Source organism: Paenibacillus qinlingensis (assembly GCF_031455095.1).
GTDB lineage: Bacteria > Bacillota > Bacilli > Paenibacillales > NBRC-103111 > Paenibacillus_E > Paenibacillus_E qinlingensis_A.
Genome location: NZ_JAVDSB010000002.1, coordinates 403,701 through 461,371, shown reverse-complemented (window position 1 = coordinate 461,371; position 57,671 = coordinate 403,701). Strand labels below are relative to the sequence as shown.

The 57,671-nt window shown below is 44.3% G+C and carries 45 protein-coding genes and 1 riboswitch (2 of these 46 cut by a window edge); of the genes, 38 read left to right on the top strand and 7 right to left on the bottom strand.

The window, feature by feature from the left end; genetic code table 11:
* From J2736_RS09890 to J2736_RS09805, 18 genes are all read left to right on the top strand, one after another.
* A protein-coding gene (locus tag J2736_RS09890; RefSeq protein ID WP_310225960.1) for a hypothetical protein crosses the window boundary here: on the top strand, window positions 1–117 show its 3' portion. Its footprint begins 69 nt before the window's first position; only the last 117 of its 186 coding nucleotides appear in the window; its start codon lies beyond the left edge, outside the window; its stop codon occupies window positions 115–117.
* A gap of 242 nt (window positions 118–359) precedes the next feature.
* Window positions 360–1,367, top strand: a complete 1,008-nt coding sequence (locus J2736_RS09885; protein WP_310225958.1) for an aminoglycoside phosphotransferase family protein — start codon at window positions 360–362, stop codon at window positions 1,365–1,367.
* A 245-nt stretch (window positions 1,368–1,612) separates the two neighbouring features.
* Window positions 1,613–2,539: a nucleoside hydrolase gene (locus tag J2736_RS09880; protein ID WP_310225956.1), complete on the top strand. Its 927-nt coding sequence runs from the start codon at window positions 1,613–1,615 to the stop codon at window positions 2,537–2,539.
* An 87-nt stretch (window positions 2,540–2,626) separates the two neighbouring features.
* The gene (locus tag J2736_RS09875) at window positions 2,627–3,916 is read left to right on the top strand and encodes a glycoside hydrolase family 28 protein (RefSeq protein WP_310225954.1); all 1,290 of its coding nucleotides are present in this window, start codon (window positions 2,627–2,629) and stop codon (window positions 3,914–3,916) included.
* Window positions 3,904–5,091, top strand: a complete 1,188-nt coding sequence (locus J2736_RS09870) for a TolB-like translocation protein (protein ID WP_310225953.1) — start codon at window positions 3,904–3,906, stop codon at window positions 5,089–5,091. The genes J2736_RS09875 and J2736_RS09870 overlap by 13 nt, the downstream gene beginning before the upstream one ends.
* Window positions 5,092–5,238: 147 nt before the next feature.
* The gene (locus J2736_RS09865) at window positions 5,239–6,135 is read left to right on the top strand and encodes an ABC transporter permease (RefSeq protein ID WP_310225950.1); all 897 of its coding nucleotides are present in this window, start codon (window positions 5,239–5,241) and stop codon (window positions 6,133–6,135) included.
* Window positions 6,135–7,052: a carbohydrate ABC transporter permease gene (locus tag J2736_RS09860; protein WP_310225948.1), complete on the top strand. Its 918-nt coding sequence runs from the start codon at window positions 6,135–6,137 to the stop codon at window positions 7,050–7,052. Before J2736_RS09865 ends, J2736_RS09860 begins: the two co-directional genes overlap by 1 nt.
* 75 nt (window positions 7,053–7,127) lie before the next feature.
* On the top strand, window positions 7,128–8,675 hold the full coding sequence (locus tag J2736_RS09855) for an extracellular solute-binding protein (protein WP_310225946.1): 1,548 nt from the start codon (window positions 7,128–7,130) through the stop codon (window positions 8,673–8,675).
* Window positions 8,676–8,762: 87 nt separating this feature from the next.
* A complete protein-coding gene (locus J2736_RS09850; RefSeq protein ID WP_310225944.1) occupies window positions 8,763–11,012 on the top strand; it encodes a helix-turn-helix domain-containing protein in 2,250 nt (749 codons plus the stop codon).
* A 59-nt stretch (window positions 11,013–11,071) separates the two neighbouring features.
* Window positions 11,072–11,707 carry an SGNH/GDSL hydrolase family protein gene (locus J2736_RS09845; protein ID WP_310225942.1) on the top strand — a complete coding sequence of 212 codons (636 nt, stop codon included), beginning with the start codon at window positions 11,072–11,074 and terminating at the stop codon, window positions 11,705–11,707.
* A 64-nt stretch (window positions 11,708–11,771) separates the two neighbouring features.
* Entirely contained in the window at window positions 11,772–15,803 is a 4,032-nt protein-coding gene (locus J2736_RS09840) for a LamG-like jellyroll fold domain-containing protein (RefSeq protein WP_310225940.1), read from the top strand.
* Between the two features lie 87 nt (window positions 15,804–15,890).
* Window positions 15,891–17,063 (top strand): oligogalacturonate lyase family protein, encoded by a 1,173-nt coding sequence (locus J2736_RS09835; RefSeq protein WP_310225938.1) that lies wholly within the window; start codon window positions 15,891–15,893, stop codon window positions 17,061–17,063.
* Between the two features lie 239 nt (window positions 17,064–17,302).
* Window positions 17,303–18,031 carry an amino acid ABC transporter ATP-binding protein gene (locus J2736_RS09830; protein WP_310225936.1) on the top strand — a complete coding sequence of 243 codons (729 nt, stop codon included), beginning with the start codon at window positions 17,303–17,305 and terminating at the stop codon, window positions 18,029–18,031.
* A gap of 21 nt (window positions 18,032–18,052) precedes the next feature.
* A complete protein-coding gene (locus tag J2736_RS09825) occupies window positions 18,053–18,916 on the top strand; it encodes a glutamate ABC transporter substrate-binding protein (RefSeq protein ID WP_310225933.1) in 864 nt (287 codons plus the stop codon).
* 63 nt (window positions 18,917–18,979) lie between these two features.
* The gene (locus tag J2736_RS09820; protein WP_310225932.1) at window positions 18,980–19,633 is read left to right on the top strand and encodes an amino acid ABC transporter permease; all 654 of its coding nucleotides are present in this window, start codon (window positions 18,980–18,982) and stop codon (window positions 19,631–19,633) included.
* Window positions 19,634–19,653: 20 nt separating this feature from the next.
* Window positions 19,654–20,304 (top strand): amino acid ABC transporter permease, encoded by a 651-nt coding sequence (locus J2736_RS09815; protein ID WP_310225930.1) that lies wholly within the window; start codon window positions 19,654–19,656, stop codon window positions 20,302–20,304.
* A 4-nt stretch (window positions 20,305–20,308) separates the two neighbouring features.
* A complete protein-coding gene (locus J2736_RS09810; protein WP_310225927.1) occupies window positions 20,309–21,616 on the top strand; it encodes a sensor histidine kinase in 1,308 nt (435 codons plus the stop codon).
* 2 nt (window positions 21,617–21,618) lie between these two features.
* The gene (locus tag J2736_RS09805) at window positions 21,619–22,524 is read left to right on the top strand and encodes a response regulator (RefSeq protein WP_310225925.1); all 906 of its coding nucleotides are present in this window, start codon (window positions 21,619–21,621) and stop codon (window positions 22,522–22,524) included.
* Between the two features lie 76 nt (window positions 22,525–22,600).
* Here the strand turns inward: J2736_RS09805 and J2736_RS09800 are convergent, their stop codons facing one another.
* Window positions 22,601–24,814, bottom strand: a complete 2,214-nt coding sequence (locus J2736_RS09800) for a galactose-binding domain-containing protein (protein ID WP_310225923.1) — start codon at window positions 24,812–24,814, stop codon at window positions 22,601–22,603.
* Between the two features lie 553 nt (window positions 24,815–25,367).
* Between J2736_RS09800 and J2736_RS09795 the strand changes: the two genes are divergently transcribed.
* From J2736_RS09795 to J2736_RS09780, 4 genes are all read left to right on the top strand, one after another.
* Window positions 25,368–26,318, top strand: coding sequence for an ABC transporter permease (locus tag J2736_RS09795; RefSeq protein WP_310225921.1), 951 nt, complete (start codon window positions 25,368–25,370; stop codon window positions 26,316–26,318).
* 10 nt (window positions 26,319–26,328) lie between these two features.
* Window positions 26,329–27,198, top strand: coding sequence for a carbohydrate ABC transporter permease (locus J2736_RS09790; RefSeq protein WP_310225919.1), 870 nt, complete (start codon window positions 26,329–26,331; stop codon window positions 27,196–27,198).
* 66 nt (window positions 27,199–27,264) lie between these two features.
* Entirely contained in the window at window positions 27,265–28,824 is a 1,560-nt protein-coding gene (locus J2736_RS09785) for an extracellular solute-binding protein (protein ID WP_310225917.1), read from the top strand.
* Between the two features lie 58 nt (window positions 28,825–28,882).
* On the top strand, window positions 28,883–29,296 hold the full coding sequence (locus J2736_RS09780; protein WP_397340448.1) for a GNAT family N-acetyltransferase: 414 nt from the start codon (window positions 28,883–28,885) through the stop codon (window positions 29,294–29,296).
* Window positions 29,297–29,368: 72 nt separating this feature from the next.
* Here J2736_RS09780 and J2736_RS09775 read toward each other — a convergent pair whose 3' ends face one another.
* Complete coding sequence (locus J2736_RS09775; RefSeq protein WP_310225913.1) at window positions 29,369–31,012, bottom strand: histidine kinase N-terminal 7TM domain-containing diguanylate cyclase; 1,644 nt, start codon at window positions 31,010–31,012, stop codon at window positions 29,369–29,371.
* Window positions 31,013–31,236: 224 nt separating this feature from the next.
* Between J2736_RS09775 and J2736_RS09770 the strand changes: the two genes are divergently transcribed.
* Entirely contained in the window at window positions 31,237–32,778 is a 1,542-nt protein-coding gene (locus tag J2736_RS09770; RefSeq protein WP_310225911.1) for a tannase/feruloyl esterase family alpha/beta hydrolase, read from the top strand.
* Window positions 32,779–32,830: 52 nt separating this feature from the next.
* Here J2736_RS09770 and J2736_RS09765 read toward each other — a convergent pair whose 3' ends face one another.
* On the bottom strand, window positions 32,831–33,310 hold the full coding sequence (locus tag J2736_RS09765) for a hypothetical protein (RefSeq protein WP_310225909.1): 480 nt from the start codon (window positions 33,308–33,310) through the stop codon (window positions 32,831–32,833).
* A 389-nt stretch (window positions 33,311–33,699) separates the two neighbouring features.
* Window positions 33,700–33,868, top strand: a riboswitch (cyclic di-AMP (ydaO/yuaA leader).
* Between the two features lie 117 nt (window positions 33,869–33,985).
* Between J2736_RS09765 and J2736_RS09760 the strand changes: the two genes are divergently transcribed.
* Window positions 33,986–34,450 (top strand): hypothetical protein, encoded by a 465-nt coding sequence (locus tag J2736_RS09760; protein WP_310225907.1) that lies wholly within the window; start codon window positions 33,986–33,988, stop codon window positions 34,448–34,450.
* Between the two features lie 32 nt (window positions 34,451–34,482).
* Here J2736_RS09760 and J2736_RS09755 read toward each other — a convergent pair whose 3' ends face one another.
* The gene (locus J2736_RS09755) at window positions 34,483–35,499 is read right to left on the bottom strand and encodes a Gfo/Idh/MocA family protein (RefSeq protein ID WP_310225905.1); all 1,017 of its coding nucleotides are present in this window, start codon (window positions 35,497–35,499) and stop codon (window positions 34,483–34,485) included.
* A 118-nt stretch (window positions 35,500–35,617) separates the two neighbouring features.
* Here J2736_RS09755 and J2736_RS09750 point away from each other — a divergent pair, with 118 nt between their 5' ends.
* From J2736_RS09750 to J2736_RS09695, 12 genes are all read left to right on the top strand, one after another.
* The gene (locus tag J2736_RS09750; protein WP_310225903.1) at window positions 35,618–36,499 is read left to right on the top strand and encodes a helix-turn-helix transcriptional regulator; all 882 of its coding nucleotides are present in this window, start codon (window positions 35,618–35,620) and stop codon (window positions 36,497–36,499) included.
* Between the two features lie 192 nt (window positions 36,500–36,691).
* Entirely contained in the window at window positions 36,692–38,488 is a 1,797-nt protein-coding gene (locus J2736_RS09745; RefSeq protein WP_310225901.1) for a cache domain-containing sensor histidine kinase, read from the top strand.
* Window positions 38,485–39,738, top strand: a complete 1,254-nt coding sequence (locus tag J2736_RS09740) for a response regulator transcription factor (protein ID WP_310225899.1) — start codon at window positions 38,485–38,487, stop codon at window positions 39,736–39,738. Before J2736_RS09745 ends, J2736_RS09740 begins: the two co-directional genes overlap by 4 nt.
* A 110-nt stretch (window positions 39,739–39,848) precedes the next feature.
* Entirely contained in the window at window positions 39,849–41,219 is a 1,371-nt protein-coding gene (locus tag J2736_RS09735) for an ABC transporter substrate-binding protein (protein WP_310225898.1), read from the top strand.
* A gap of 268 nt (window positions 41,220–41,487) precedes the next feature.
* Window positions 41,488–42,381: a carbohydrate ABC transporter permease gene (locus tag J2736_RS09730; RefSeq protein WP_310225896.1), complete on the top strand. Its 894-nt coding sequence runs from the start codon at window positions 41,488–41,490 to the stop codon at window positions 42,379–42,381.
* A 13-nt stretch (window positions 42,382–42,394) separates the two neighbouring features.
* A complete protein-coding gene (locus J2736_RS09725; protein WP_310225894.1) occupies window positions 42,395–43,237 on the top strand; it encodes a carbohydrate ABC transporter permease in 843 nt (280 codons plus the stop codon).
* Between the two features lie 28 nt (window positions 43,238–43,265).
* Window positions 43,266–44,708 carry a hypothetical protein gene (locus J2736_RS09720; protein WP_310225891.1) on the top strand — a complete coding sequence of 481 codons (1,443 nt, stop codon included), beginning with the start codon at window positions 43,266–43,268 and terminating at the stop codon, window positions 44,706–44,708.
* Window positions 44,709–44,743: 35 nt separating this feature from the next.
* The gene (locus J2736_RS09715) at window positions 44,744–46,573 is read left to right on the top strand and encodes an FAD-dependent oxidoreductase (RefSeq protein ID WP_310225890.1); all 1,830 of its coding nucleotides are present in this window, start codon (window positions 44,744–44,746) and stop codon (window positions 46,571–46,573) included.
* A gap of 166 nt (window positions 46,574–46,739) precedes the next feature.
* Window positions 46,740–50,009, top strand: a complete 3,270-nt coding sequence (locus tag J2736_RS09710; RefSeq protein ID WP_310225887.1) for a polysaccharide lyase family 8 super-sandwich domain-containing protein — start codon at window positions 46,740–46,742, stop codon at window positions 50,007–50,009.
* 253 nt (window positions 50,010–50,262) lie between these two features.
* Complete coding sequence (locus tag J2736_RS09705) at window positions 50,263–52,575, top strand: FAD-dependent oxidoreductase (protein WP_310225885.1); 2,313 nt, start codon at window positions 50,263–50,265, stop codon at window positions 52,573–52,575.
* 72 nt (window positions 52,576–52,647) lie between these two features.
* Window positions 52,648–53,643, top strand: coding sequence for a LacI family DNA-binding transcriptional regulator (locus J2736_RS09700; RefSeq protein ID WP_310225883.1), 996 nt, complete (start codon window positions 52,648–52,650; stop codon window positions 53,641–53,643).
* A gap of 41 nt (window positions 53,644–53,684) precedes the next feature.
* Window positions 53,685–54,677 carry an alpha/beta hydrolase gene (locus J2736_RS09695; protein ID WP_310225882.1) on the top strand — a complete coding sequence of 331 codons (993 nt, stop codon included), beginning with the start codon at window positions 53,685–53,687 and terminating at the stop codon, window positions 54,675–54,677.
* 73 nt (window positions 54,678–54,750) lie between these two features.
* On the opposite strand, the gene J2736_RS09690 is transcribed toward J2736_RS09695, so the two are convergent.
* The 3 genes from J2736_RS09690 to J2736_RS09680 form a co-directional block, all read right to left on the bottom strand.
* A complete protein-coding gene (locus J2736_RS09690; RefSeq protein ID WP_310226369.1) occupies window positions 54,751–55,611 on the bottom strand; it encodes an IS3 family transposase in 861 nt (286 codons plus the stop codon).
* An 11-nt stretch (window positions 55,612–55,622) separates the two neighbouring features.
* Window positions 55,623–55,919: a transposase gene (locus J2736_RS09685; protein WP_310225880.1), complete on the bottom strand. Its 297-nt coding sequence runs from the start codon at window positions 55,917–55,919 to the stop codon at window positions 55,623–55,625.
* Window positions 55,920–56,180: 261 nt separating this feature from the next.
* A complete protein-coding gene (locus tag J2736_RS09680) occupies window positions 56,181–56,591 on the bottom strand; it encodes a DUF6843 domain-containing protein (RefSeq protein WP_310225878.1) in 411 nt (136 codons plus the stop codon).
* A gap of 170 nt (window positions 56,592–56,761) precedes the next feature.
* Between J2736_RS09680 and J2736_RS09675 the strand changes: the two genes are divergently transcribed.
* Both J2736_RS09675 and J2736_RS09670 read left to right on the top strand, forming a co-directional pair.
* Complete coding sequence (locus J2736_RS09675) at window positions 56,762–57,310, top strand: hypothetical protein (RefSeq protein WP_310225876.1); 549 nt, start codon at window positions 56,762–56,764, stop codon at window positions 57,308–57,310.
* A 120-nt stretch (window positions 57,311–57,430) separates the two neighbouring features.
* Window positions 57,431–57,671, top strand: partial view of a hypothetical protein gene (locus J2736_RS09670; RefSeq protein WP_310225875.1) — the 5' portion only. Its footprint extends 17 nt past the window's final position; only the first 241 of its 258 coding nucleotides appear in the window; its start codon is at window positions 57,431–57,433; its stop codon lies beyond the right edge, outside the window.

Below are 57,671 nucleotides of genomic sequence, written 5' to 3'. Positions count from 1 at the left end.
ACCAATCTTTGCATGCTGCTGGGAATGGAAGCCGAGTCAGCCAAATCTGTAGGTTTTGGTGCGATGGTAATCGCAGCGCTCGTGGTTTTTTCCAGAAATCGCAGAAGTCCGAAATAGGATATGCCCCCGCTCTGCCAAGGGGGTTCGTTATATCGTTTTGAGGGACGAGGATCGTTAGTTCAGAATAATACGACAGCAGCCGGTAGCGATAATCGGCTGCTGTTTTTATTAGGGAGAGAACAGTTATAACGAAAGTCTTCCCATAATAAGGAATTACATTTGATATAATTATCTAAACAGCTGATAAATGGCTGTCGTTTTCTCAATAGCATCGATAAAGAAGAAAATGGAGGAAATAAATGAATTTTGAGCTTAAAAAGCTGATTTACGTATTAGAACAACGGTTCAAGACGAATATCATCACTACCGATTGGCAAACTATGCCGTTACAGGGCGGAACTGTGGGAAATGTTTATCTGGTAACAGGGATCGCCGAAACCGAAGATGGTGACAAATTGCCTTACCGTTTAGTGCTGAAAATCCAGAAAAAATGGGATCGTTATGGTGATCCGGGTTCATGGCGTCGGGAATATGATCTCTATTCGTCTGACTTGGGGGAGACTTTCTCGCAAGCCCTCCGTTGGCCAACATGTTATCACGCCGAGTTTAATACCGAAGGGAATGAATACCAGCTGTGGCTGGAATATATCGATGGTGTAACTGGTTTAGACTTGACCAGTGACATGTATGAAAATGCCGCGCTGGCGTTAGGGCGCTTTCAAGGTAAACTATATGCAGAGCAACCCGCAGTGCTGCAGAAACTAACTAACCTGAGCCATGCGGATCTCATGAAGAATAGATATATGCGTTACCGTTCATGGCCGGTCGTCTACGATTATATACGAACGAAGGACTGCGAATTGCCTGGACACTTGCGGCAGATGCTCATCGACATTGATGAGCAATCAGATGAGATTTTTTCCCGTATTGAACAATTACCCCTCGTGCTATGTCACCGAGACTTCTGGATAACCAATCTTATCTATGCAGACGGGAGTTTTGCACTTATCGATTGGGACTCTGCCGGATGGGGCTACCTGGGCGAGGATCTCGCAAGCCTGATTGCAGATGAAGCGGATATTGATCGCATGGTCGAACACTACCAACGATGTATCCCTGCGTATTACAAAGGTTTTTCGGAGTATGCGGATGTATCCCAGATCGCTGATCATTGTGTTTACGAGTTCATCCTTCTTATATTCGGGTACCGGTTTGTGGAGGGGTATCTTCGCACAGAGGCTGGTGACGGGAAGACGAAGCATGTTCATACTCTCCAAAAAATCTATGAAATGAAGTACGACAGATAACGATAGGTAAATCATTAAGGGAGCAGCTTGCTATGTGGCAGGCTACTCCTTTTTTAATGATGTCCAACAAAATAGTTAGGAAATGAATATATACGGATCATTCGCAATTACGTTACGATATTTCCGTGCTCAAGATCCTTGTTAGGAACTCCTGACCAAGGTTCTTCTTTATATCACGGAATAAGGCTAGGATCGTAGTCGAACGTGTTGGATGTGAAAGCTTATGGAAAGTGAGGGAGATTAGCATGGGAATATCACGTAGGTGTAGATCGGTCATCGTCGGTACCGATTGGTGGACAGACAGTGATGATGTAGTCGCGATGCGCGTGCTCGTTTGGGCGGAGCAACAAGGCATGGTGAAGATTGCTGCGGTCGGGATGAGCGCATGCATGCCGTATTCGGCGGCATCGCTGGATGCTTTTTTGACGGCGGAGGGCAGGCCGGGGGTGCGGATCGGCATTGATATAGAGGCTACAGATTTCGGCAAAGTGCCGAAGTACCAGAAAAATATGGCGGAACGCTTAAACGGAGCCAAGCGGAACGAGGACTGTGAAGATGCGGTAAGGATGTACCGTCGTACGCTCGCTGAGATGCCGAACAAGCTTGACCTCATCGAGATTGGCTACCAGCAAGTGCTGGCCGCTCTACTGCAGAGCCCCGGGGACGACTTGTCACCGCTGACGGGCTTGGAGTTGGTGACACTGAAGGTGAACAAGCTGTGGGTGATGGCTGGGCACTGGGAGAATGACGGGAGCGGTGTGGAAAATAATTTCGCCCGTAACCGACGCTCCATTGTCGCCGGGCATCATGTCTGTGCACACTGGCCGACTCCGATCACGTTCCTAGGCTGGGAGGTGTCGAACAAGATTTTGACGGGCGGTACGCTGCCGGAGGACGACAACGTTGCACTGGCGCTGCGCGACCACGGCTTTCCGAACGGCCGCAGCTCGTGGGACCCGATGCTCGTGCTGCTCGCCTGCCTCGGAGACGAGGAAGAGGCTGGCTATCGGACCGTCGTGGGCACTGCCCACGTGGATGTGGATTCCGGCAGGAACTCGTTCGACGTGCATGCAGATGGGAAGCATGCTTACGTAGTGAAGGTGCATCCGGACGAGGTGTATCGAGAGGCAATCGACCGGATATTGGAGAGTTGCGTGCGATCGGATTTGTAAATGGTTAGGTAATGAATATATACGGATAATTCTCAAACACGTTACGATACTTTCGTGTTCAAGAAAAAGAAAGGATCGTGGTCGAACATGTTGGATGTGAAGGCTTATGGAGCTGTGGGGGATCGATCTAAACTGGATAGCGCAGCATTTCAGGCAGCCATAGATGAATGTCACTGGAATGGCGGAGGGACGGTGAACGTTCCGGTTGGCGACTATACGATTGGAAGTATAGAGATGAAGAGCGGGGTACTGCTTCATTTGGATATAGGGGCTACGCTTTGGGCTTCAACGCATCGTGCCGATTACCGAGAAGATTGGTCAGGCGTGGACAAGAGCAAGGTTTTAATTAAAGCGACGAATGCAGAGTCGTTCGGTATTACGGGCAAAGGCACGATTCGAGGGTTCGGCACAGAGAAGTTCGGTTCCTGGTGGGGGGTACCACAGCATCCTGAATTACGGGTATGCACCATGCTCTTAGATGATTGCCGCTCTGTGACGTTGGAAGATATCTGTATTCGGGACAGCGCGTTTTGGACTGTTCATTTGAAGCATTGCGATACCGTTCATATTAACCGAATTTCCATTCACAATTATCGTTATCACTTGAATACAGATGGCATCGTACCAGATGGCTGTCGAAATGTATTTATTAAGGATTGTCACCTATCGACTGGGGATGATTGCATTCCGATTAAGAGCACGGAAAATCGAGCTTGCGGGCCCATTTTCGTGATGAATTGCATCTTGGAGTCCCCGAATACAGCCATTAAGTTTGGAACGGAGATTTATGGGACGATTAGTGATGTCTATATTAGTCACTGCACCATTCAATCAGCGATTGGGATCGGTATCTTCGTTAAAGACGGAGGAACTGTGGAGAGAGTGCAAATGAGTGGGATCACAATTGAATCGGCAGATCTGTACGATATCAAGCCAGTGGTTCCCGTGTTCATGGATATTGAGAAACGGCATGCCGATTCCAAGTTGGGGAGTGTGCGAGATATTGCTTTCCGCGATCTCTTTATAAGCACGCGAAGCTCCATTGTTGTGCAAGGAGCACCGGATAGTCGAATTGACAACCTATCGTTTCAACAAATCACGATGCGCATTACAGGTTATACGCCTTTCGGCAATCGCTACAAACCTGTCACGGGTAGGCGGACGCTTAAAGAGCAACGAGATACGGAATTCATGATTAAGCCTGCTTATATGACGATTGCGTATGGAACGAATTTACGACTTGATCATATTCAAGTTTTCGATTGCGCAGAGGCGGCTGAACACAAGCGTCATGACATATGCCTCGCGTATTCGACGAGTGTTAGCTATAACTACACATCAGTGGAAGCTGGAGGTCACGAGCAATGGATCGGATAAAGGACGAGGTGTTACAAGCAGAACGAATAACAAAACAAGATGGTCATTATTTTTTCGGTTATTATGACACACCGGCTTGGAGCGGGAATGATCGGTATCATCTCTGCCATAGAGTCGCGTTTTGCAATCGTCTCCCGCATGCGAAAGACCAAGCCGAGCTTGGATATATCGATTTAAGCAACAACAGCTTTACCGTCATCGCAGAGACAACAGCATGGAACTTCCAGCAGGGGAGCATGCTGCAATGGCATCCCGTCTACCCGCAGGATACGGTTATTTATAATGCGAGGAACGGTAGCAATTATGAAGGTGTTGTGCTGAATCTGACAACAGGCAAGTCATACTCCTTGGAGAGGCCAGTTGCCAATGTGGACCCGACTGGACGCTATGCGGTTAGCATCAATTTTCCCCGCATGTACGATTTTCGTCCGGGATATGGCTATGCTGGTGAAGCCGATCCCTATGCGAACGTCCTTCATCCGCACGATGATGGTATCTATCTAATCGACTTGCAGTCAGGAAAGAGTCAGCTGACGATTTCATTACAGGAGATATGGAAATTTACGAAATCATATTTTCAAGGTGAGGATAGAAAAATATTGATTAACCATATCACCTTTAACACGGATGGCTCGCGCCTGATCGCGCTAGTACGCTGTTTTCCAGATACAGATAAGATATGGAAAACGGCTATCGTGACGATGAATAGGGACGGTTCCGATGTATTCCTGCTTGCCGACTATGGGTATGCATCGCATTATCATTGGCGGGATCGCGAGCATTTGGTGATTCACGCTGGTGAAGTGCAGACCCATCCTGAGGGCGAGCAGCTCTATGTGTGGAAAGACAAGAAGCATGAGATACAGACGATTGATACGTCTTTTTTTCTAAAAGATGGACATTGCAGCTACTCTCCAGATCGGCGTTTCATGCTTTATGACAGTTACCCAGATAGCGATTCTTATCGGCATTTGTATATCAACAACCTACAAACCCAAAAGGGAATCAAGCTCGGCTCGTATTACTCCATGCCTGAACTAGACGGTGATATTCGCTGCGATCTACATCCACGCTGGAATCGAGAGGGCACATGGATTTCCTTTGATTCAACGCATGAAGGACAACGGCACGTGTATCGGATGAATTTGTCTTCTATCCTAACGAATGATAACTAGGCTAACTAATGATAATCGAAGGATAAACAGTGCAGAAACAGTGTTGTCCGGCATGTGGTTCAGCAAAGAGGATATACCGATAATCGCTAAGCCGATTATAGTAAGGTTGCAAGCGCTTAATCATAAGACAAGGTGGTGCTATAGGCAGTGCAATTAGAGCTAGGTAAATATCGATGGCTATATCTCATGATGATTCCTGGTATTTTATATTTTATCATTTTTCGATACTTGCCAATGTTCGGTAACATGATCGCTTTTCAAGATTATCAACCGTTTCTCGGATTTTCGGGCAGTCCTTGGGTTGGATTCAAGCATTTCCACAGGTTGTTTACGGAAGATACATTTCTTATATTGCTCCGAAACACATTGATGTTGTTCGTGTATGGATTTGTATTTGCTTTTCCAATTCCTATCCTTCTCGCACTTATGTTAAATGAAGTCCGCAAGCAGTTGTTCAAGCGATTTATTCAGACGGTTATTTATATACCACATTTTCTTTCCTGGGTCGTTGTGGTCTCACTGTCTTACCTCATGCTGACGACCGAAGGCGGAATCGTTAACAATGTATTGGTATCGCTTGGCGGCAATAAAGTTAACTTTATGCTCGACGCTGGATGGTTCCGCCCGTTATATACAATTCAGTCTATCTGGCATGATGCGGGGTGGGGGACGATTATTTATCTAGCTGCCATAGCTGGTGTGGACACGAGTCTTTATGAGGCGGCAGAGATCGACGGAGCAAGCAGACTACGCCAAATTTGGCATATTACATTGCCAGGCATACGCAATGTCGTTGTCATTCTGCTCATCCTTAAAGTAGGGGATATCATGGATCTTAGCTTCGATCATGTGTTTCTGATGTCGAACGCGATGAATCGAGGTGTGGCGGATGTGTTCGATACTTACGTCTATAATGTCGGAATTCTAGGCGGTCAATTTAGTTACAGCACAGCAGTCGGTCTATTTAAATCGGTAGCGGGCTTGATTATGGTGTTTTTCGCAAACCGCTTAGCCAAACAGTTCGGAGAAGAGGGTATATGGTAATGGAACAAACGAAACCGACAACGGCAGGAAGCGTATCTGTGTCACTCATCCCATCCCATAAGCGATCGAGAAACACGCTATTCGATGGGATCAACTATGTGCTGTTACTTCTTTATGCACTGGTTTGTTTTATTCCGATTTTGCATGTCTTCGCGACTTCCATAGCTGCTTCTTCTCAGCTGGCAGCACATCCGTTTCTTCTTATCCCGACACAATTTAGCTTAGATGGATTCCGGTTTATTTTCTCCTCCAATACGTTACCGCGAAGTCTCCTGAACACAATTTTCATTACCGTGATAGGGACCGCACTTAATGTCATTGTGACATCGCTAATCGCTTATCCGCTATCGAGAAAATATTTAAAAGTCCGAAATCCGATTATGCTGATGATCTTGTTTACCATGCTGTTCAGTGGCGGACTGATACCTAATTTCTTGCTGGTGAAATCGATGGGGCTGCTGAATTCCTACTGGTCGTTATGGCTTACTGGTTTAGTAAGTCCGTTCATTTTAATCATCCTAAAAAGTTTCTTTCAGGCACTCCCAGATGAACTGGAGGAATCAGCGAAGATCGATGGCGCGAGTGACCCCATAATCCTGTTTCGCATCATTCTGCCCTTGTCGCTGCCGGCGATTGCCACGATTTCTCTTTTCTATGCGGTGGGTCATTGGAATACTTTCCTATCTGCGATTCTGTATATGAATGATCAGTCCAAGTGGCCGATTCAGGTTCTGCTCCGGCAGATCGTAACGGTTAGTACCGCCGGGGTCGGAGATGATGAGTTTGGGTACATTCCGCCTTCAAACATCGTTCGTGCGGCTGTCATCGTAGTGGCGACTCTTCCAATCTTACTCTTGTATCCGTTTCTGCAGAAATATTTTACCAAGGGCGTTTTACTCGGTTCGGTTAAAGGATGATGCAGCTACTACCTTCGGGATGCAGTTCGTCATTATTTAATATATAATTTTAATAGAAAGAGGGTATTGGTATAAATGAAAACGGTTACTAATCAAAAGAAGAGAGCTATGCTAGTTCTAGTACTAAGCACTGCGTTATTAGCGGCATGCAGCGATGGAACTAAAAGTGGGGATACGTCAAAAGCAACCCCATCATCATCCGCGACTGCGGCAACGGGAACGTCCAGCGCCAAACCAGCTGTTGCGGTGGATATCTCGATGATGGCCATGTACACCTCGCCTAATGCACCAGCAGCCGACAGTGATGTCATGAAGAAACTGATGGAGGTTACCAACTCGAAGTTAAACATCAACTGGGTGCCGAACGCGGCATACAATGACAAGCTGACCGCCTCCCTCGCAGCAGCAGATTTGCCTATGATCGTAGTTGCTGATCTCAATCTACCGGCAGTTACTAGTGCCGTCGATGCGGGTGTGTTCTGGGATTTATCGCCATATCTAAAAGATTACCCTAATTTAAAGCGACTTGACGCTGGTGTCCTGAATAATGCTTCCTACAAAGGAAAAAATTACGGGATCTACCGTGCACGAGATAAAGCGAGAAGTACAATATTTATTCGTAAAGACTGGTTGGACAATATGGGGCTTAAAGTGCCGTCTACGCCGCAGGAATTGTTAAGTACAGCAATCGCTTTCGGAACTGGTGATCCAGACAAGAACGGGAAGAAAGATACAACCGGATGGGTGATGGATAATGGTGGTTCGGATTTCAAGGCGTTAATGACATGGTTCGGTGGACCAAACGAATGGGCAGAAGACGGTGGAAAATTGGTTCCGGCCGTATTAACACCACAATATACAGACGCCCTTAATGCCATGAAAAAGTTATATGACGAGCATGGCGTCAATCAAGACTTCCTACTGGTCGATTCCAACAAGAAGAACGAAATCTTCTATGGCGGCAAAGCGGGTATTTATTATCAGGTGTCTGATTCCACTCGGGAGAAGTCAGTTCAGAAAAATGATCCGAAGGCACAAGTGATGATGATTAATCAATTTACAGGTCCGGCAGGCATCAAAACTCGAGGTGAAGCTGGCTTTAACTTGATGATGATGATTCCAAAGAAAGTCGTAAAGACAGAGGAACAGCTGCGCCAAGTATTAGGTTTTATTGATAAATTGGGCAGTAAAGAAGCGCAGCTTCTGTTGAGCTATGGCATCGAAGGGGTGCACTATACGTTGGACGGCGACAAAGTCGTGTGGAAGGATCAAGATGGTTTCACCAAGTCGACTGGCGCAGGTCCAGGTATCTATAACATGAATATTTTGACTGATCTGTTACCGCAATTAAAATCGGACGATCCGCAAGTCGCTAGATCGACAGAAGTCCGCAGGGACAATGAGAAGTTTGCTGTGTTCAATCCTGCGGCACCTTTTAAATCGGCAACCTATATCACACTCGGCAAGACGTTGGATCAAACAATCAACGACGCTCAAAGCAAATTTATTCTCGGCGAGCTTGACGCAGCGGGATGGAAAAAAGCGGTTGAGCAATGGAAGAGCAGCGGAGGTACCAAGTACATTGATGAAATAAACGCCGCTTATCAGGCGGTTAAGAAGTAGCCATTAACCAACTAGCGAACAATGCCTGGGCTTTCTTTATATCGTTTTACTGGAGATAGCCCCAGTCGTCTTAACGGAGGAGTAGCGATGAAGTTTTCATATGGGTCGGGAAGAAAGCGCATGAACATTGAGGTGTCTCGATACTTTACCAAGCTGCTCGCGATCAGTATATTGCTGGGTGCCATTCCGGTTATTACGCTGGGGTTACTTTCCTATGTCATTTCCTCCAATTCGATTAAAGAAAAAGTGATCCGTGGCAACGATTTGATCTTGTCTCAGATTCATCTGCGAACGGAAAGGGAATTAAGTCTGGTCGATAAGATGATGAATCAATTAATGTACTCCACGCTAGTCGCCCAGACGATAAACAAAGCCGTTACCCAACACGACTTTCAGGCTGTGGGGCAAATTCAGCAGGAAATTTCTTTTATGCAGTCCTATGAGCTTGGGATCTCGGATGTCGTGCTCGTCAATCTTCAAAAAAATTGGTTGATCAGCAGTGGCGGCCGTTTTAACAATTTTACCTACTATTCAGATCCATCGCTTTTCGCTCGCTATACGGAAGCCGGTCAGCAGTTTAATCGTTACTATTTATCTGATAAAACGGTTACGGTCGTCGAGAGGCTACCTCTTCATTCAGCGAATCCAATTGCCTTGTTGCTCGTCGATATTTCGTTGGATGACTTGGATGCCATTCTTACGAAAAATAAAGAGTTCGGCGAAATGTTCATTATGGACGAAGATCACAAATTTGTAGCTGGAACGAGCACGGATTCGCAATTGCAAAGTGCACTCGACGCTGTCGTGGCGCAAACAGCCAATCTTGAAAATGATAAGGCCATTACCGCTCAACTGAACGGCAAGCCGTCCGTTATTATTCCTTACCGTTCGAGCTATAACAATTGGTTGTATTTATCGGTTATTTCGTTAGACGATATTTCGAAGGATTCAAGGGAAATTGGCCGGTACACGATTTATATTTGTACGGGAATTTTAATTCTCACCTTTCTGGTCTCGCTTTACAGCTCACGCGTTATTTATTCGCCTATCAAAAGATGGTATGGCGTGCTCCGGGATTTAGTGTCGGGCTCTGACAAAGGAAACGAGATTGACATTATCAGCGGAAAGTTGAAGTCACTGCTTCACTTGCGGCAGCAAATGAGCGAACAGTTGAAGCAGTTTTTCGTCACCAAGCTCCTGTTAGGCGAATGGCGTCGTAATGAAATCGAAGAGATGATGAAGAGTTACAATTACCCAACCAATCTGAAGCAATATATGGTGTTTGTATCGGAAATTGATTCACTGGAAGGAACCAGTTATACAGAGAAAGATCGCTATCTATTAATGTTTGCAATCAGCAATATTGCAGGTGAGATTGTTCCTTCCCATGAGCGCTTTGAATCGGTCGTAATTAACCATTCGCAAGTGTTGATCATTGGCAGTGAAGGCGCCGACGCTCAGGAGGCTCGACTTCTGGCTTTTGAACGGGCGATGGCCATTCAGCAAAAGGTAAGAGAGTTTTTGCGCTTGCCGTTAAGCATCGGAGTAAGCAGGGTGCATAAAGATTTAAAAGAAATACCGAAGGCTTATTTAGAAGGGTTGGAAGCTTTAAAATACCGAATTCGCTATGAGCAAGAATCGCTTCTTTTCTTCGATGAGGTTCAGCCTAACCGCGAGCTACCCCCCATTTTTCCATTGCAAATGGAGAATGACCTGATCGACTCGATTCCACTAGGCAATGAAGATGAGATCCGGCAGAAGCTTAGCGGTTTTCTTCAGGAAATTTACAAGAATGCGGCTAACCATCGAGATTACCAAATCTTTGTGGCGAGACTTCTGACTGATCTCCTTCGTCTTCACCAGGAAATTGGCGGCGTCATGCCATACGACGGTACAGTTTCGTTATTTGAAAAATTGTTTGAGATAAAGACGATTCCGGAAATTGAAGGTTGGTTTATGCACATGCTGATCATGCCATTAGTCAAGTTGATCAACGAGCAAAAAGATAAGGCGCATCATCGCATCTCCAAAGAGGTCTGTACGATGATTAACAACGAAGCAGAAACCAATCTTACCTTGGAACTGTGCGCTGAACGGCTAAACTATCACCCAGTCTATGTCAGCCGAGTGTTTCGACAAGAGATGGGCATTAATTTCGGCGAGTATCTGGCGAACGTTCGTCTTGGAATCGCGAAACGATGGTTACGAGAAACAGATATGACGATTAGTGACATCGCCCAGAAGCTTCATTTTAGCAATTCCGGCAATTTTATTCGTTCATTTAAAAGTTCGGAGAACATCACACCTGGCAAATATCGAGATCAAACGAAACAGTAAAGTACCGCCGGAGGAGGTGGTTGCTGAATGTAAATCAGATTTGAAAAGGAGGGGCAGTGTTGGATAAATTGTTCGTGTTAGGGGACAGCATATCCATCGATTACGGAGTCTACTTGGAGCCAATGGTGGAAGGGAGCATGATTTACGATCGTAAGAAGGATCGGGATTCAATTAACGAAAACCAAGATCTCCCCGAGGCGATGAGAGGCTCAAACGGTGGGGACAGCGGGATGGTGCTGCAATATTTATCTTATCTCGTAGCAAATCGCTTATTCGATTACACCCTATTGTTGCTGAATTGCGGTCTGCACGATATGAAACGAAATGCGTCAACGGGCGAGCTGCAAGTTCCACTGGAACAGTATGAAACCAATTTAAAGGCTATTTTAGAACTTATGCAGCCACTCCCTGTACGAATGGTTTGGGTGAGGACCACGCCTGTTCATGATGCTATTCATGAAGAACGGATGAAGAAATTCAACCGTTTCAATCGCGACGTCAATCTCTACAATGAAGTTGCCGATCGAATGATGGAGGCGGCTGGCGTTCAATCCATCGATTTGTACAGCTATACGCAAAGGCTAGGCGATGGCAAGACGTTGTTCCGCGATCATGTGCATCACACTTCAGAGATTTGCATGCGGCAGGCCGCTTACATTGCAGGCTGCTTGCACAACCAGAGAAACATACGATAACGAAGCTCATAACGCGCAAAACGTACGAATCTGTTAGGATCCATCACAAAGGAGGAACTACTGAATGAGTAACGTGTTGAGGAGTCGATTATGCAAGCTCATCATGTTTTGCTTGGTATTAGGTTGTATCCCGTTAGGAATGGCGAAGCCTGCTGCAGCTTTCGGGAATGGAAATCTATTAAACGGCGGGTTCGAGAGTGCAACAGGATCAGGTGTTCTAATCTTTGACAACTGGAAGATCGATTCGACAGGGTCGAAGGCGACAAACGGTACTCCGGCGGGATCGACCTATGCCCGTTCAGGCAATAATGCCTTGAAGGTATCGGCTGGATCGGGCAGCCAAAAAACGCCCGCACAGCAATTCGTGTCAGTCATTCCCGGTCAGACATATAACATTTCCTTCTATATGAATGTAACGGCTTGTACGAACTCGGCATCTTCGGCGGGAATGGTTGTTCGATTTTATGACAAGGCAGGGCCAGATAACTTTAATACAACCGGCTCCACGACAGTTGGTTCGGATGTCATCGTGGGTTCGGTTGTAGGAACAACTACATCTGGATACACATTGTATCAAAGTAACTTCACTGTGCCCGCAAACGCCAAATATATGCGGATCTACGTGTTCTCCAGCAGTGCAGTCAGCGGCAGTATGACCGCTTATGTCGATGATATCAGCCTCGTGCAAACCGGAGGCACGGCACCGAGCTCCGTGACAGGCGTCAGTTTGAATAAGACATCGACGTCTATCGAGAAAGCGGGGACCGAGACACTTACCGCCACGGTTGCTCCTTCCGGAGCACCGCAGGCAGTCGTCTGGAGCAGCAGCAATTCCTCAGTTGCTACTGTTGATGCCAACACAGGGCTGGTCACGGCGGTGAATACCGGAACGGCGACCATCACAGCCACGTCTACCACAACTACGCCGCCGAGCACAACCCCTGCGGTGTACACGGCTTCAGCTCAAGTGACAGTGACGGCAGGAATGCCTACGCCGGTTTACGGGTTGACGCTGACGCCATCTTTTAACTCCATCAGTGCTTATATTGCAGGCGGGCGGGACGATTTGACTCGTCATCTGTCCTACAAGAAGACAGCGGACACGGTGTGGAAGAATGCACTGGATCCCATCTATATTCCAGGCAAGGAGATTTTCTCAGGCAGTATTGTCAGGTTGGATGAGAATACGTCCTACGATGTCAAGTCGGATGTGTACTACGGAAGTACACTCATCAAATCGGAGACGGGAACCGTCCAAACCTGGACCTCGAACCCCGTGATTGCGCAGACGATTTCGTTATCCAGCTTGTACTCGAGCGGCGGGTTCGTCATTAACGGGTTGACTGGAACGAACAGCGGGTGGATCAAAATTGTTAATGATACAGGTCTCACCATTGATGCCGGTACATTAACTCAGCATGCGGTAACGATTACGAATACGGTATATACCATTCTGGATGGCTTCATTGTCAAGGGCGGCAACAAGAATGGCATCTATCTGAACAGTACGAATCACGACGTTCGGATTACAAATGCGGATATTTCCGGCTGGGGACGCACGGCAGTGGATACCGTGCATACAGCTGCACAGTTGGCTTATATCAATAAGAGTGATGTAGGCTATGGCACACCGATTGATGCACAGGGAGATATGTTGGAAGGTGATGCAGGCTTCCGGATCGAGGACGCGAAAAACATCGTTGTAGAACGAAGCTACGTGCATGAGCCAAGAGGTTATGCGAACCCGTGGGGAGGTATCACCTCGGATGGGCAAGTGTATAGCAATTCACACCCTCAAGGGCCAGAAGCGATGTACCTCCGAAGTGCAGGTGGCATGGTGGTCAGATATAACGATTTTAGTGGAACGGATGAGTACCACCGATTCAATGACGTGATCAGCGGCTATTACAATAATCAAGAGAGCGGCGGCTTTTATAAGGATGCAGATATCTACGGCAACTTCTTCGGATACGCGAATGATGATAGTGTCGAATTTGACGGTGGACAGTCCAATATTCGGGTGTTCGACAATCGCTTCGAGATGAGCTATTCCGGCACCAGCTTCGCTCCGAACATGGTCGGGCCGAGCTATGCATTTAATAATGTCTTCCATAATCTGAATGATTATAGAAGAACAGGCACGGGCTCGGTAGTCAAATTGGGAGGTAACAGCAGCACCGTGTATAAGGGTGAGACCTGGTTCTTCAACAATACGATTTATGCCGTTCCCAAAGCGATTACTGGCAGCAGTACGCCAAAGAATTGGTACGGCGGCACTCGAAATAATCTCATTGTGGTGATGAGAGATCTCACCAAGGGTTCGTCTAAATTTTACAACATTGAGGATAATAATCCGTCCGTGAATCCCGGCACGAATTTCGATTATGATGCGTTGGGCCGGACGACGGATGCCGACGGCTCGGGGGATATTTATGCCAATCCAGGTGCCGAGGCACACGGATTGTTCAAGATTGGTAAGATGATGAATCCGGACGCAGGTGTTTTTACACCAACGACTTCAGGCATCAATACGGCAAGGGAAGTTAACGTTGTGGATAAGGGAACCATCGTGAACAATTTTGCGGATGCGTACTCTGGTGCGTCTCCTGATATCGGTGCTTTTGAGCAAGGGGCGAGCAGCTTGTTCCCGAAACGGCCGATTCCATTCCAATCAGATAAGTATTTGGTTAGTATCCCGGAAGCGAGCAACTCAGCTACGTTTACAATCTCGACAGGCACACTCGGCGGATCCGGCAGTTATACGATTCGACGTAATGCGGAGGAAGATTGGTACTCGGTTACGCCTTCAACGGGAACTTTTGCAAGCAACACTTCCGTAACGTTTACGGTTAATGTGGACCGTACGAAAGCATCTTTTAACCGGGCTGTCGAATACTCCACTTTGTTTGTGAGATTGACCAACGGGTATTCGGTACCGATTACCATTAAAGCAGAGAATAGCGCCGTTACAGTGCCGCTAGGGCAAACGATTCAGCTAAACGCTACGAAGCCATTCCCGAACACTTCGAATCTGAATGCCGATTGGATATCCAGCAGTTCGGCGGCTCCGCTTACCTCATCGTCGGTGATCGATGTATCATCCGTTAACGTCGCTGGTATGTATGCGGGTACAGCAACAATCACGGCGAATAGCTCGGTTAATGGCGTCAACCAAGCAGAGTACAGGGTGCGCGTACCGGCGATGCTCAGTGACCTGCAAGTGAATGGGCAGACAGTTACGGGGTTCGATCCGGGTACGTACAGCTACAATGTCCTACTACCGGTCGGCTCTGGCGTACCCACGGTGTCTGCGGCCTCGCTCGATGCCAGCTCAGCATCGCCTTCTACGATTGCGTATGACTTACCGGCGAGTTTGCCGGGCACAGCAGTCGTAACGGTGACATCTTCCGATGGAACGACGAGTAATACGTATACGCTTCATTTTACCGTATCGTCTGGCTCTGGCTCAGTATCCCCTGTGGGATACTGGAAGCTTGACGAGACATCGGGAACCGTCGCATCGGATTCCTCAGGCAATCTTTTGAGTGGAACCTTGATTAATGGTCCCGTATGGACAGCAGGCAAGATTGGAAACAGCTTGGATTTTGACGGTGCGAACGATGAAGTTGATCTGGGGACTCCCACTGAACTGCAATTTACGGGCGCCATGTCTCTGACAGCCTGGGTCTATATCGACAGCTTCGCAAATGATGGCAGAATCATCTCGAAGGAGAATGGCTCCAATTCCAGGTCATGGAGCCTGTATTTGAATGCTGCAGGCAAAGGTGTCTTCCAGATCGCAACCGGTGCAACTACTTCTATAAATGTAGTGACGGCAGGAACGCTGCCGGTTGGGCAATGGGTTCATCTGGCGGGCGTATTCGAGCCGGGAACTGCGTTAAAGCTCTACGTCAACGGAGCGTTAAGCAGCTCCAATCTGAGTTCAATTCCGTCTACCCAATATAACAACAATCAACATGTGTTTATAGGGAGACGGCCGGATTTTTCGAATGCGTTTAACGGTAAGATAGACGAAGTATATGTTTTTGGCTGCGCACTGACGGGCACGGATATTGGAGTGCTTGCGGGTAACTAGAAGATTGCACGGTCGTCGTCGATGCCCTAAAGCGTCGACGACGACGATTCATGCTGCCGAACAAATAAACAAGGAGTGAAAAGTGCTATGAAAGGCGATGTCTATTACTCAACGATAACCAAAAAGCAAGACGAGCTAACAGGTGTCGAGGTTATACAGCTCACCGACAATTCCGGCGATACGTATCATCCCTATTTCACCAAAACATTAATTGATTCTGACAATAATTACATGCTTCTGGCATCTAATCGTTCCGGTTCCATGCAATTATACACACTGCGGTTCAGAGACGGACAAATGGTGCAAATCACCGATCAGGAGGGGGTCATTCCTTTCAGTTCCGTACTCGATGCCTGGCATCATATTGTTTATTATTTTGCAGATCGCACGCTAATGCGTGTTCGCCTTGATAATCTAGAAACCGAGGAGCTCATGGAAATTCCACGTGGCTTTCATCCCGTCGATTTATCTGTCGATAATGCGGGGAAATATCTCGCTTTTTCGTATGTGGAGCATATGGAGCTTTGTACGGATAGTGGTGGTACTTATTCAACACATAGAGAAAAACACTTCCGCAGACCAAGGAGTGTTGTCATCCGCTTTGATATTGATAGAAAAGCTCCCTATGTGGTATGGGGAGAAGGACAGTATATCTCGCATGTGAATATAAGCCCGGTCGATTCGAATTTGATTTTATTTTGCCACGAAGGTCCCTGGCTCCAGGTTCAGAGAATGTGGACGGCACGCATCGACCATGACAAAGTGTATCCACTAGTAGATCAGAAGGTAGGATTGGAACGGATCGGACATGAATTTTTTACCGCCAGCGGAAGGGTTGGTGCCCAGTATTCATCTAGGGAGCGGGTCGGCGACGAATTTTTGTTGCATGGCGATATTTTCATAAACACAGATGGATCGAACGAGAGAAGATATTATTACCCTTACACTAGGCCATCCCATGTACAGATGAACTATCAGGAAACGATGGGTGTCGGTGATCGTGCACACATTCGCGAAGTGATGAAGGATTGCGGGAACTATATGTCATTGTTAAAATACGAAGGGGACTCGATAGAAGTTGGCCTTCTTTGTGCGCATGGCACTTCCTGGGGCAGTCAGATGTCACATCCGCATCCCATCTTTACCCGAAATGACGAGCATATTCTGTTCTCCTCCGACAGAGGCGGCAAATCCAATGTCTACATGGCTAGAGCAGATTGGGATAAAACGTTGAAGAGTGAAAAGCGACTAGCAAGGTAAGCTTGGTTAGGCAAGCACGGCTTGTGAATATGATATAAAAATAGTCGTTAACCGTGAAACCTAGGCCACTGCCTAGGTTTCTTTCCGTACCGAATCATGTTACCACGGCCTTTTTTTAAAGAGGTAATGTCGGATTACATAAGATTCTATAGGTTTTCCATATTATTTAGATACATCTATTGTCAGTTTACATAACAAAAAGATTACATTCACAGAGATTCTTCGAAGGGGGGGTTCCATTGATTTCATTTCGTCAAGTCGAGAAGCATTACGGCGATTTTCATGTTCTCAAAGGAATTGATCTTCAGATTCAGCAGGGTGAAGTCGTTGTTATCGTAGGTCCATCCGGTTCAGGCAAGAGTACACTGTTAAGATGCATTAATCGTCTAGAGACCATCACAAGTGGAGAACTTGTCGTGAATGAATACAAGGTCAGCGACAAGAAGATGGATATGAACAAGCTGCGTCGGGATATCGGCATGGTATTCCAGCATTTCAATCTATATCCGCATAAGAAAGTAATCCATAACATTACGCTTGCGCCAATGAAGGTACGCGGTATGGATAAGAAAGAAGCTGAAGAGATCGCGATGTATTATCTGGATAAGGTAGGTATTCAGGATAAGGCGCACAGCTTTCCTTCGCAGTTGTCTGGCGGGCAGCAACAACGTGTCGCCATTGCTAGGGGGCTTGCGATGAAACCGAAGATCATGTTGTTCGATGAGCCGACTTCAGCTTTGGATCCAGAAATGGTTGGTGAAGTTTTGGACGTAATGAAAACGCTAGCCGATGAGGGAATGACAATGGTTGTGGTCACACACGAGATGGGCTTTGCCCGAGAAGTAGCCGATCGTGTCGTATTTATGGATAAAGGTCAGATTGTCGAAGAATCACCTCCAGATGAATTTTTCGTTAATCCGCGTGAAGAAAGAGCGAAACTGTTTTTGAATCGCGTACTTAACCATTAAATAAGGGAGATGAACGATACCATGATGTCAAGAAAATGGAATTTCATGTTGATGTTGGTTACCATTATCGCATTGACAGGGTGTGCCTCTACAACAAGTATATCAGGGGGCGAATCGAGCACGCCAGCAGCAAGCACAGTTCCAAGCACGACGAAGCCAGCGGGTGGGACAACGGTTTTGGATGAAATCAAAAGTAGAGGGAAAGTTGTCGTGGGTGTGAAGTATGATACGAAGCTCTTCGGATTGAAAAATCCAACCGGAGGCGAAGTTGAAGGTTTCGACATTGATATCGCCAAGGCACTAGCCAAAGAAATTCTCGGCGATGAGAAGAAAATTGAGTTCAAAGAAGTAACGTCTAAGACACGGATTCCGATGCTCGATAACAAAGAAATTGACATGATTGTTGCCACGATGACAATTACCGAAGAGCGTATGAAGCAAGTTGAATTTTCTCAGGTGTATTTTAAAGCGGGACAGTCCTTGCTCGTCAAAAAGGGCAGCCCTATAAAGAGTGTTGCGGATGTTAAAAAAGGAACGAAGGTACTGGCTGTAAAAGGCGCCACATCGGTTGCGAATATTAAAGCGAAATCGCCAGATGCCACCATACTCGAGTTTGATAATTATCAAGATGCATTTAGCGCGCTGAAAGCAGGTCAAGGCGATACGTTGACTACGGATAACGCCATCCTCTATGGCATGATGGAGCAGGATAAGAACTTCGAAGTAGTTGGGGAACCTTTTACAGATGAACCTTACGGCATTGCGATGAAAAAAGGTGAAACAACGCTTCAAGCTGCAGTGAATGACGGATTGAAGAAGCTGGAGTCAAGCGGTCAATACGCGAAAATATACGAAAAATGGATTGGCAAAGCGCCATCTAAATAATAGGAATAAGAGGATATATGGGTGGCTGCCGCTGCCCATTTTCTGTCTATGAGGGGGGAGCGCATGTTGGATTTCTCAATTTTTACGAACTATTTTGATATCTATATGAAGGGCTTCTTGAACACCATCATTGCTAGCGTTATTGCTTTAATTGGGAGCTTTGTGCTGGGCACGATCATTGCCATTTTTCGTATCGGATCTGTGAAAATACTGCAATGGTTAGGTACGGCCTTTGTGGAGTTCATTCGAAATATTCCGCTCTTGCTTGTTGTTTTTGTATTCTTTTATGGGCTGCCTTCGTTGGGCATTACCCTAAGCGGGTTCGTATGCGGAACTTTAGGTCTTACGGTATATACGGCATCTTTTATTGCGGAAGCGATCCGTGCTGGCATTATGTCGGTGCCAAAAGGTCAGTCTGAGGCTGCACAATCCTCGGGACTGACGTATCTTCAAACGATGTGGCATATCGTCCTTCCCCAAGCAATCAAAATTGTGATCCCTCCGCTCAGCAACCAATTCATAAACCTCGTTAAGAACTCGTCCGTACTAGGCGTATTCGCAGGCTTTGATCTCATGTATTTCGGGGATCAAGTTGCAAGTGAGACCTTTGCTACGTTCGATACCTATATCTTTGTTGCTGTGCTGTATCTGGTACTGACATTGCCCTTAAGTTACACGGCACTGCTTCTAGAACGTAAATTAGCTCGTACGGACTGATTGGAAGAGGGGGTGAACGAATGGATATCTTACATGCTTTTTCAGCAGATAATATGAGATTTGTATTGGAAGGCTTCTACATGACGCTTAAAGTCGCTGCCATTTCAATTGTTTTGAGCTTCATCGTAGGAGTTGTCGTCGGCACAATTCGGTATACCAAGCTGATGGTTGTGTCCCCCATTCTAGCCATCGTAGTCGAGCTCATACGTAATTTACCATTATTGTTAATCATATTTTTCGCACGATTCGCCTTGCCGGATATTGGCATCAAATTTGGAGCCATGCAGGCAACTATTTTTGCTTTAACGATATTTGAAGGGGCAATGATTGCAGAAATTGTACGAAGCGGCCTAAATTCTATCGATAAAGGACAGATTGAAGCGGCACGTTCTTCAGGACTAGGTTCTGTGCAAACTCTCTGGCATATCGTCCTTCCACAGGGTCTGCGCCGTATGGTGCCGCCACTGGTGAGTCAATTTATTTCCCTGTTGAAAGATACTTCCCTAGCGATTGTTATTTCCTTGCCTGAATTGATGCATCATGCGAAAATAGTAATTGGACAGAACTATAATTACACGTTGCCCATTTTATGTTTAGTGGCCCTTATGTATTTTACTGTGAATTATGCGCTATCATTAGCAGCCCGCAGGATGGAATCAAGAATGGGTTAATAGCATGATCTATCGAGGGGGTGAGCGCCTGGGACGATTGAAGAACGAAGGGCTACAGATGATCCTCATCGCGATTGTAACAGCAATTGCCGGGGAGTTTAAAATAACACCTTTCAGTGGTGAAGTGTTTCGCATCGGACTTGGCAGCAGCGCCTTTCTTCTCTGCTTGTTATTAATGAGGCATCTACCCTATGTGTATACAGGTATCATTACGGGCATCACTGTTCTGCTATTTCGAATGTTAGAAGATGGTATTACTTCGCATGGCGCCTTATCTTTCATCACCAGCGCGCAAATGCATTTGTCAGCCACGTTTTATTATATAACCTATGCGATTGCCATGAGTCTGATTAAGGACAAGTGGGATCGCTTCCACCCCTTCATACTAGGATTATTCTTATCTGTTATTGACCTCATGTCAAATGAACTGGAATTATTGGCGCGCAGCTTCATATTTCATTCACCTTACCTGTTCTCCCAACAATTCGTGTTTATTACCGTGACCGCTGTCGTACGAAGTTACTTTGTGGTCGGCATCTACAGTAGTGTAACCATTAATCAGATGAGAGTCTTGCATATTGAGCAGCAGAAGCGTATTGAGCAAATGTTAAATACGAATAGCGGATTGTATGGCGAAGTATTTTACTTACGAAAGTCAATGGAAACCATAGAACAAATAACCGCGAAAAGCCATAATTTATATGAAAAAGTGAATGGGACGGGGTTAAAGAGCTATGCTCGCACCATTTTAGGAATTACCCAGCAAATTCATGAGGTAAAGAAGGACTCTCAACGCATCCTCGCTGGTTTGTTGAAGCTGTTTGATCGAGATTATGCTGCCGACATGAGACTGGCTGAAGTTGTGGAATTCGCCATTAAGTCCAACCTTGGATACAGTACCATGATTGGAAAAAAGATTCAATTTACAAGCGACATTCAAACGGACTATCACTCGGATCAATATATACCCCTTTTAACCGTACTCAATAATCTCGTATCGAATGCTGTAGAAGCCATTGAAGATCAAGGATCAATTCTGGTTAGGGCCTATGAGCAGGGTTTTAAGACCATCTTGACCGTATCGGACACGGGTGTTGGTATTTCGGAGCAGGATAAAGAGATGATATTTGCTCCAGGTTTCACAACGAAATTCAATCAGGAAGGCTTTGCTGCGACAGGGATTGGCCTCTCACACGTTCGAGATATTGTTCATTCACTAGGTGGGGACATTCTTTTGCGCTCTGACGAGCCAGGCTCTCAGACCTCTTTCGTCATTACCTTATTGACCCATACGTTGAAAAAAGGAGCATAGCGATGATGCTGTCATTCGGAATCGTAGACGATGATGCAGTAAGCAGACTGATGCTGCAAAGGATCATTGAAAATGGTGGTTTAGGCGAAGTTGTAGGGACAGCAGACAGCGGTAGCGAAGGAGAAAAAATTCTTCTGGAAACGACACCGGATGTCGTAGTTATCGATTTGCTTATGCCGGATCAAGATGGTATTGAAACCATTATTCGCTTGAAGGAGCGCGGTTTTCAAGGGAAGTACGTGATGATTTCGCAAATTGAAAATAAAGAAATGATCGGTAAGGCTTATCAAGCTGGTGTTGAATTCTATATTCAAAAGCCGATCAATAAGATTGAAGTCGAAGCAGTGCTATCCAAGGTTCATGAGCAGTGGAAGATTAGCCGATATTTGCAGGAAATACAGGAGTCTTTAACCAAACTAAGTCTATTGCACACCGGTTCGGAAAGTATGCGTAAAAAACGAGGTGTCCGTGAAATCCTACAGCCGATTCTCATGGATATAGGGATAGTAGGCGATAGTGGAAGTCGCGACGTGATGGACATTATGGAGCATCTTGTTCGTCATCATAAAGGGGAGGGAATCCCACCGCTGAAGGAGCTCTATGAAACGGTGGCCCGCTGCCACAAGGTAAATGAAGCGGATGTTGAGAAAGAGGGCAAAGCTGTGGAACAGCGAATTCGTCGAACGATCAGCACGGCATTAACCCATATAGCGAGCATTGGCTTGACGGATTATGGCAATCCCAAGTTTGAGCATTATGCACCTCTATATTTTGAATTTCAGGATGTGCGTATGAAGATGAAAGAAATCGATGAGAATTGGAAGCCGGAGAAGGGGAAGGTTAATGTTAAAAAATTTCTCCAAGTTCTCTACCTGGAAGTCACCGACAAAATGCGCAGTGAGCATTAAGGGTGTTTAAAAAGGACCGGGAGCACCTAATAAATGCTTTCCCAGTCCTTGACTTTTAGCTGGTCTATTCTAGAGATTAATATACGCCTAGTTCGAATAAGGAGTAACCGTATTGCGTGGTACGCTCTGTACCTGTTACTTTAACGTAGCGTGCTTCAGTTTGGTTAATAATTAGGTTATTGGTGCCCTCGTGACCACTTGTTGTGGCGTAAACGGTTGTCCAAGTTTTACCGTCTATGGAAACTTCTACACGGTAACTTTTAGCTGCAGCGTTCTCCCAATCCAGGACAATACGGTTGATCGTAGAGGATTCACCAAGATCGACGCTAATCCATTGTGGATCACTGAAAGGTGACTCCCAACGTGTGCTCTTGTCACCATCAACTGCGTAATTGCTGCTTTTAAGTGGCTCGTTTGAAGTTGTAGTTGGTTTGTTCAAAGCTAGATTATAGGAAGAACCTAGTGTAATCGTTTGTACAACAGAGCTATTGGTGTAGCCAGTTGCTCCAATCGTTAGTTGATACGCTTTAGGGTCAATGAATAAGGAGGCATCTAAAGTGATTTTACCTGCTTCCAAACGATAGTTGGAAGGGCTCACTGCTGCGCCATTCAATTCAACTGAGTTGATTGCATATCTCCATGCTGTGTCATCAGCGAAAGTATATGTAACTGGCTTTCCTATTGTGGCGGTAGTGCTAGCTGTCAATACAGCACCTTCGATCAAATCCGCCGTACCCGCATATACTTCGAATTCCCACAACGAAAAGCCGTAAGGTGTGCCACGTTTAATTCCATTCATTTTCACATATCTGGCATTTACGGGTGAGAAGGAAATGTCGTCAATACCGCCATTTGCATGGTCAGTAGCGTATACAGTATTCCAATTATTACCATCTGCGGATACGTCAATTGTGTAGGCTTTGCCGTAAGCATTTTCCCAATTTAAAAGCACACGGTTAATCATAGTTGGCGTTCCAAGATCAACGCTCATCCATTGGTTATCGTTAAAATCAGATTCCCAACGGCGATCAAATCTGCCATCCACAGCATCCTCGCTAGAGCGGTGGTAATTAGGCGACGATAACGTTGGCTTACCCAACCCGACATTGCTACCAGGTGTTGCTGGTGGGTACGTGGGTGGATTGGATGGTGGATTCGTTGGTGGATTCGTAGGCACGCCTGTGTCGTTCTTAGGCAGGATCGTTTGATAAACTAACGATTCATTAAATCCCTTTGCCTGAACGGATATCCAATAGGGTTGTGATTCTGTAAAACAAGAACTGTTTATGACCATTTTGCCAGACGTCATTGTGTATTGAGAAGGGGGAATAACGGCGCCGTTGACTTTTACTTCACTGATCGCGTTTCTCCACTCTACATTGTCAGTAAAAGTAATATCAATCGGTTGACCGAGCGTATTATCTGTTGCATCTGCATGTAATGTAGGTGCTGGTGCAATAGGCGATACATCGCCAGGGAGACCGTTCACTTCCATTTCCCAAAGAGAGAACCCGTAATCCGTTGTGCGCGTATGACCGTTCATTTTCACATATCTTGCTTTATCAGGTGTAAAATACACAACATCGGTGTTGTTAGACTCTCCTTGGTTGGTCGTATAAACGGTCGTCCAATTCGTACCATCCAGAGATAGCTCAATATCATAATTTTTGCCAGCTGCGTTTTCCCAATTTAAGACTACGCGGCAAACATCATATACCGCGCCTAGATCGACTGTCATATATTGGGAGTCAGCGAATTCGGATTCCCATCTTGTTAGCGGATCACCATCTACTGCATTTTTGCCATTCTGTTTCGCATTTTCTGAGGTAAACGTAGGTTTATTTAAGGCGAGGTTGACTTCATAATTCGATACAATTAATTGAGTTATGTCTGCATTGGAATAACCTGTTGCTTCAATTAGAATTGAATTCGTGCCTTCACCTTGGAATAGAGCACTGTCGAATGTGATCCTACCCGGTGATACGGTGATGAGAGAGGTTTTGCTTAAATCATACCCATTTAACTTTACCGCAGTGATCGCATTCCTCCATGCAAGATCATCTGTAAACTCGATATCGACGTTGCGACGAACCGTATTCCTCGTACTATCAGCAATCAACTTTGGCGCATCAAGTAGCTGTTGCGCGTTAGTTGCGCTGCTCTGGATAGAAGCAGAAGTAGCGTGTGAGACAGGTGACAAGTTATAAGAACTCAAAAGCACAGATAAAGCAAGAGACATTGAAGTGACTTTTAATACATTTCTTGGTGTGATTTTTGAAAGTAAGTTCATTCCTAGTTATCCTCCCTCATGATCCTGATTAATAACTGACAAATTTCCACAAAAATTAACATGAAATTATTGGAAATGCAATTAGAGCGATTATATAAGATCACATTAAGAAAGATCAATAGGTACTGTTGCCCTCTAAGAAGTGATTTTGGGCTTCACAATCGTAGGTAGAATCACTTTTCATAAGCCTCGTCTGTATCCTTCGAACTAATTAACCACTGTAATTTTTTTCGTGGATGAAAGCAACAAAATCAAATAGAGTCGGGCACGTTCGTCACTTTCTATTACATTACAAGCTTTTTATGACTATAGATCGTTTTACCTATAGAGATTTACAATAAAAACATATCATTCTCATTCATGTACCAATAAATCCCCTACTCGTATGTTAGCCCTGCTGGTTCTTTCAGCAGGGCTATTTGATATATAGGGGCGACAACATCGTGGAATAGTGTAAAAAAACGATTGATCATTCATATAACTCAACAATCTGCGGCAGTAAAATAGAGCCATAGAGAGGTTATAGATTGTCGGATAGAAAGGAAGAGACATCATGGCAGTTAGGTTAGAAAACCAGTCACTGATTAAAGTTATTGATAAAAGAAGCGAGCGTAGGCGGCATTTTGCAAAGCACAAATGGCTGTATTTGTTTTTGATCCCAGGATGTTTGTATCTGTTGATATTCAAGTATATTCCGATCTTTGGTGTTGTTATTGCGTTCAAGGACTTTAGCTTAGTACGGGGCATTTGGGCAAGTGAATGGGTAGGTTTGGATAATTTCCAATACTTGTTTCAGTCCAAAGACTTCTATGTCGTACTTCGAAACACGCTTATTTTAAGTTTTTACCAGTTGCTCTGGGGGTTCCCTGCACCTATCATTTTGGCGATCATGCTCAATGAAGTTAGACACATGGCTTTTAAACGTGTATCCCAAACCATTTTGTATTTACCTCATTTCATCTCTTGGGTTGTATTGGCAGGGATGATTATCAATTTCTTATCACCGTCTACTGGGGCAGTTAATACAATCATTACGTCCTTTGGCTATAAGCCGATTCCGTTTTTACTTGAACCCAGTTACTTTCGAACGATTCTCGTTTCAGCCGAAGTATGGAAAGGAATGGGTTGGGGAACAATCATCTATTTAGCTGCCATGACCGGTATTGACTCTTCCCTTTATGAAGCAGCCAAAATGGATGGTGCGAGTAGAGTTAAACAGATTCTCCACATCACGATTCCAGGTATTCTCCCGACAATCGTGATTCTGATCGTCTTACAATTGGGACATATTCTTGATAATGGTTTCGAGCAGGTATTCCTACTCTATAACCCTTCAACCTATGAAGTAGCTGATGTCCTTGAAACCTACACGTATCGAATCGGTTTAATCGATGGACGGTTATCATTTTCAGCAGCAGTCGGGTTGTTTAAAGCTTTTGTAGGTTTTGTGTTGGTTCTTGGGGCGAATCGGATCGCAAAACTGTTCGGTCATAATATTTGGTAGGAGAATCAAAATGACAAAAAAAATAGATGTATTCGATTGTATCAATTACACACTGCTCACTCTGATAACGCTTGCAATGCTGTATCCATTCGTTAACGTCGCTAGCGTTTCATTTAGTTCTTATGATGCTTTTATCAACCATCCTTTGATGATTTGGCCGCATGATATCAATTTCGCTTCCTATAAAGAAATCTTGTCTCGTCCCGTACTTTGGAGCAGCTATCTCAATACGATTACAATCACAATCATTGGGGTATTCGGAAGTTTAGTTCTTTATGTGCTCATGGCTTATCCTTTGTCCAAAAAGTTTCTAAAAGGACGGAGCTTCATCCTTGTCGCTGTTGTTTTTACAATGCTATTCAATGGAGGCATCATTCCCAATTATTACTTAATGAGGTCATTAGGGCTCCTAGATACATTAGCCGCGTTGATTCTTCCTTCGTTATTCACGGGCTTTAATCTCATCCTGATGAAGAGCTTCATTGAATCTTTACCTGACGAGCTGGAGGAAGCAGCAAGCATTGACGGAGCGTCTTATCCCTATATCTTGCTGCGAATTATCGTACCACTCTCCAAGCCGATTCTTGCAACACTTGCCCTATTCGGAGCTGTGGGCTACTGGAATAACTTTTTCAATGCGATTCTGTATATTCAATCGGAAGCCAAGTGGCCACTGATGCTGTATCTGAGGGAAGTTATTGAAGCTGCAAGTACGATGGCCCTGAATGCCAATGCTGCTGAGCTAGGTGCTAATGCGGTAACTTCGGAAACCCTCCAGTACGCTACATTGATGATTGTTATGGTTCCCATTCTGCTTGTCTATCCGTTTCTGCAAAAATATTTTGTCAAAGGCATGCTGCTTGGCTCGGTAAAAGGATGAGGTGACACTGGGAATTTTCCTGTTGATCATATACAATACCAATTAATCTACCTAGGAGATGAAACCATGAAAAGTTCAAAAAAAGGGGTACTCACTAGTTTGTTGAGCGTTACGACGATCAGCTTGCTTGTTGCGGGTTGCGGAAACAGTACAGACACTGCAAAAAACTCTGATGACGCCGTCAAAAAAGCAAGCGAGCCTGTCTCACTCAAAATTATGGCGAATTATGATTCGCCTACCTTGACTGAAGCTGATCAAAAATTCATTAAAACGTTGGAAGAGAAAAATAATGTAAAGATTCAATTCGATATTCCACCGATGAGCGGCTATGCAGAGAAACTACAGCTGATGCTGGCTTCCGGCACGTATCCTGATATCGTTTTCTTTCCTGATACGAGGGATGTCGCCTTCCAAAATGCCGTGAGAGATGGCTTACTTTTACCTGTGAACGATTATATCAATAAGCTGCCTGAGCTAAAACAATATACGTACCAGTCGGAATGGGATTCGCTCAAAGTGAAAAATGACGACAAAATCTATGGCATTCCAAGAACGTCGATTCTTCGCAATGATGGTTATTGGGTCAGAAAAGATTGGCTGCAGAATGTTGGCATTACATTGCCTGGGGATGGGCTTGTAACCAAAGAGCAATTCGCAGATATTCTAGGAAAGTTTACTTTTAATGACCCTGACAAAAATGGTAAAAACGACACATACGGATATGCTGGCGCTGTGAATCCGCAGTCTAAAGTGTTTGATCCTATTCTTACTGGAGCTTTTGGTGTGCTTGGTTGGCAGGAAGCAAACAGCGGAACTTATACATACATGGATGCCAAGTATGACACCAGTAAGACTAGTTATAAAGATGCGTTGGCGTTCACGGCTAAGCTGTATAAGGAAGGCGTATTCGATCCCGATTCAGCCACCAATGATGAAACGAAACGCAGAGAACGCTTCTGGCGTGGGATGACGGGTGTGTACCCAGGATTTGCTGCCCATTATACGTATCATTTGCCAGAGATCCAAAAGCAAACGCCTAGTGCAGATCTTACTTATATCTGGGTAAAAGGAGAAGATGGCAAAGCAAGCTTCAACACAGGTTCGGTTAATTCGACTGGCATTTGGGGTTTTTGGGGTATCACCAAAACAGCAAAAAATCCAGAAAAAGCAGCAGTTCTCCTGAATTCATGGTTAACAGATAGTATGTGGGAAACGGTTAAGAACGGATATGAAGGCAATGATTATACGATTAAAGACGGTCAAAAAGTAGCACCAGCAACACTGCCAACGGATTATGTTCGTAAGAATTCCATGCGACGCGCAAACGATTCTTCTTTCTTTATTAAAGTAGGTACACCTAAAGATGTTGTTGATAAAATCACACCATGGTTAAAAACGTCGATTGACACGGTCGTTACTTCCAAAGATTTGGGCTTCCAGCCTGAAGCAGCAAGAAAACCGATCTATCAAGATTATCAAAAAACGTGGGATCAAACGATTATGAAAATTATTATGGGGAAGGAAACTGTCGACAAATTTACAGAGCTACAAACAGGCTGGTATAAAAATGGTGGGGATGAGTATGCGAAACAAATGAACGATTATATCACTAGCCTGAAAAAGTAATCACTGAGTGGGACGTAGTTGCTTTTGATCTTTGTTTCACCGACTCTCCTAAAGGGTAATAAATAGAAGCAAGCATTCATCCTTCAGGAGGTGTTTCACTATGGAAGCTAACAACACGTTTCACGAAACGGAGGAGGAAATCGTCCTCCAAAAACAAGGGAACGCCTACATCCTCAGCACGCTGTCTGGTACGGTTGGTGAGATTACTTTCAGGCTGGTCGAAGCTGGAACTTGGGTAATTGATCATACTTACGTGGACCCGCGCTACCGTGGTCATCAACTGGGTAAACAACTATTGAACATGGTCGTCCGAGAAGCCCGTGACAAAGGGCGCAAAATCATCCCTTCCTGCGCCTTTGCGTTGGAAGAATTCAAGAAAGACTCCACGTATGCCGATGTGTGGGAAAAGGGTAAATCAACGAGCGATTTCTCCGACCACCACAGCTCAGGCAGCGCCATCATGGGGCGATAGGGAGTAAATTCAGGCAGGCTAGCGTCCGACAGGATGCTGGCCTGCTTGTCTGTTTGATGAACATTAGGATCATCATCTTGCGATACTGACAATGCGATTACGGCCTTCATCTTTTGCCATATATAAGGCTTTATCTACAGCTTCGAGTAAATCGGTTAAATATGTACTGGGATTTTTTGAATGTTCTAAAGTGAAATTAGTAATAGATAGTAGTCCAATACTTATCGTAATGGATAAAGAATAAGGTATTTTTTTCGCTATCAACTTATTCGATTCAACGGTGGATTTGATACGTTCGGCTAAAAATTTTGCTTGTGAAGGACTCGTTTGCGGTAAGTAAATGATAAACTCCTCCCCGCCAAAACGCGCAAAAATGTCAGTTGGCCTCAGGCTCTGTTTGATGACCTCCACCGTGCTTTGGATCATTTGATCACCGACTAAATGGCCATAATTGTCATTGATTAATTTAAAATAGTCGATATCTAATAAAATTAGCGCAAACGGCATTTGATACTTGATATGATGTAATACTTCATACTCTAGCTTTTGTGTCAAATAGAGGCGGTTATAAATACCTGTCAGAGCATCGGTTATTGCCATGTGCTCGAGTTTCTGATTTGTTTGAGACAATTCATTTTGAATGTTAATTAACGATCGGTTGCGTTCTTGTAGGATTTCGTTCTGAAGGTTTGTTGCTTCCATGAGGCGATGAAGTTCACTCACATCTTGAAATGTGATGATTCGTCCAACCCTTGTACGGTTAACCGTGATAGGTGCGGTTTGCATGTTGATATGGCGACCATCAGCGAATTTCATTTCGATTGCAGATCTCTCCATAGGGTAATTGAGGTATGTTTGGAGGAATGAATCTATATGACTGCTTGACTGTCCCTTGGTGAGAATGTTAGCGATATCAAAACGGAAACCTATGGTCAAGTCGAGATGAGGTAATAGAGAGCGATTTATTTCTACAACGATGTCATTATCATCAAGTACCAGAATGCCATAATCGATGGTATCAATAATATCTTGATGGGCGATGTTCACAATATCAAATACTTTATCGCGATGAATGGCAATGACAAAGAAAATAGCAGAAAGTAGAACACCAAATGAGGTCAATCCTGTAATGACGGGTAGAAAAGAATATAGGACAACGTTTAAGATGACATCTAATAATATAAATAGGGTCATTACGATAATACCTTTTAGCACTTGCTTAACCTGCGTCTTGATGCGAGGTGCCTTGTCGGATAGTAATACGCGACTCATAATCGATAGCGAAACGATAATATAGCCAATCAAGATCGTAATGATACACCAAAAAAGTGGTCCATAATACCTATGGATGTAACTTCCTTGTAAGGGTAGAACGAATTTGCCATTAGGATTCATGATCACGCAGGTTGCTGCTAGGAGAGCTGGAACATAAAGCAGTAATGATATTTTCGTTTTCAGAAATCGTGACTGTCCGGTGAGGAAAATTGTAAAGAGAAGCCAACCAACGGCAAGCAGACACGTGTCAACAAAGGATAGTTTTAGATAAATGAGTTGAACGTTAGGAGCATCCACCATTTTAATAGCAAACTGGCAGATTGGCCAAAGCATCATTGAAAAATGGAAGGTTAAATAAATTTTATGCAAGCTAGTGATGGTAACAGACACAAATACATATACGAATAAAACAAATAAAACGAAAAATAAGATAATATCCATCCATGCAAAAAAATTCATTTTACACCCTCTAAGTAATCATAGTCATTATTAGTCTGGGTCAAAAGTCCTGCTATATTTTACTAATATATAACCTATCCTTCATAAATTCAATCCACACTCTTCAATCTGCTGGTTATGAACACTAGGGTAGTCAAGCGATTGTGATTGATGGAGGTTATACCGCACAGTAGCTAGAATCTTAATAAGTGAAGGAGGTTGAAATTATGACGGAAGAAATGTTTACAGATGCTAATATCGAGGGATGTACAATTACATGTGTTCAAATGGTGCCTGAAGGAAATTTTACACTTCCAGACGGTGGAATCATAACCGATCTTCCAGCATTTTGCCGTATTGCCATGCAACTGAAACCAACTCCCATTTCGAATATCCACGTAGAGGTTTGGCTGCCTCAAGAGAATTGGAATGGCAAATTCCTCGGTACGGGCAACGGAGGGAGTGCTGGTGCCATCGCCTATGCGCACCTTGCTTTCGGATTAAGGAGAGGATACGCAACGGCAAACACGGATCTAGGCACTTCCCCTCATGTCGATTCAGCCATTGGTCAACCGGAACGTTGGGCGGATTTCGGCTATCGCGCTACACATGAGATGACGGTTGTCGCGAAGGAAATCATCGCGTTGTACTACAGAAGACCCGCTAGTTACGCTTACTTCGTAGGCTGTTCGACTGGCGGTCAACAGGCATTGATGGAAGCACAGCGGTATCCGGACGATTATAACGGCATCCTAGCAGGAGCTCCAGCTAACAATCGCACGCACCTGCATGCTGGATTCTTGTGGAATTATAAAGCCGTGAATCAGGTGCTTGAGGGTGAGGTTTTCTCAAAAGAAAAAGTAGATGAAATAACAAATGCGGTGATTGAGCAATGGCGGGGGAAAGATGGCGGTGCTCCTGGAGATAACTTCTTGACCGATCCAAGGAAATGCGGTTTCGATCCTGACACGATTTCAAATCGCAGCAATCTAGCTAACGACAAGGGGCTTACGAATGCCCAAGTGTTGGCGCTGAAGAAGATCTATGCGGGTCCAACTAATCCGCGAACCGGAGAACAGATCTATACACCATTTCCCTATGGGAGCGAGAATTGCTCAGGGGGGTTAGATCTTCAACAAGATCCCGAGCGGTTGCCCTCATCACTGCTTTATATGTTTCGTTGGGTGTTCGGTGCAGGATTTGATTACAGGACATTCGATTTTGACCACGATTTGGATGTATTAAATGAAAGATTGGCTCATCTTCTAAATGCAAATAATCCTGATTTAAGTGCGATGAAAGCACTAGGCGGGAAAATAGTGATGTACACAGGGTTGTCAGACCCACTTGTTCCGTATCAAGATGCGCTTCATTATTACGAACGGGTTATGGAAGCCCAAGGTGGACTCCCCCAAACACAAGATTTTTTCAGATTTTTCCTTGTCCCGGGAATGGGACATTGTGGAGGCGGTCCGGGGTTGAACGACATTGGTCTTGGCGGTGTCCAAAGTGATCAGCTAGATAGCGAACATGATATGTTAAACGCACTCGTTGCTTGGGTGGAACATGGAAAAGCACCAGAGAAATTAATCGCAACGGCGTTCAAGGATAGTTTTGCTCCGAATGGGATCAGCTTTCAGCGACCTATTTTCCCTTATCCGAAGTTCCCGGAATACGTGGGTGGCGATCCGAATTTACCATCCAGCTATCAAGGTATTGATCATGAATGGGGGGGCGTTCTGGTACCTGCGGGAAGATATCTTGTTTAACTACGGAGTCGATTCACTTTACGAAATAACAAACAAAGCCGAAATTCCTCTCTTATAGGAACTTCGGTTTTGTGTTTTTCATGGAGATTTCCATTTGATGCTCTTCATGTACGCGTTGCATAAACGCTTGAAGCTCTTCTTTGGTTTCACAAACGGCAGTATGTTCTAACCAAACCCAAAATTTCTTCTTTAGAATGGCTGAAACATGAAGGGGGTATGTGTCCCGCGATTTGATGAGATATAACCCTGGGGATACTTCATTCCAAGGTGAATTGAAAATAGTGCGGAGGGATAAACGCGTACGCTTCTCCCAATCTTGTTTTTTCTGCTTGTTTCTAATAGATTGATACATTCTCATAATCATTGAATGATCCCCTATTTCGGTCCATGTTGAGAAACCTGACAGGATCGCATCTTGTGTAATTTCAGACCTTTCCTTAGAAAACCAGTAACCAACAATAATGGGAAAATGATTCTCTTCTTCTAACCATAAAACACCAAACCATTCGTAATGTAAATCAATTGGATTCAACAAATGAGGCGCTATCCCTAAATAATAATGGGGGGAGGAAGTCATGGCATTTCTCCTTTTGACTTAATCTCAAAGTCGGTTGTAAGCGAATATGTCATTATTGTAACGTTGAACTGTATAAACATGGGGTAAAGAATGACTAGAAACGTATAAAAATGGAATAAAAACAAACCAGGCGACTTTATCAAAGTCAGTTTGCCACTAGCCTACTATTGTGAAAGAAGGCAAGAATGAAAGAAAACCGAAGCATTTCTATCGATAATACAAATGATTACTAATTGGACGCGCTTTCATAAGCGCTGAATGCGACAGAGTGCGAAATAAGTGTCTCCATCGCATTTTACATTTATGAGCAATCGGCGTAACATTCGATTCAACAACAACAGATGTGAAGCAAAACGCTGAGTTTCCGTAAGGAAAACGGGGGAACCAACCGAAGCCGATCGCAGGTAGAATCGGTTTCAGGGGTGAATCTAAAGCAGGCATAGCTTGCCAAAGTAGGGCACTTCCAAGCCCAAATCCGACAGCTAACCTCGTAAGCGAATTGGGAGAGAACCACCTTCTTTTCGAGCCTTCTTAGCGCGCATTGGTATGCGACTTCGAAGCCCGAGAGTAGAGTTTCTCTGCTCTTTGGCTTCTTTTTGTTGTTCACAATTGGAGGAGAGTGAATCTATTATGTATCCCGAACCCCTGACTCTAGTAAGAGAATCAGATGAATGTACGCAAGCATGTAAAATTACCCGTATTGAATGTTTCCAATTTGATTGTGAATTGTCCGATAAGCTGCAGCCCGAACATGGTGACGATTGTCATTGCGGCTTACTGACGATTTCAACGAATCTTGGAACATGCGGTTTAGGGCAATACGTCATTCCATGCGGCAATCTAAAGGGAGATTTTGTGCAATGGGCAACTGTTTTTCAGAAACTCAAAGGACTGAACCTTAAGGATGGCTTGCAGTACGCTCATCAGAGACAAGAGGCATGGGGAGAAGTACGCACACTTTTAATCCAATCAGCTCTAACGGATCTGTCCAAAAAGCTTGAACATGCCTCACAGGCATACGGGAAAGAAGATTTGAGTTTTCTAAGTGATCGCAATTATTTATTTGAGCATTCGGGGGCGTATATCTCTTTCTAGGGGAGGACATTGGGGGCGTACAGGTGGTCTCCCTAGAGAGTCACCTTTCGCCCTGTCTTCGCACTCTCGATTGCACCAAATACCATCTTCGTGCTAAAAATATTATCCGAATAGGCGGTTTCAGCCTGCCGTCCTTCTAGAATAGCTTGAAACATGTCATCTAGGCAGCCTGCGTGACCTTCACGCCCCGTCCAAACATAAGGCGCCTCAACACGTTGATAGTCGTAGATAAATTTATTATCTTGGCCAGGTGCAACAATTTCGGCATAAGGCGCTGCTTGGTTCCAAATGGCTGTTCCCTTATTGCCTGCGATACGCCAAGCAGCTTCCCATGAGGTAGGAGCTCCTTCCGAGCACCAAGAACCGTTGTATGTGAAGACCGCGCCATTATCGAATTCAAATATACAAGCGGCGGCAGCATTACCTTCATACCAGGAGCCCTTAGGATTAAACTCATGGCAATAGACAGATACGGGGTTAGCTTGGATGATAAAACGAGCTTGGTCGAACGTATGAATAGCCATATCAAGAATGAGCGGGCTGCTCATTGCATCTCGAAAACCTCCGAAGTGAGCACCGATAAAAAAGTTTGCGGTAACGAAGTTCACATGACCTATAACATCTTGTGCGATGAGTCCACGCAGCGCGCGGATATCCTTCAGATAGCGACGATTTTGCATAATCGCATATTGCAATTCTGGTTTGGATGTTGCCAAATCTGCAAGTTGTTCGGCTTCCTCTAAGGTGGAGGCCATCGGCTTCTCACTAAGGATATGGCATCCGCCATTAAGCGCAGCTGTCGCAACGGCTTGATGAGCTGTTGGAATCGTACAATCAAAAACAACGTTAGCATTTGATTGACGAATGGCTTCTTCGACAGAGGCGTACCAGGGGAGGGACAAACCATATTTCTCATTCATTTTCTTCGCTGCTTCTTCAAAGATGTCTACCAAGGCAACGAGTTCCGTGTCTTGACGTTCTAAAGCGTATTGAATCCATGCATTCGCCATGCCACCGCAACCAGCTTGGACAATTCTTATTGCTTTCATAAGATGAATTCCTCCTAGTAGATGTATATAATAAGGATAACCAATTAAGAAATTCTGTTCTATATATGATCTTGTTGAAAAGTTGCACTATTTTGTTATCGTGTGGAGGGAAGACAACGTGACGGCTAATCAGGAACTGAAAGAAATGACGTATTTGCCTGAAAAACAATTCCCTATCAACATATTTCATAACTATAGTGCAGGCGAACGAATGCTCTATTTACACTGGCATGATCACTTAGAAATTATTTATCTTGTAAAAGGGCATGCTGTATTTGATATTGGGGGGAGTCCCTACGACAGTTCGCCAGGTGACTTACTTTTTATACATTCAGGTGAGCTGCATTCAGGTTATTCCGTTAACAATATGGATGTTGACTATTATGCGATTGTTTTTAATAAGTCGTTGTTCAGTAGTGACGCAGGTGATCCTCTATATGGTGCCTTGATCTTGCCATTTCTGTTAGGACAAAAGAGATTTCCTGTAAAACTGAGCTCTGAAGATGGGGATTATGGACAATTTGAACAAGCTGTTCTTCAAATTATTCGTGAGTTTGAAGAGAGGAAGCTTGGCTACGAGTTAGCTGTTCGCTCATATTTACAATTGATTATGACAGCGGCAGTCAGACGGAATGCTAATTTCGAGGGGATAGCGCAGAGGGACAAGCAGCTCTTTGAAGACCGGAGACGAACGAAGAGTTTTGACCTATTATTCCCATTTATTCGAGAACATTACGCAAGGCACATCGCTTTGGAAGAGGCTGCACAAATGGTCAATATGAGCATTCATCATTTTTGCAAAACGTTCAAACGCTTAACTGGACGTACATTCGTAGAATTCGTCAATTTGCACCGGGTCAACGTGGCGGAACATTTGTTACGAACAACGGACATATCGGTGACTGAGGCAGCGGATCGTGTAGGTTTTGGTAGCATTAATTATTTTATTCGCATCTTCAAACAGTTCAAGTACTACAGTCCTTCGCAATGTAAAAAATAAGGAAGACAGGCACTAAGCTTAATAACTAGAACAGACTGTTTAGCGAATAAGGCTAAACAGTCTGTTTGTTTTTGCGGTGATTCGAAAACCTCTTAGAAATACACGATAAAAGTTAAGAATCTCCCTGTTGCAAAGGAAGGCATTCATGTAAACTAATTTTATAGGGCATTTTTAAGGGGACGGAGGAGCAGCATGAAAGGCATTAAATACATCATCCACTCCATTAGAGGTAAGTTGATTTTTACGTTTATTATCTTAATTGTTGTACCGATTTTATTTATCTTTCTCTCCTATACGTATTCTTCAAAGAGTTTGCTAGAGAAAGAAGTGTATACGACCAATCAAGAATTGGTTGAAAGTAAGGCCAAAGGGATTGACGATCTGCTTGGTAAAATGGTTAAAGCAACAGCTTTTGTAGAGTCAGATGTGAAACAAAGTGATATCTCCAAGCTTGCTAATTGGAAGAATGATTATCAGTCCTATTCGACCATTAAAAGGGTACAAACGTCGCTGGGGACCATTCGAGATTTACTCCTCGATACCAGGGCCTTCCTCATCTATCTGGATAATAATCAGTTAGCGCTCAGTACGTTATATGATTTTAACATTGATAATAATTACGCCAATCTCATTCAGGAGCCCTGGTATATCGCTGCTAATAAGCAGATGGGCTATCCGATATGGACATTGTTCTACAAACTTAACCCTCAATTTGGCTATGCCGACGCAGGAACTTCGAGCAGCTATGTCACGATATCCAGAACTGTACGAGACGCTACGGGTACGAAAAGTGCAGGAGTTATTAGTGTAGGTGTGCCGTGGGAAGTGTTCTTCGGCAAACGTGAACTGTCTTCTCAAAGCTTGCCGGATATGTTGATGAGAGACCATGAAGGGCGATTCATGGACACGCAAGGTAATGCGTTTACAAATTTCACAAATGAACAATTATTAGAATTAAATCGAGCCAAAGATCAGGGCATGCGCTTTAATCATGACGGCAACACCTATTTGGTTAATGAAGCCAAAGTTTCTATACTAGGCGTGAGTTTGCTGACTTTTATACCCAATGATCAATTTACTGCTCAGTTAAACAAGTCGAAAACCAAATCTATTCTTAGTATTTTGTTGATTTTTGCTGCTGCTATTCTGTTATTTATCTATTTCCTGCTGCGATTTACCAAGCCGATCTATTCACTCTTGCATTCCATGGGGTTAGTAGGAGCAGGGGATTTTAAGACGGTTGTTCAGGTAAAAGGGCGAGATGAGATATCGCTGCTAGGTAATAGCTTTAATCGCATGACAGTCAAGCTTCAAGAGCTGATGTCCCATGTCGTGGAAGAACAACAGAAGAAAGAGGAAGCCCATTTTCAAGCGTTACAGGCACAAATTAATCCTCATTTTCTATTCAACACACTGAACTCTATTAAACTTATGGCCATGTTGTCCAATACGAACCGCAATGTGAGTGACATGATAACAGCATTAGGTAAGCTACTCGAGTTCTCAATGAAGCAGCAGCATCACTATGTCACACTTCGACAAGAATTAGAATATTTAGAGCTTTATATGTATTTGCAGAAAATTAGATATAATGACAACATCAGTATTGCTATGGATGTTCCCGAGGACCTCTTGGATAGCTATGTCTTGAAATTTAGCCTTCAACCCCTTGTAGAGAATAGTCTTATACATGGGGGGCGATTGCCCTTACATATTCAGATTCATGCGTATTGGCAGGAGGATCGTTTAGGATATACCATCTCCATTCAAGATAACGGCAAAGGTGTAGCTCCAGAGGAATTAATAAGCATTCAGGAGGGGTTAACCCCCTCACATGCCAAATATAGCGGTATTGGCATTGGAAATGTAGATCAACGAATCAAACTATATTTTGGTGCTTCCTACGGCATTACCTTACATCAACTTGAGGAATGCGGGTTAGAAGCCCGTATTCAATTACCATTCATAAATAAGGAGCCGACGCTATGATACGGATATTAATTGTTGATGACGAGATTTTGGTTCGATTATCTTTAAAAACGCTCATTCCATGGCAGGAACATGGTTTTGAAGTGATTGGCGAAGCTGAGAACGGGGTGGAAGCCTTGGCTCTGCTAGAGAGATTTCCCTGCGATATTGTGCTTATGGATATTCGTATGCCAGAGATGGATGGCATTGAATTAATGACGAACATTACGAGGCAGTGGCCGCATACACGGTGCATGATTTTATCTAATTATAATGATTTTAATTATGTACAAAAAGCTTTGCAATTAGGTGCAGTTGACTACATGCTCAAGTTAGCCTGGGTGCCAGAGGAGTTGCTTGAGAAATGCAAGCGCATTGGTGAGGAGATTGAAAATTCGCGCATTCAGCAATCGGAAAAAGATCAACTCGTCTCAAAGGTGGTACAGTTAAAAAGTGGCGTAAAGCGGGGACAATTGCAGAATTTATTAATGAAACACAGTTCCAAACTGGAAACGGATGCTTTACTGAAGGAATTGAATTTGCAATGTGGCGAACCGCCTTATCGCGTTGTCTGCATTTCGATCGATGAGTATCGGCGGGTCAATGAGGAGAATAGGTTCAAAAGTGAACAATTGCTGAGCTATACCGTGGGTAATATTTTGGAGGAAATCATGAAGAAGAATGGCGGAGGCGAGTTAGTAGAAACGTTAAATGGTAAGTTCGCCTTGATCTTAAGCGGTTTCTCTGAGATCACTTTGGAAGAAATGCGCGATGCTTCGGCTACTTATGCCCGTGTATCGCTTAGCTTCGGTATTTCTCAACCCTGTACGATTTATGAATTACATCGCGCCTATGAAGCAGCTGAGATGAGCTTGGATCGCAAGTTTCATGATCTGGATAAGCATATGTTTTATTCAGATAAACAAAATGTCGCAGCTGGACGTTATCGGCCAGAAATTCAAGAAGTGATCGATATCATTCATAAGGAATTCAATCACTCCATCAAGGTATCTGAATTGGCTAAGCGAATCGGGTTTGTTGAGAATTATCTAAGTGTTCTCTTTAAAAAAGAAACAGGCGATAAAATTGTTGACTATATAACCAAGGTTAGGATGAAGCGGGCTCGTGAGCTCTTAGCTGATCCTACGTATAAAATATATGAAATCAGTGAAATGGTCGGATATGGAGATTCGAACCATTTTAGTAAATATTTCAAAAAAACAGAAGGGGTATTTCCGCTGGAATATCGCAAAATGATATGGGGTAAATAAATACGAATCTAAGAAAAACACTTGAAGTCTATAGAATCTCCCATTCGAAGTTGTCACGCCATTTGGTATAACTGAAATGTGGTCAAATTAAGTTGAGGGGGAAATACTAAATGAAAAGGCTTTCAGTTATTGGCTTGTCAGTTGCGATGTTATCATCGTTGGCTTTGAGCGCTTGTGGTAAAACAGAAACGAACAATGGCGGTACAAGCACTACGACCGCTACAGCTACGTCAGCAGCAGCAACGGCAACACCAGCAGCACCTGCAAAAACAGTGAAGTTAAAGTTCTGGGGTGGCGTTCCTGAAGAAAGTGGCCCTAAAGCCGTCGTGGATAAATGGAATGCGGCTAATAAAGATATTCAAGTTGAATATGTGCGATTCGTAAATGATGAGCCTGGTAATACGAAGCTTGAGACAGCTTTACTTTCAACGAATGACGCACCTGATCTATACGTTTCATACAGCGACGCCAACTTGGATCGAAGAATCACGTCAGGCATGGCTGAGCCACTAGATGATCTGATTAAGAAGGTCAATTTTGATGTTAATGGGATCATTGGCGCCAATAATCTGATTAAGAAGGACAATAAAACGTATTATCTACCAGGAGCGAAAAGCTTGCAGGTCATGTTCTTCAATAAGGCGATGTTAGATGCGGCTGGCGAGAAAATCCCGACAGATTGGACGTGGGATGAGTACGTGGCTCTTGGCAAGAAGCTGACGAAACCAGGGCAAATAGGTGCTTACTTAAATCCAACATGGGAGCCGATTGCGATTGACGTACTTTTGTCGGCGCAGCCTAACAATGCCTACTTCGCAGCAGATGGCAGCTCCAACTTGAACAATCCAGCCTTAAAGAAAGGCTTAGAGGTACAGAAGCAGTTGTTAGATGCAAAAGCTATGGTACCATATGCGGAGGGCATAGCCAATAAGCTTCAACCGCAGGATGAATTGCTAAAGGGTAGAACGGCTATGGTTTATTCGGGAACGTATTTATTTAGATATATTAAGGATGATAAAGCATATCCAGATCGTAAATTCACTGTGGCTTTCGCACCTGTACCGCAAATGGAAAAGGGTAAAAATGTGAATGGCGGCGGATTTAGTGACTACATTTCCATTAATGCGAAAAGTGCAAATAAGGAAGCGGCGATGAAGTTCTTAGATTGGTACTTGAAAGAGGGCAACTTGGAAATGGTTGCTGGTGGACGCATCCCGAGTAACCTGAAGTCCGACATTAACAAAGTTGCAGATATTATCATCGCGGATAAAGGTCAGTACTTTGATAAAGATTCGTTCATGAGTGTGCTTAAAGGTAACTATACGTATAAGTTGACCACGAAAACGACAGCCTTAGCTGAGCAAAGAAAAGCATTGATGGAAGAAGCAGAGAAATACTTTATGAACGTTCAACCACTTGATAAAACGGTTGAGACGATCAAGAAAAAGGCTGATGACGCCATTAAAGCAGCTACCAAATAATTGAATAGAGAGACACCCCAATTAGACCACACCCTTGTACCTAAGGAGGTGGTCTGTTTTTTTATATAGAGACACTTCTGCTCCGTTTAACGAAAATAGGAACGAACGCGAGTGCTACGGGTTACAAATGAATGCTGGACTATCGTAGTCTTACTTCGACAATTCCGGTAGGTGAAATCATAGGATATCACGGTTTATGCTTACTTTTTCCCATTCTGCTGAGGATGAAGTTATTTTATACTTAATACTAAGAAGGGAGCTGCGAGCAATGAAATGGAAAGAAAAAACAAGAGAAAACGTAGCTGGTTATTTATTCATACTTCCAAATCTGCTGGGATTTTGTGCGTTTATTTTACTCCCATTGGTATTTAGTTTGATATTGATATTTACAGATTGGAATTATTTAAAGGGATTGCAGGGACTCACCTATATCGGATTGGATAACGTAATTAAACTATTTCATGATGAAAAGGTGTTAAAAGCATTAACGAATAATGTTATTTTCTCTGCTGTTACCGTTCCTGCAGCGATGTTTGGTGGATTGCTTTTAGCAATTGTCCTGAACAAATATGTCTTTTTTAAAGAGACACTGCGTACGTTAGTTTTCCTTCCTTATATGAGCAGTTTGATTGCTATTGCTGTGGTGTGGAGAGTCATGTACAACTCATCAGAAGGCCCTATCAACAGCATCTTAAGGTCGCTAGGCGTAAGTAATCCTCCTGGATGGTTGGCAAGTCCCGATTGGTCACTCATTAGTATTATGATCATGACGGTATGGATCTACGTTGGGTATGCGATGGTGCTTTACATGGCAGGACTTCAAGGTATCTCCAAGGATTACTATGAGGCATCAGAAATTGATGGCGCGAACGGAACGAAGCGCTTCTGGCATATTACATTGCCACTGCTTAAACCGACAAGCTTCATGATTGCAATAACACTTGTGATTGCTTCTTTTCAAGTATTTGCATCTGTTCAAGTTATGACCAATGGCGGGCCACTCAATTCTACTTTGGTGTTAGCGCTATACATATACTCACAAGCATTTGAACTCAAACAAATGAGCTATGCATCTACGGTATCATGGTTGCTATTTATCGTCATTTTCATCGTTACAATCGTTCAATGGAAAGGCCAGAAGAAATGGCAAGATTACTACTAGGGAGGTGAACAGAGTGAATAGGCAAGTGTTAAATAGGAGTGTTATTCTAAAAAGTATGCTGACGCTAGTATTTGCGGCCATTGCAATTGGTATGGTTCTACCATTTATTTGGATGTTATCGGGATCCTTTAAGAATAGCGCTAGCTTATTCGAGTATCCGATTCGTTGGATTCCGAAGGAATGGAACTTTGATAATTATAAACGTGTATGGTCAGGATCGGTCCCGTTTTCGGTCTTCTATATAAACTCGATTAAGATTACTTTTTTGCAGGTTTTAGGTTCAATTGTAACGAGTGCGCTGGCAGGGTTTGCTTTTGCTAAATTGAGGTTTAAATTTAAAGAAGGTATCTTCTTAATTTATATTTGTACAATGATAATTCCGCATCAGGTGCTGTTCGTTCCAAGGTTCATTCTGTTTGATCAAATGAATTTAGTGAATACACATGCTGCAATCATTTTGCCAGGGATGTTTACGGTTCTGGGGACCTTTCTCATGCGTCAGTTTTTCTTAACTTTGCCTAACGAGCTGCTAGAGGCTAGCAAGGTAGATGGAGCGGGGTATTGGCGGATGTTCTGGCAGCTCTCACTGCCCTTAACAAAACCGGCTTTAGTTACGTTGTTAATTCTAACGTTTACATGGCATTGGAACGAGTATGAGAACCCGCTAATTCTACTTAGAAGCAGAGATTTATTTACGATACCTATCGGTTTATCGAGTTTCTCCGATGAGAATGGCACGGATTACCCACGTATCATGGCCGCTTCCGTATCGGCACTTGCTCCCTTAATTGCGATTGTAGCTATCTGTCAACGATGGTTTGTTGAGGGTATTGCAAATACAGGCTTGAAAGGCTAATCGGAATTTCAGCGGGGGTAGAACTGTTATGAATGTAAATATATTGGATATTGTTCAATCCCATATAAATATGCTAATCGAGCATGGCAAAGATACATATGGCGATGTACATACTCCGATGTTTATGGCTACGTTAGATCCTATGACTAAGAAATATCCTGTGGACGATTCACGTTCGGACGATTTTATGCAAAGAGCTTATCGACTCATTCATGCACCGAAAGGCTGCTCAGCCTACTGGGATCATTCTACATTAAACGCGATGGTTCATCTTGCTAATCAGACCGGAGAGTCTCGTTATCTTGAAGAGGCTGATCAGTATCTTGATTATTTTATGAAACACTGTGTATCAGAACAAGGCCTTTTCTTATGGGGAAATCACCATTTCTATGATGCTTTTCGAGATCGCAATGTATGGTTTTACTACGGACCTCCATTGATGGATTTCGATTCAACTCAGCAACCTACCTTTCATGAAATGAGGCCGTATGTTCCTGATTGGGAACATATGTATCGTCTGAATCCAACAGCTGTAGAAACTCATATTAGGATGTGTGAGAAACATCATGTTTACGATCCGTTAACGGGTGGTTTCGATCGTCATTCTTCCCAGCAGAAGGATTATGCCTTCATTGAAGCGGGGGGCATTCTGGTGCAATCATTGGGTTTTTTATTCAGCAAAACGAAGGATACTGCGTTGTTGGAGAAAGCACGTAAAATTGCTGTGTTCAGTTATAGCCATCGAAATACAACGACGAATCTAATTGTCAATTGTCCAACTCAACAGCGCTGGGACAGCAAAGTAACAACCACAGAGGTCGGCATTTGGGCTAGAACATTGCTCCGCACAGTCGAATACATCCAGTCTGTAACCAATGAAGGTGATGGGCGGGCTGGTGAAATTGCTTTAGAATTAAAAACGATGGCACTGTCAGCCCTGCAAGCCTATTTGATATATGGCTATGATTCAAAGCAAGAGAGTTACTATGGCAGAGTGAATCTAGATGGAACACCGGATCTCGGGCAGCAAGAAACGGTATATATGCCGGATTCATACAGTGATGTGTGGGCTTTTTTGTTCCCAAGTCATGATTATCCGATGTCAATGGCAATGACAATATTGGAACATATAGATCATAGCGAGTTGTTTGCACTTAGCGCTAAAAGATGGGCAGATGTGACAGTTCGGGACTGTATGTCTATGCCACACGGACAAGTTAGATATGCCGAGCACTATGGGCGGAATATTGTATTTCTCGCTGAATATGCTCGTATTAGCGGGAGGCCGGAGTATCGAATTGCAGCAGAGAGGCTTGCAGAAGAAGCAGTAAAATCCCTTTATCAACAGGAAATGTTTGTTGGACATACAGGTGCCAAGTGGTACGATGCTGTCGATGGAGTCGGTTTTTTAATGGCAGGTCTGCTGTATTTACACAATGGCAACAAGGATGTCATTCGTTCTTTATTCTAATGCGGAAGATAGATAGTGAGGGGAGATCATCGATCATGAGTGGAGAAAATAAGCGGGAACTCGTACAGGCAGATGTTTTAGTAGCTGGAGGCGGAATATCTGGCGTAATAGCAGCCATTGCCGCTGCTCGGAACGGTGCGAAAGTTGTTCTATGTCAGGATCGTTCCGTTCTAGGCGGCAATGCTTCATCAGAAATTCGCATGCATATCGTTGGGGCGGCGCATTCCAAGCGGGGAACGGCCTTAGAGACAGAAGCCAGGGAAGGCGGCATTTTGGAAGAAATCCTATTGGAATGTGCTGTTCGCAATCCACAGCGAAGCGCTTCGATGCTCGATCTCCTTTTATATGAAAAGTGCCGTGCAGAAGCGAACTTGACCTTGATGCTTAATACCGCGATTATCGCCGTACAAATGGATGGCAATCGCATTATTTCTGCGTTAGCTACTAGAGAAAGTACAGAACATAGCTTCGAAATTAATGCTAATATCTTCATGGATTGTACCGGAGACGGACGTCTCGGGAAAGAGGCTGGCGCGTTATTTACGACAGGTCGGGAATCATCCGCGCAATTTGGGGAGTCATTTGCAGGAGAAATCTCCGATCCGTATCGTCTTGGTTCTTCGTTGTTGTTTACTGCACGAAATATGGGAAAACCGATGAAGTTTATAGCACCGGAATGGGCGAAACGCTATTCAGAGGAGGATTTGAAATATCGCGATCATTCCTCGTGGGAATACGGATATTGGTGGGTGGAGTTTGGCGGATTATTGGATACGATTTCAGATAACGAAATGATCCGAGATGAGTTGCTTGCCATCATGATGGGCGTCTGGGATCATATCAAAAATAGCGGTAACCACCCAGAGTCTGAGAATTGGGCGCTAGATTGGTTTGGCTTCTTACCTGGCAAGCGGGAATCGCGCAGATTCATCGGCAAGCATGTGCTAACACAAGGGGATTTACAACATTCCGTCCATTTTGAAGATGTGATCGCCTATGGCGGGTGGCCGATGGATACACATCCACCGCAGGGGATAGAGGCCAAAGAGATCGATCCCTGCCAACAACCGCATACCAATCATGTGTATGGCATACCACTAGGTGCAATGATTAGCGCGAATGTGGTGAATCTCATGTTTGTAGGCCGTAATATTTCCGCTACGCATATTGCCTTTTCAAGTACACGGGTCATGGCTACCTGTGGTGTGATGGGACAAGGCGCTGGCACATTTGCGGCAATGGCCATAAAAGAAAGTCTTCCGCTGGACGTGGCGTACCGTAACGAAGAATTGGTTCGGAAAACACAACAGCAGCTGATTAAACAGGATGCCTTCCTTCCTGGTATTCCTGCGAGTGACAATTTGGCAAGTCAAGCTGTTGTTCGGGCTTCATCCGAGCAGCCAGAAGGGCAAGCATCCAATATCATAGATGGATATACCCGTTCCATGCATGGCACCAACGGCGTCAGACTGGATAGGGTCCTTCCCGGTACGCACAGATGGATGTCACTTCCTGAAGATCGGGAGCCGTGGATTGAGCTAGAATGGGAAATCCCCACATCCATCAATGAAATAACCATTGTTCTGGACACAGGTATGCACCGGAGACTGACATTAACACACGAGAACAACTTGCAAAAGAAGCTCGAATGGGGACCACAACCTGAGACATTAAAAGATTTCCGTGTCATTGCTTATTTGGCAAGCCCACTCGGCGACACACGTGAAGTGATGAACATTCAGGATAACTATCAGAGACAGGTTACAACCGATGTTCAATTGGAACAGGTAAGTAAGATTCGTCTAGATGTCCTAAGCACGAATGGGTTGGATCATGCCAGAATTTTTGAAATCAGATGTCATTAAAGGCAACTTAGATGAAGACACAGGAGATTGAAATGTCTCCTGTCTGATTTCGAAAAGAATGAAAGCGTTATCATTTGAAGGGAGGTGTTTGACAAATAAACTTTATTTGAAAATGGAGCGTGGGGAAATTAGTGGGAAATGAGTACATACGAAGGAGGCAATAGCCATGCGTACAACCGTAAAACGGACAATCATCACGTTACTTACTCTCTTGTTTTTGGTAACGATGAATTCAGTTTATGTGAAACAAGTTTCAGCCGCGGATGAGTATGATACGCTCCGGGACAAATGGAAGGAGATGCTAACGGGAGGAACAGCTTATAATCCACTCGATCCGGATATTGCTGCTCAAATTACGGCGCTTACCGCTACAGCGAGTGCTAATTGGAGCAACATGGACAATACACCGGGTACCTATCTGTGGAGTGATCTGGCAAGCACGACGAATTCTAGTCAAATTACTTCGACGTATGGTCGGTTAAAGTCAATGGCACTTGCTTATGCCACGACAGGTTCAACGCTTCAGAACGATGCGACGTTGCTCGCTGATATTCTCACAGGTCTAGATTGGATGAATACGAATCGGTATAACGCAAGCAGTACACCTACTAATCCGAGTAATACGAAATATGATAACTGGTGGGATTGGGAGATAGGCGCACCACTTGCGCTCAATGATATTGTGGTGCTGCTGTACGGACAATTAAGCGCCACGCAAATAACCAACAATATGAATGCCATCGATCATTTCCAACCAACCGTTACGATGACTGGGGCTAATCGAACATGGGAGTGCACGATTATCGGTGTTCGCGGTATCATAGTCAAAAACGCAACGAAAATAGCCAACGCTCGAGATGGGCTGAGCACGGTATTTAATTATGTGACTAACGGTGATGGGTTCTATGCAGATGGCTCGTTTATCCAGCATGAGAAGCATCCGTATACCGGAGGTTATGGAACGGGGTTATTGCAGGATATAGCCAATCTCATGTATGTACTTAATGGCTCCACATGGGCTGTCACAGATGTCGACAAGCACAACGTATATAAATGGGTACATGATTCGTTTGAGCCCTTAATTTACAAAGGTGCAATGATGGATTTGACGAGAGGTAGGAATATTTCGCGTTCCTATGCGCAAGACCAGGACGCCGCCATCAGTGTGATAAAAGCGATTATACGCATTTCACAATCTGCACCGACAACGGACGAAGCAGCGTTTAGGAGTATGGTGAAATACTGGATAGACACGAATACGTATAAGAATTTTTACACGTATGTTCCAACCAATATGATCGTTCTAGGCAAAGAGATTGCTGCCAATGCAACTTCTCGAGGGGAGCTCATTGCGAATAAGCAGTTCCCCAATATGGCACGCACGGTTCATCTGCGTCCTGGGTTTGGTTTGGGAATCAGCATGTCGTCTAATCGCATTTACAATTTCGAAGCTATCAATAGCGAGAATTTAAAAGGTTGGTATACCGGAGATGGGATGACTTATTTATATAATCATGATCTTTCTCAATTCTCCAATGATTTCTGGCCGACTGTCAATAAATATCGGTTACCTGGCGTAACGGTAGATACAATGACAAGGACCAACAGCAGTGGGAGCAGTTATTTGAGTTCGAAAGATTGGGTTGGCGGTACATCGATTTTGGGGACGTACGGGACAACGGGAATGGAGCTCGTTGCCTGGAACAGTAATTTAACAGCGAAGAAATCGTGGTTTATGTTCGACGATGAAGTTGTTGCGCTCGGTGCCGGGATTACGAATACGGGACAGACTGGCAATGGATGGGACGGCACAGCTAGAAAAGTGGAGACCATTGCAGAGAACCGCAAGCTGAACAGCAGCGGCAATAATGCGTTAACGGTAAATGGAGCCGCTAAGTCCACCGCATTAGGGTGGTCGGAGACCATGACAGGTGTGAACTGGGCTCATCTAGCAGGGAGTGTATCCGGTTCGGATATCGGCTATTATTTCCCTGGAGGCACGACGTTGAATGGAAAACGTGAAGCTAGAACAGGCAAATGGAGCGATCTTGATGGAAGAGCAGGAACCTCCACGACGAATATAACGAGCAATTATATGACGATGTGGTTTGATCATGGCGTTAATCCGACGGATTCGACCTATTCGTATGTGATGTTGCCAGGTAAAACGAGTACACAGGTAAGCAGCTATGCGAGCAGTCCCAATGCTACTGAATTGGAGAACTCTACTTCTGTTCAAGCCGTGAAAGAAACGGCATTAAATGTTGTTGGCATGAATTTCTGGGGAGATGCACTCAAATGGGTGCAGGTCAGCGGAACCAATTTCCTTTCCAGCGATAAGAAAGCCTCCATCATGACAAAGGAAAATGCAGGTTCTGATATTGAATTAGCCGTGTCCGATCCGACACAAGCCAACACGGGCAGCATCAACATTGAAATTAACCGAAGTGCAACGGGTTATCTCTCCTACGATTCGGGAGTTACGATTACCCAGTTATCCCCAACGATTAAATTGAGCGTTAACGTGAATGCGGCTAAAGGAAAAACGTTTAAAGTTAAGTTGAGCTATACGGGCGGGACACCAATTACGCCAAGCGATATCATCATTGATAATACTTCAGCTGAATTTACGGGTACATGGCTATCTTCGACGGTATTGCCGAACTATTATGGATCCGACTATGTCTATAATAATTCAGGGACAGGCGCAGATAAAGTGAGATGGCGACCAACGATTCCAACGACAGGCAATTATCAAGTGTATTATCGAATACCGGATGGCAACTCAGGTCGTTCAACCAATGCCCCATTTACCGTGTATTATAACGGAGGGTCTCAACTGTATACGGTTAACGAGCAGACGGTACCTGGGGGAGCTTGGGTTATGCTAGGAACGTATAACTTTGCAGCAGGAACTACTGGTTATGTTGAGTTGACGGATAATGCCAATGGCACTTATGTAAACGCTGACGCAATGAAGTTTAGTCCTGTCAGCTTGACTAACCTTTCGCCTTCCGCAACGCTTTCTGTTGATTCGACGAATGGCGCTTTCACCAAGGAATTAGCTGTTGACGGTATCAAAAATGTTCAAAGCAGCAGGTGGTTGTCCACGAATACGGCGGAACCACACTGGTTCCAATTGGATTGGCCGTCAAGTAAGACAATCAGTAATGTCAAGATTTGGAGCGGCTCCACAAGTGGGCCAGACTGGCAGATCGACACGTATAAGATGCAGTACTGGAGTGGAAGCTCCTGGGTAGATATTCCCGGAGCGAGCGTCACGGGCAATACTAAGGACGGCATGAGCGGTCAGTACAACGATCTAAGTTTCGCGGCAGTGACAACGACGAAGATCAGGATGTACATCACCGATGCCACTACGGTTGGAAGTAACAAGGATGCCCGGTTGTTTGAGATTGAAGTGTGGGGCATGTAAGCTGAAATCATAAGGGACTGCTCGCCACAAGTTTACCTAGGAGAGATCTTTGTATATAGCTCAAAGATCTCTCACAAGGGGTATGAAGTTGAGGCGCATATTGAAAATTATTCTTGAACAGACAAAAGAGCTATGATACTATTTACTCGAGTAAATTAATGATGTAATGAACACAATAACCATTCAACAACGTTGTTTGGTTTTCTATTTCTTTTAAATTTACTCGAGTAAAATTAATGGGAGGATCATATTCATGAAACAAACTAATGAGCACTATGACGTAGTCGTTTGCGGAGGCGGTCTAGCTGGATTCTGTGCAGGGGTAGCTGCAGCAAGACAAGGCGCTAAAGCTTGCATCATACAAGACCGACCCGTTTTCGGAGGGAATAGCTCATCCGAAATTCGGGTAACACCCCACGGGGCGGCTGCCTTCCACGCCTATGCGAGGGAAACGGGCATTCTTTCCGAGCTTCTGATTGAAGAGCGGGCTCGCAATCATGAGGAAATTTTGGAGAACGGTTGGACGAACAGTGTATGGGATATGGTCATGTACGATATGGCTATGCATACACCTAACCTTACTTTTCATTTAAATACTTCAATCCAGCATGTGATTACGGATGGGAATAAAAATATCCAATCTGTCATTGGACGCATTGCGAATGGCGAAACAGAGATAACCATCTCCGGAAGTGTGTTTATTGATTGTACAGGAGACGGTATTGTAGCCGACTTGGCTGGTTGCGAATGGCGGATGGGGTCTGAAGGCCGCGAGGAATTTAACGAGCCTCATGCCCCGCTAATAGCCAGCCAAGATACAATGGGCAATTCCATCCATTTCAAGGCCAAGGATATGGGACGTCCTGTACCGTTCAAAGCTCCTGACTGGGCAGTGAAGTATGACGATGCGAGCTTCTTCTATAAGCAGGGCAGAACGCCGTATGATGTCCGAGGCGGGTATTGGTGGCTAGAAATCGGGATTCCTTGGCATACGATTTATGATACAGAGAATATCCGGCATGAACTGACGCGGCATACCTTAGGCGTATGGGATTGGATCAAGAACAAGGATCCGGAGACGATGGAGCTTGCAGCTAACTATGCCATCGATTGGATCGGTCAAGTTCCGGGCAAACGCGAAAGCCGCAGGATAATCGGGGATTATTTTATGACCGAGCATGATATTTTAAACCGTAAGGTTTTTGAAGATGAAATTGCATTCGGTGGCTGGTTTATCGATTTGCACACACCTGGCGGATTGCTGGCACCAACCAGCGAACCGAATTCTGCAGCAGGTTATCAGGGTGATTACGATGTGAAAAGTTACTGTGGACCCTACGGAGTACCGCTTAGCATTTGTATAGCCAAAGACATGAACAATCTAATGATGGCCGGACGCAATGTGAGTGTGACTCATGCAGCTTTGGGAACCGTTCGTGTCATGGGGACAACGGCTCTAATGGGGCAGGCTGTAGGAACAGCAGCGGGTCTCGCGGTCAGCAAGAACGTCACGATTAGAACCATTTCCAATGAACATATTCATGAGTTGAAGCAAACGCTGGTAAAGGATGGCTGTTTTCTACCGAACAACAGAAATGAAGATGAGCTCGATCTCGCACGTTCGGCACAGTTGACTGCCAGCAGTGAAGCCGTCGTTCATGGCGTTGGTCCAGAAAGTCGCGATTCGGAAACGCCTTTATTGAAACGCTGGTGGGATACAGCGCCTAAGAAACTGGAGTTGAATGTGGTTAAGAAGCCTGAGGTTCAGCTGGTAACGAAACTCGGACAATGGATTGCGATGGGGACTTCGGAGCTGCGTAAAGTCTCTGTATGCTTGACCAACACGTCGGATCAGCAACAAATCGTCCATGCGTCGCTTATTCCGGTAAACGATATTTGGGATTACCGTGTGAACACGGGAACAGTGCTCGCCTCAACGGAATTATCAGTTGCCCCTGGCGAAGTGCAATGGATCGAGTGGGGGGTGCAGTTGACGAATCTGCAGCCAAACTCGTACATTCGTCTCGATCTTTCCAGCAACGAGCATGTGATCTGGCATCGCGCGGGCGGAATTGAACCTGGTCAAACTTCCGCTTGGGATATGGGCAACGGACAAATGCGCGGTGTGAAATACGCACTCAGTTACCGGGTGGAACCCGCGCAGCCGAGCTATGGCGCAGTGAATGTCATTAGTGGCGTTAAACGGCCTCAGCAGTCCACGAATTTATGGAAGTCCGACCCGCAGCAACCGCTATCTCAGTGGCTTCAGTTGGCGTGGGAACAAGCTGTGACGATTCGTGAAGTGCATCTCGCATTCCCAGGTCAATTGCTGACGGAATACCATTATTACCCGCCATTTTATAAAGATCCGCAGTGTCCGAGTGTTTACACCATCCAAGCATGGAGAGATGATCGCTGGGAGGATCTTGTGCATGTGAAGGACAATTATCAAAGACAGATGAAGCATAACTTGTCTGAATCCGTGAAGACGGATAAATTACGAATCATTGTTCATGCAACGAACGGAGACCCTTCTGCCGCAATCTACGAAGTTCGTTGTTACTAGGGAGTTGCATTGTGAGGTCATCATGCTATACACTTTGTTTACTCGAGTAAAGAATGATAAGGAGTATAGTTGATGGTCACTCGCAACGATGTAGCGCGACATGCCGGAGTCTCGGTGGCAGTGGTTTCTTATGTATTAAATAATAAAAGCATCGTAAAGGAAGAGACACGCCTTAGGGTGCTTAGGGCTATGGAAGAGTTAAATTACCAGCCGAACCTAACGGCCCGCAGCTTGAAGACTAAGCGGAGCGGACAACTTGGGGTACTGACCAATTTTATCGGTAATCCATTTGAAGCGGGAATACTCCTCCATCTGGAGGAAGCGGCTCGCCAGTATGGTTACATGATTACTTATCATACCTATAGAGATGAACATGCAGAGGTACTTAAGGCTCAACTAGCGGGACGAGTAGATGGGATTATTCTGCTCGGTCAAAGTCTGCCAGATGATCTCCTGGATACGTTTAACAAAAGGAACATTCCTCTGGTCTCTATCATGAAACCTGCCCACTTGGAAATCCCGTTGACTTATGTGGACGTGGACTGGCAGGCGGCTTATGGTAAGATCTTTCGGCTCCTGAAGCAGCAAGGTCATAGTGAAATTGCTTTAATGTCCCACGGCAACAGCTTGAATCCGCTGCAAGCGCGAATGGCATCAGCCATTCATCTCTTGGAAACGGATGAATCTTTTCGCCATATGAAGTATCAAGTGCTTGAAGGTCGAGGGAGATATGAAAATGCTTATCATGCCATCATGCAGTTGTCTGAACCTCATTTTACCGCTATCCTATGCGCAAATGACTTGATGGCTATCGGCACAATTGCCGCATGCCGTGACAAAGGCTGGCGAGTACCTAACGAGTTAGCGGTCATCGGCTCTGAGAACATTCTCATGGTTGGCGAGACGAACCCGCCTATTGCTGCAGTAGAATATCCAAGAATCCAGGCAGCCAATATGGCAGTGGAGAAGCTGATTCAGTTGATTGGCGGCCATCATGGCGATGTAGAATCAGACCTAATCCAGGCAGATTTCATCAGTAGGCCTAGTTTAGGTAGGGATCAAGAGTAATACGTTCAATCGTATAAAAGTTGGAATCAAGGGAGATCGCAATGTTAAATCAGACCATTAATCTTTGGACAAAAGAAGAGTATACCTATGACACAGGTACAGATTTCATTCCGACACTTACAACGTATATATTAGATGGTCTTTACGCCAAAGATGCCGTTCTCGTTATTCCCGGCGGGGGATATAAGGGGTGCAGTTCTGCTGAAGCGGAAGGAGTTGCGATGAAGTTTTTGGAGGCGGGGAAGTCCGCTTTTGTGCTGACGTACACGACACGGTTAAGACCAAGCATGCAACCCGTGCAGAAACAGGCACTGCGTGACCTTTCCCGGGCTATGATTCTGATCCGCGAAAATGCGGAAAAATGGCGTATCCATCCTGATCATATCGCGATTTGCGGCTTTTCCGCTGGCGGACATCTCGCAGCTAGTCTCGCTGTCCATTGGAATAGGGACTTCCTCCAGAATGTTCGAGGCATTCAGGCGAATAGCAACAAGCCGAATGCCGTTATTTTGGGCTATCCGGTCATTTCTACGGGTGAATTCGTGCATAAAGGATCGTTTGTTAACTTGCTCGGGGATGACGCGACGAAGGAGCAACTTGACGAAGTCTCGCTTGAGCATAGCGTTGGTCCACATACGCCGCCAGTGTTCCTTTGGCATACCATTCAGGATATGACGGTTCCAGTTGAAAATGCCATGATTTTCGCTTCTGCGTTAAGGAAAAGCCTTGTTCCTTTTGAGTTGCACATATTCCCCTTCATCGGCCACGGTACTTCAACGTCAGATGATTCGTGGTATACGAATGGTCAGGATTATCTTAATGCGGATTGTGCGCAGCTATACAGAAAAGTAGCGATTAAGGAATTGACGGAAAGTAAGGGGAATTCAAGTGTCAGTGATGCGGAATTATTGGATTTCTTCAACGAGCCTGCAGTTAAGCCCAAAAAGCCTTTGCCTGATCCGATGAACTATCAACACAACGCGAATTGGATGAAATTATGTATAGAGTGGTTGAATATTACGTTTAGGGAATAATGGCTAAATGGCTGAAGAACACGCAAGACAAGGTGATGGCTGCTCTTCTGTCAAGAAAGTGGACGTCACTAAGTTAAGCCACCTGCTGGTAGTATAGCTGCTCAAATTGAGCGGGAGATATGTAACCAATTGTGCTATTCGACCTTGTTCTGTTGTAAAAGAACTCAAGATACCTGTACAGCTTTTGCTGGGCTTCCTGTTTAGTCTTAAATTTAGGGTTACTGTAGATGAACTCGCGCTTCAAAATGCTATGAAATGCCTCAATACAAGCATTGTCATAACAGTTACCTTTACGACTCATACTCGGCGTTATCTCGTAGCTTTCTAGCTGACTGCGGTACTCCTTAGAGGCATATTGAGAGCCTCGGTCGGAATGGTGAATCAGGTCTTTACCAGGCTTTTTGACGCTATGAGCCTGTTTAAGTGCATCTAAGACGAGGTCTGTTGTCATTCGGTCGCTTAGTTTCCATCCAACAATTTGCTTCGTGTAGAGGTCCAGAATGCTTGCAAGGTAGAGCTTTCCTTGGCGACATGGAATGTAAGTAATATCGGCCACCCATTTTTCATTTGGCTTTGTTGCTGTAAAGTCTTGCTGAAGGAGATTGGGAGCAATCGGCTGATCGTGATTTGAATCCGTTGTTTGAACTCTAAATTTCCGTGCCATACAAGAGCGCAGCCCTTGTTCACGCATAATAAGGCCGACCGTCCGTTCCGAGACACACAGGCCTTCCTTCAAAAGTTCTTTGTGTATGCGTGGGCTGCCATAGATTTCATGCTTGAATTGAAAGTAATATTTAATACGATCTGTTATTTCTTCTTTGCGTTTGCACTGCTCAGAGACCTCAGCTACTCGCCATTTGTAATATCCGCTCTTGGAGACCTTTAACACTTTGCACATCTTCTCCAATCGAAACTCGGAGCGGTGATCTTCAATAAACTTAAACCTCAGTTCTTTTCTTTGCTGAAGATGTGCATGGCCTTTTTTAGAATTGCGATCTCTTCTTTCAAATCCTCAATTTCCCGTTTCTGATCGTCAATAAGCTGAGACTGTTCACGAAGGTTTTCCATTTTGTTCACAGGTTCATGATCGAACTCCCGATATTTCCCCAACCAGTTTCGTAGGGTACCAGGATTAATATTCAACTCATCGGCGATATGCTCGAGAGATTTCGTTTGCTCTTGCACATACTTTACAGCTTCACGTTTAAAAGTTTCATTATATCGTTGTCTTGAATCGCTCATGGACAAACACCTCTTAGTTCATAGTTAAGATTATTATTACTTCTACACTAAGAGACGTCCACTTTTTATTCTAGATGCAGGCATCATCTTATCTTGCGTGTTTTCTTATTAGCACAGGAAATAAAGTGATGGTATAACGCTAAAGCGTTGAAATACGCAGGAAACTTCGATTTTGGAGCTTCTAACGTTATCGCATAACGTTATTGTTCAACTGGTCGTCCGTTAGCACGGATTAGCGTTTTCCCGTAACTTTATTGCACACTATTGTTGCTTCAAATAATCATCGTACTGTTCTTTTGTGCCTATAAATGTTCTAGCAACTGTTAGATTATCTTCGCCTCCACCATGCGAAGACACACCATGAAATTGTTCATGGCTTACTTTCTTACGCTGACCTTGATTATCAACATAGTTAACCTCAACACCTCCACTTTCCATGGTATTTGAGGTTTTCAACTTACCTGATTTTGGAATGGTATAAATAAATGCATTTTCTTCTTTTGGAAGCGGTGGGTAATCCAATTGATCGAAAGTAACTTGTACTTCTCCAACAAAATTTTCGGGCAAAAGGTAAATATGGTGTGGATTATTATTTATGGTAGTTATAAAAATGATTAAGCCTAAAAAGCCTAGAACCATGAATGTTAAGCCAATACATATATACTTATTCAATGGAACGCCCCCTTTTTAATGGTATAGAGTATCCTTTGGTTATTATACATCAAAACGATCGCGAATCTTCCGCATTCATGAACTGTTGGAAAGGAAATGCAACTATCCATGCATTGGCAGCGTCTATATATATGGGATTATTTGTTAGTACTTTGGAGAGGGAATAGGATATGAAAAAAATGTGGATCACTATGACAATTACTGGTGCGGTAGTTGCAGGAATACTCGCACTTACTCCTGCATTCGCTACTTCTACAACTTCTACTACTTCTACTCCAAAAGAAAAAGAACATACAACGACCTTTAAAGTAGTAACTGTACCAGCAGAGCAACATCAGAAGAAGGAAGTCGTAGAGCGATTGTACAAATCATGGGGAAATGGAATTAGTAAGATTGAAGAGAGTTATGGTGAAGAATTTAAAAAGGATGACTGGGATTTAATTTACGGCGTAGATATTGACAAGCATTTCACCAACCAACTTTCAGATGTTGAAGAGCAATCGTTCTTTATGGCGCTAAACGAGGCAAAAAAAGCATATAAAACGGGTGACTCTCAATATGGCATTTTGTTGCGTAAAGATCACAAAGCAGCCAGAGTAGTATGGGAACGTTCTAACGGAAACTTTCATATAGCGGATATCGTATTAAAGACCAAATCCACGATATGGAATACAGATGAACATATATGGACACTAGCTGATCAGGCGGAACTGCATTAGGTAATGTCAATGAAAGCTAAAAGAACGGTAAAAAACATTCCAAAAAAGTAAATAAATAGAATCCAAGTCGTTGTTGCTGTATAATGAAATAGAGAACATCGAGGAGGAGAGTGATCAGATATGCTAGAACAAATATCGGATTATTTATTTATGGGTTCATTAATTTTTTTGGTAATTACTGTATTTCTATTTTCCTCTGGCAGTAACTTTTTCAACACTTGGAATACGACTGGTGCAGCAACCGACTTACAAATGAATCACGACCATACAAAAATGGTAAATGCACAACACAGTCGATTAGTAAAACTTTTTAAATCATATCTCTTTTGGATTCCTGTTACTGGCATGATTGCTTCGGTAG

What these genes read in the sequence shown, in the direction of transcription:
- J2736_RS09700 (WP_310225883.1), top strand. Translation starts at nt 52,648, where the DNA reads ATGGTCACTCGCAACGATGTAGCGCGACATGCCGGAGTCTCGGTGGCA.
- J2736_RS09740 (WP_310225899.1), top strand. Translation starts at nt 38,485, where the DNA reads ATGATACGGATATTAATTGTTGATGACGAGATTTTGGTTCGATTATCT.
- J2736_RS09755 (WP_310225905.1), bottom strand. Translation starts at nt 35,499, where the DNA reads ATGAAAGCAATAAGAATTGTCCAAGCTGGTTGCGGTGGCATGGCGAAT.
- J2736_RS09775 (WP_310225913.1), bottom strand. Translation starts at nt 31,012, where the DNA reads ATGGATATTATCTTATTTTTCGTTTTATTTGTTTTATTCGTATATGTA.
- J2736_RS09720 (WP_310225891.1), top strand. Translation starts at nt 43,266, where the DNA reads ATGAATGTAAATATATTGGATATTGTTCAATCCCATATAAATATGCTA.
- J2736_RS09820 (WP_310225932.1), top strand. Translation starts at nt 18,980, where the DNA reads ATGTTGGATTTCTCAATTTTTACGAACTATTTTGATATCTATATGAAG.
- J2736_RS09850 (WP_310225944.1), top strand. Translation starts at nt 8,763, where the DNA reads ATGAAGTTTTCATATGGGTCGGGAAGAAAGCGCATGAACATTGAGGTG.
- J2736_RS09760 (WP_310225907.1), top strand. Translation starts at nt 33,986, where the DNA reads ATGTATCCCGAACCCCTGACTCTAGTAAGAGAATCAGATGAATGTACG.
- J2736_RS09715 (WP_310225890.1), top strand. Translation starts at nt 44,744, where the DNA reads ATGAGTGGAGAAAATAAGCGGGAACTCGTACAGGCAGATGTTTTAGTA.
- J2736_RS09860 (WP_310225948.1), top strand. Translation starts at nt 6,135, where the DNA reads ATGGAACAAACGAAACCGACAACGGCAGGAAGCGTATCTGTGTCACTC.
- J2736_RS09785 (WP_310225917.1), top strand. Translation starts at nt 27,265, where the DNA reads ATGAAAAGTTCAAAAAAAGGGGTACTCACTAGTTTGTTGAGCGTTACG.
- J2736_RS09735 (WP_310225898.1), top strand. Translation starts at nt 39,849, where the DNA reads ATGAAAAGGCTTTCAGTTATTGGCTTGTCAGTTGCGATGTTATCATCG.
- J2736_RS09675 (WP_310225876.1), top strand. Translation starts at nt 56,762, where the DNA reads ATGAAAAAAATGTGGATCACTATGACAATTACTGGTGCGGTAGTTGCA.
- J2736_RS09870 (WP_310225953.1), top strand. Translation starts at nt 3,904, where the DNA reads ATGGATCGGATAAAGGACGAGGTGTTACAAGCAGAACGAATAACAAAA.
- J2736_RS09805 (WP_310225925.1), top strand. Translation starts at nt 21,619, where the DNA reads ATGATGCTGTCATTCGGAATCGTAGACGATGATGCAGTAAGCAGACTG.
- J2736_RS09835 (WP_310225938.1), top strand. Translation starts at nt 15,891, where the DNA reads ATGAAAGGCGATGTCTATTACTCAACGATAACCAAAAAGCAAGACGAG.
- J2736_RS09800 (WP_310225923.1), bottom strand. Translation starts at nt 24,814, where the DNA reads ATGAACTTACTTTCAAAAATCACACCAAGAAATGTATTAAAAGTCACT.
- J2736_RS09730 (WP_310225896.1), top strand. Translation starts at nt 41,488, where the DNA reads ATGAAATGGAAAGAAAAAACAAGAGAAAACGTAGCTGGTTATTTATTC.
- J2736_RS09685 (WP_310225880.1), bottom strand. Translation starts at nt 55,919, where the DNA reads ATGAGCGATTCAAGACAACGATATAATGAAACTTTTAAACGTGAAGCT.
- J2736_RS09710 (WP_310225887.1), top strand. Translation starts at nt 46,740, where the DNA reads ATGCGTACAACCGTAAAACGGACAATCATCACGTTACTTACTCTCTTG.
- J2736_RS09810 (WP_310225927.1), top strand. Translation starts at nt 20,309, where the DNA reads ATGATCTATCGAGGGGGTGAGCGCCTGGGACGATTGAAGAACGAAGGG.
- J2736_RS09840 (WP_310225940.1), top strand. Translation starts at nt 11,772, where the DNA reads ATGAGTAACGTGTTGAGGAGTCGATTATGCAAGCTCATCATGTTTTGC.
- J2736_RS09815 (WP_310225930.1), top strand. Translation starts at nt 19,654, where the DNA reads ATGGATATCTTACATGCTTTTTCAGCAGATAATATGAGATTTGTATTG.
- J2736_RS09855 (WP_310225946.1), top strand. Translation starts at nt 7,128, where the DNA reads ATGAAAACGGTTACTAATCAAAAGAAGAGAGCTATGCTAGTTCTAGTA.
- J2736_RS09875 (WP_310225954.1), top strand. Translation starts at nt 2,627, where the DNA reads ATGTTGGATGTGAAGGCTTATGGAGCTGTGGGGGATCGATCTAAACTG.
- J2736_RS09770 (WP_310225911.1), top strand. Translation starts at nt 31,237, where the DNA reads ATGACGGAAGAAATGTTTACAGATGCTAATATCGAGGGATGTACAATT.
- J2736_RS09795 (WP_310225921.1), top strand. Translation starts at nt 25,368, where the DNA reads ATGGCAGTTAGGTTAGAAAACCAGTCACTGATTAAAGTTATTGATAAA.
- J2736_RS09880 (WP_310225956.1), top strand. Translation starts at nt 1,613, where the DNA reads ATGGGAATATCACGTAGGTGTAGATCGGTCATCGTCGGTACCGATTGG.
- J2736_RS09695 (WP_310225882.1), top strand. Translation starts at nt 53,685, where the DNA reads ATGTTAAATCAGACCATTAATCTTTGGACAAAAGAAGAGTATACCTAT.
- J2736_RS09790 (WP_310225919.1), top strand. Translation starts at nt 26,329, where the DNA reads ATGACAAAAAAAATAGATGTATTCGATTGTATCAATTACACACTGCTC.
- J2736_RS09825 (WP_310225933.1), top strand. Translation starts at nt 18,053, where the DNA reads ATGATGTCAAGAAAATGGAATTTCATGTTGATGTTGGTTACCATTATC.
- J2736_RS09705 (WP_310225885.1), top strand. Translation starts at nt 50,263, where the DNA reads ATGAAACAAACTAATGAGCACTATGACGTAGTCGTTTGCGGAGGCGGT.
- J2736_RS09885 (WP_310225958.1), top strand. Translation starts at nt 360, where the DNA reads ATGAATTTTGAGCTTAAAAAGCTGATTTACGTATTAGAACAACGGTTC.
- J2736_RS09745 (WP_310225901.1), top strand. Translation starts at nt 36,692, where the DNA reads ATGAAAGGCATTAAATACATCATCCACTCCATTAGAGGTAAGTTGATT.